Source organism: Solimonas aquatica, assembly GCF_900111015.1.
In the GTDB taxonomy this organism is placed as follows: domain Bacteria; phylum Pseudomonadota; class Gammaproteobacteria; order Nevskiales; family Nevskiaceae; genus Solimonas; species Solimonas aquatica.
The window spans coordinates 284,111-341,421 of the sequence record NZ_FOFS01000001.1; the positions used below are offsets into that span (position 1 = coordinate 284,111).

Annotated in this window: 52 protein-coding genes and 3 pseudogenes (2 of these 55 running past the window's edge); 24 read left to right on the plus strand and 31 right to left on the minus strand. The window is 63.0% G+C overall.

The features are described from left to right. Positions 1–8, minus strand: the start of a protein-coding gene (locus tag BMY12_RS01210; RefSeq protein WP_093280905.1) for a xanthine dehydrogenase family protein molybdopterin-binding subunit. Its footprint begins 2,710 nt before the window's first position; 8 of the gene's 2,718 nt are visible here — the first part of the coding sequence; the start codon lies at positions 6–8; its stop codon lies beyond the left edge, outside the window. After that, positions 1–489, minus strand: a complete 489-nt coding sequence (locus tag BMY12_RS01215; protein ID WP_093280908.1) for a (2Fe-2S)-binding protein — start codon at positions 487–489, stop codon at positions 1–3. Before BMY12_RS01215 ends, BMY12_RS01210 begins: the two co-directional genes overlap by 8 nt. Next, positions 486–1,355, minus strand: a complete 870-nt coding sequence (locus tag BMY12_RS01220; protein ID WP_093280910.1) for an FAD binding domain-containing protein — start codon at positions 1,353–1,355, stop codon at positions 486–488. Before BMY12_RS01220 ends, BMY12_RS01215 begins: the two co-directional genes overlap by 4 nt. Further along, on the minus strand, positions 1,352–2,098 hold the full coding sequence (locus BMY12_RS01225) for an SRPBCC family protein (protein WP_093280913.1): 747 nt from the start codon (positions 2,096–2,098) through the stop codon (positions 1,352–1,354). Before BMY12_RS01225 ends, BMY12_RS01220 begins: the two co-directional genes overlap by 4 nt. A 242-nt stretch (positions 2,099–2,340) precedes the next feature. Here BMY12_RS01225 and BMY12_RS01230 point away from each other — a divergent pair, with 242 nt between their 5' ends. Continuing rightward, a complete protein-coding gene (locus BMY12_RS01230; RefSeq protein WP_093280915.1) occupies positions 2,341–3,513 on the plus strand; it encodes a serine hydrolase domain-containing protein in 1,173 nt (390 codons plus the stop codon). A gap of 45 nt (positions 3,514–3,558) precedes the next feature. Here BMY12_RS01230 and BMY12_RS01235 read toward each other — a convergent pair whose 3' ends face one another. After that, positions 3,559–4,317, minus strand: a complete 759-nt coding sequence (locus tag BMY12_RS01235) for a helix-turn-helix transcriptional regulator (RefSeq protein ID WP_093280918.1) — start codon at positions 4,315–4,317, stop codon at positions 3,559–3,561. Between the two features lie 138 nt (positions 4,318–4,455). Between BMY12_RS01235 and BMY12_RS01240 the strand changes: the two genes are divergently transcribed. Both BMY12_RS01240 and BMY12_RS20135 read left to right on the plus strand, forming a co-directional pair. Then, entirely contained in the window at positions 4,456–5,622 is a 1,167-nt protein-coding gene (locus tag BMY12_RS01240; protein WP_093280920.1) for a DUF3047 domain-containing protein, read from the plus strand. A gap of 403 nt (positions 5,623–6,025) precedes the next feature. Then, a complete protein-coding gene (locus BMY12_RS20135) occupies positions 6,026–6,193 on the plus strand; it encodes a hypothetical protein (RefSeq protein ID WP_177188785.1) in 168 nt (55 codons plus the stop codon). Between the two features lie 131 nt (positions 6,194–6,324). On the opposite strand, the gene BMY12_RS01245 is transcribed toward BMY12_RS20135, so the two are convergent. Beyond that, positions 6,325–7,953 (minus strand): ABC-F family ATP-binding cassette domain-containing protein, encoded by a 1,629-nt coding sequence (locus BMY12_RS01245; protein ID WP_093280923.1) that lies wholly within the window; start codon positions 7,951–7,953, stop codon positions 6,325–6,327. Between the two features lie 643 nt (positions 7,954–8,596). On the opposite strand from BMY12_RS01245, the gene BMY12_RS01250 reads away from it, so the two are divergent. From BMY12_RS01250 to BMY12_RS01275, 6 genes are all read left to right on the plus strand, one after another. Continuing rightward, positions 8,597–8,752 carry a DUF3309 family protein gene (locus BMY12_RS01250; protein WP_093280925.1) on the plus strand — a complete coding sequence of 52 codons (156 nt, stop codon included), beginning with the start codon at positions 8,597–8,599 and terminating at the stop codon, positions 8,750–8,752. A 103-nt stretch (positions 8,753–8,855) separates the two neighbouring features. Next, positions 8,856–9,464 (plus strand): BON domain-containing protein, encoded by a 609-nt coding sequence (locus tag BMY12_RS01255; RefSeq protein ID WP_093280928.1) that lies wholly within the window; start codon positions 8,856–8,858, stop codon positions 9,462–9,464. Positions 9,465–9,551: 87 nt separating this feature from the next. Then, entirely contained in the window at positions 9,552–10,880 is a 1,329-nt protein-coding gene (locus BMY12_RS01260; protein ID WP_093280930.1) for a PQQ-dependent sugar dehydrogenase, read from the plus strand. Between the two features lie 121 nt (positions 10,881–11,001). Next, a complete protein-coding gene (locus BMY12_RS01265) occupies positions 11,002–12,006 on the plus strand; it encodes an ATP-binding protein (protein WP_093280933.1) in 1,005 nt (334 codons plus the stop codon). Continuing rightward, positions 11,981–12,643: a response regulator gene (locus BMY12_RS01270; RefSeq protein WP_093280935.1), complete on the plus strand. Its 663-nt coding sequence runs from the start codon at positions 11,981–11,983 to the stop codon at positions 12,641–12,643. Before BMY12_RS01265 ends, BMY12_RS01270 begins: the two co-directional genes overlap by 26 nt. Before the next feature lie 172 nt (positions 12,644–12,815). Next, a complete protein-coding gene (locus BMY12_RS01275) occupies positions 12,816–13,007 on the plus strand; it encodes a hypothetical protein (protein WP_093280938.1) in 192 nt (63 codons plus the stop codon). Positions 13,008–13,075: 68 nt separating this feature from the next. Here BMY12_RS01275 and BMY12_RS01280 read toward each other — a convergent pair whose 3' ends face one another. The 10 genes and pseudogenes from BMY12_RS01280 to BMY12_RS01325 form a co-directional block, all read right to left on the minus strand. Continuing rightward, complete coding sequence (locus BMY12_RS01280) at positions 13,076–14,218, minus strand: epoxide hydrolase family protein (RefSeq protein WP_093280940.1); 1,143 nt, start codon at positions 14,216–14,218, stop codon at positions 13,076–13,078. A 64-nt stretch (positions 14,219–14,282) separates the two neighbouring features. Then, on the minus strand, positions 14,283–15,137 hold the full coding sequence (locus tag BMY12_RS01285; protein WP_143068793.1) for a hypothetical protein: 855 nt from the start codon (positions 15,135–15,137) through the stop codon (positions 14,283–14,285). An 82-nt stretch (positions 15,138–15,219) separates the two neighbouring features. Continuing rightward, entirely contained in the window at positions 15,220–16,386 is a 1,167-nt protein-coding gene (locus BMY12_RS01290) for an OmpA family protein (RefSeq protein WP_093280945.1), read from the minus strand. A 98-nt stretch (positions 16,387–16,484) separates the two neighbouring features. Further along, on the minus strand, positions 16,485–18,575 hold the full coding sequence (locus BMY12_RS01295) for a DUF1302 family protein (protein WP_143068794.1): 2,091 nt from the start codon (positions 18,573–18,575) through the stop codon (positions 16,485–16,487). A gap of 93 nt (positions 18,576–18,668) precedes the next feature. Next, a complete protein-coding gene (locus tag BMY12_RS01300; RefSeq protein ID WP_177188786.1) occupies positions 18,669–19,649 on the minus strand; it encodes a WD40/YVTN/BNR-like repeat-containing protein in 981 nt (326 codons plus the stop codon). 104 nt (positions 19,650–19,753) lie between these two features. Further along, a complete protein-coding gene (locus BMY12_RS01305; protein ID WP_245732298.1) occupies positions 19,754–21,064 on the minus strand; it encodes a DUF1329 domain-containing protein in 1,311 nt (436 codons plus the stop codon). Positions 21,065–21,295: 231 nt separating this feature from the next. Beyond that, positions 21,296–23,734: an efflux RND transporter permease subunit gene (locus tag BMY12_RS01310; protein WP_093280955.1), complete on the minus strand. Its 2,439-nt coding sequence runs from the start codon at positions 23,732–23,734 to the stop codon at positions 21,296–21,298. A 309-nt stretch (positions 23,735–24,043) separates the two neighbouring features. Beyond that, positions 24,044–26,773 (minus strand): LuxR C-terminal-related transcriptional regulator, encoded by a 2,730-nt coding sequence (locus BMY12_RS01315; RefSeq protein ID WP_093280958.1) that lies wholly within the window; start codon positions 26,771–26,773, stop codon positions 24,044–24,046. A gap of 23 nt (positions 26,774–26,796) precedes the next feature. Continuing rightward, positions 26,797–28,175, minus strand: a pseudogene (locus tag BMY12_RS01320) (DUF1329 domain-containing protein). 102 nt (positions 28,176–28,277) lie between these two features. Beyond that, positions 28,278–29,378, minus strand: coding sequence for a zinc-binding dehydrogenase (locus BMY12_RS01325; protein ID WP_093280961.1), 1,101 nt, complete (start codon positions 29,376–29,378; stop codon positions 28,278–28,280). Between the two features lie 354 nt (positions 29,379–29,732). Here BMY12_RS01325 and BMY12_RS19830 point away from each other — a divergent pair, with 354 nt between their 5' ends. Next, entirely contained in the window at positions 29,733–30,176 is a 444-nt protein-coding gene (locus BMY12_RS19830) for a beta/alpha barrel domain-containing protein (protein ID WP_143068796.1), read from the plus strand. Positions 30,177–30,286: 110 nt separating this feature from the next. After that, positions 30,287–31,285: a helix-turn-helix domain-containing protein gene (locus tag BMY12_RS01330; RefSeq protein ID WP_093280964.1), complete on the plus strand. Its 999-nt coding sequence runs from the start codon at positions 30,287–30,289 to the stop codon at positions 31,283–31,285. A 67-nt stretch (positions 31,286–31,352) separates the two neighbouring features. Here BMY12_RS01330 and ytfE read toward each other — a convergent pair whose 3' ends face one another. Beyond that, positions 31,353–32,039 (minus strand): iron-sulfur cluster repair protein YtfE, encoded by a 687-nt coding sequence (ytfE, locus tag BMY12_RS01335; protein WP_093280966.1) that lies wholly within the window; start codon positions 32,037–32,039, stop codon positions 31,353–31,355. Between the two features lie 101 nt (positions 32,040–32,140). Continuing rightward, positions 32,141–32,647, minus strand: a complete 507-nt coding sequence (locus BMY12_RS01340) for an RrF2 family transcriptional regulator (RefSeq protein WP_143068797.1) — start codon at positions 32,645–32,647, stop codon at positions 32,141–32,143. Positions 32,648–32,794: 147 nt separating this feature from the next. Here BMY12_RS01340 and BMY12_RS20550 point away from each other — a divergent pair. Together BMY12_RS20550 and BMY12_RS01350 are read left to right on the plus strand one after the other, a co-directional pair. Beyond that, a pseudogene (locus tag BMY12_RS20550) lies at positions 32,795–34,613 on the plus strand (cbb3-type cytochrome c oxidase subunit I). Positions 34,614–34,770: 157 nt separating this feature from the next. Further along, complete coding sequence (locus BMY12_RS01350) at positions 34,771–35,007, plus strand: DUF2934 domain-containing protein (RefSeq protein WP_093280968.1); 237 nt, start codon at positions 34,771–34,773, stop codon at positions 35,005–35,007. A 6-nt stretch (positions 35,008–35,013) separates the two neighbouring features. On the opposite strand, the gene BMY12_RS01355 is transcribed toward BMY12_RS01350, so the two are convergent. Both BMY12_RS01355 and BMY12_RS01360 read right to left on the minus strand, forming a co-directional pair. Next, positions 35,014–35,799, minus strand: coding sequence for an aspartyl/asparaginyl beta-hydroxylase domain-containing protein (locus tag BMY12_RS01355; RefSeq protein ID WP_093280970.1), 786 nt, complete (start codon positions 35,797–35,799; stop codon positions 35,014–35,016). A gap of 108 nt (positions 35,800–35,907) precedes the next feature. Continuing rightward, positions 35,908–36,480 (minus strand): type 1 glutamine amidotransferase domain-containing protein, encoded by a 573-nt coding sequence (locus BMY12_RS01360; protein WP_093280973.1) that lies wholly within the window; start codon positions 36,478–36,480, stop codon positions 35,908–35,910. A 177-nt stretch (positions 36,481–36,657) separates the two neighbouring features. Between BMY12_RS01360 and BMY12_RS20140 the strand changes: the two genes are divergently transcribed. Then, a complete protein-coding gene (locus tag BMY12_RS20140; protein WP_177188788.1) occupies positions 36,658–36,831 on the plus strand; it encodes a hypothetical protein in 174 nt (57 codons plus the stop codon). A gap of 21 nt (positions 36,832–36,852) precedes the next feature. Here the strand turns inward: BMY12_RS20140 and BMY12_RS01365 are convergent, their stop codons facing one another. From BMY12_RS01365 to BMY12_RS01395, 6 genes and pseudogenes are all read right to left on the minus strand, one after another. After that, positions 36,853–37,125: a hypothetical protein gene (locus BMY12_RS01365; RefSeq protein ID WP_093280975.1), complete on the minus strand. Its 273-nt coding sequence runs from the start codon at positions 37,123–37,125 to the stop codon at positions 36,853–36,855. Between the two features lie 4 nt (positions 37,126–37,129). Then, complete coding sequence (locus BMY12_RS01370; protein ID WP_093280978.1) at positions 37,130–37,279, minus strand: DUF4142 domain-containing protein; 150 nt, start codon at positions 37,277–37,279, stop codon at positions 37,130–37,132. Positions 37,280–37,318: 39 nt separating this feature from the next. Next, positions 37,319–38,668 carry a hypothetical protein gene (locus tag BMY12_RS19835; RefSeq protein WP_143068798.1) on the minus strand — a complete coding sequence of 450 codons (1,350 nt, stop codon included), beginning with the start codon at positions 38,666–38,668 and terminating at the stop codon, positions 37,319–37,321. A 59-nt stretch (positions 38,669–38,727) separates the two neighbouring features. Beyond that, the gene (locus BMY12_RS01385) at positions 38,728–41,646 is read right to left on the minus strand and encodes a Tn3 family transposase (RefSeq protein WP_093280985.1); all 2,919 of its coding nucleotides are present in this window, start codon (positions 41,644–41,646) and stop codon (positions 38,728–38,730) included. A 69-nt stretch (positions 41,647–41,715) separates the two neighbouring features. After that, positions 41,716–42,794: pseudogene (locus BMY12_RS01390) on the minus strand (IS3 family transposase); the annotation flags it as partial. 718 nt (positions 42,795–43,512) lie between these two features. After that, on the minus strand, positions 43,513–44,523 hold the full coding sequence (locus BMY12_RS01395; RefSeq protein WP_177188789.1) for a DNA-binding protein: 1,011 nt from the start codon (positions 44,521–44,523) through the stop codon (positions 43,513–43,515). Between the two features lie 105 nt (positions 44,524–44,628). Here BMY12_RS01395 and BMY12_RS01400 point away from each other — a divergent pair, with 105 nt between their 5' ends. From BMY12_RS01400 to BMY12_RS01420, 5 genes are all read left to right on the plus strand, one after another. Further along, positions 44,629–45,783 carry a site-specific integrase gene (locus tag BMY12_RS01400; protein WP_093280993.1) on the plus strand — a complete coding sequence of 385 codons (1,155 nt, stop codon included), beginning with the start codon at positions 44,629–44,631 and terminating at the stop codon, positions 45,781–45,783. 161 nt (positions 45,784–45,944) lie between these two features. After that, the gene (mblB, locus tag BMY12_RS01405) at positions 45,945–47,105 is read left to right on the plus strand and encodes an anti-phage 6A-MBL system MBL-fold protein (RefSeq protein ID WP_093280994.1); all 1,161 of its coding nucleotides are present in this window, start codon (positions 45,945–45,947) and stop codon (positions 47,103–47,105) included. Between the two features lie 8 nt (positions 47,106–47,113). Next, entirely contained in the window at positions 47,114–49,387 is a 2,274-nt protein-coding gene (cap2-3, locus tag BMY12_RS01410) for an anti-phage 6A-MBL system cap2_3 protein (RefSeq protein ID WP_093280998.1), read from the plus strand. A gap of 5 nt (positions 49,388–49,392) precedes the next feature. Beyond that, on the plus strand, positions 49,393–50,061 hold the full coding sequence (locus tag BMY12_RS01415; protein WP_093281000.1) for a hypothetical protein: 669 nt from the start codon (positions 49,393–49,395) through the stop codon (positions 50,059–50,061). Positions 50,062–50,081: 20 nt separating this feature from the next. After that, positions 50,082–50,948 carry a ComEC/Rec2 family competence protein gene (locus tag BMY12_RS01420; protein ID WP_245732300.1) on the plus strand — a complete coding sequence of 289 codons (867 nt, stop codon included), beginning with the start codon at positions 50,082–50,084 and terminating at the stop codon, positions 50,946–50,948. 199 nt (positions 50,949–51,147) lie between these two features. Here the strand turns inward: BMY12_RS01420 and BMY12_RS01425 are convergent, their stop codons facing one another. Genes BMY12_RS01425 through BMY12_RS01435 form a run of 3 tightly spaced genes read right to left on the minus strand, consistent with a single transcriptional unit; the run spans position 51,148 to position 52,003 of the window. Then, on the minus strand, positions 51,148–51,387 hold the full coding sequence (locus BMY12_RS01425; RefSeq protein ID WP_093281003.1) for a hypothetical protein: 240 nt from the start codon (positions 51,385–51,387) through the stop codon (positions 51,148–51,150). Beyond that, positions 51,384–51,752, minus strand: coding sequence for a hypothetical protein (locus BMY12_RS01430; RefSeq protein WP_093281005.1), 369 nt, complete (start codon positions 51,750–51,752; stop codon positions 51,384–51,386). The genes BMY12_RS01425 and BMY12_RS01430 overlap by 4 nt, the downstream gene beginning before the upstream one ends. Next, a complete protein-coding gene (locus BMY12_RS01435; protein WP_143068800.1) occupies positions 51,749–52,003 on the minus strand; it encodes a hypothetical protein in 255 nt (84 codons plus the stop codon). The genes BMY12_RS01430 and BMY12_RS01435 overlap by 4 nt, the downstream gene beginning before the upstream one ends. Positions 52,004–52,328: 325 nt before the next feature. Between BMY12_RS01435 and BMY12_RS01440 the strand changes: the two genes are divergently transcribed. Further along, entirely contained in the window at positions 52,329–52,589 is a 261-nt protein-coding gene (locus BMY12_RS01440) for a helix-turn-helix domain-containing protein (RefSeq protein WP_093281011.1), read from the plus strand. 699 nt (positions 52,590–53,288) lie between these two features. Then, positions 53,289–53,528 carry a hypothetical protein gene (locus tag BMY12_RS01445; protein ID WP_093281013.1) on the plus strand — a complete coding sequence of 80 codons (240 nt, stop codon included), beginning with the start codon at positions 53,289–53,291 and terminating at the stop codon, positions 53,526–53,528. A gap of 113 nt (positions 53,529–53,641) precedes the next feature. Here BMY12_RS01445 and BMY12_RS01450 read toward each other — a convergent pair whose 3' ends face one another. Together BMY12_RS01450 and BMY12_RS01455 are read right to left on the minus strand one after the other, a co-directional pair. After that, positions 53,642–54,718 carry an IS5 family transposase gene (locus BMY12_RS01450; protein ID WP_093281016.1) on the minus strand — a complete coding sequence of 359 codons (1,077 nt, stop codon included), beginning with the start codon at positions 54,716–54,718 and terminating at the stop codon, positions 53,642–53,644. A 71-nt stretch (positions 54,719–54,789) separates the two neighbouring features. Then, entirely contained in the window at positions 54,790–55,695 is a 906-nt protein-coding gene (locus BMY12_RS01455) for a LysR family transcriptional regulator (RefSeq protein WP_093281018.1), read from the minus strand. A 154-nt stretch (positions 55,696–55,849) separates the two neighbouring features. Between BMY12_RS01455 and BMY12_RS01460 the strand changes: the two genes are divergently transcribed. The 3 genes in view from BMY12_RS01460 to BMY12_RS01470 are tightly spaced (at most 1 nt apart) and all read left to right on the plus strand, a layout consistent with a single transcriptional unit that may run on beyond the window. Continuing rightward, entirely contained in the window at positions 55,850–56,257 is a 408-nt protein-coding gene (locus BMY12_RS01460) for a ketosteroid isomerase-related protein (RefSeq protein WP_093281021.1), read from the plus strand. Position 56,258: 1 nt separating this feature from the next. Then, a complete protein-coding gene (locus tag BMY12_RS01465) occupies positions 56,259–56,867 on the plus strand; it encodes a GNAT family N-acetyltransferase (protein ID WP_093281023.1) in 609 nt (202 codons plus the stop codon). Beyond that, positions 56,864–57,311, plus strand: the 5' portion of a protein-coding gene (locus BMY12_RS01470) for a carbon-nitrogen hydrolase family protein (RefSeq protein ID WP_093281026.1). 428 nt of this gene lie beyond the right edge of the window; only the first 448 of its 876 coding nucleotides appear in the window; the start codon lies at positions 56,864–56,866; the stop codon falls past the right edge of the window. Before BMY12_RS01465 ends, BMY12_RS01470 begins: the two co-directional genes overlap by 4 nt.

A 57,311-nucleotide genomic window follows, 5' to 3' on the forward strand; every position in this document is an offset into this window, starting at 1 on the left:
TCATTCATGGGCGGACTCCGCCGGCGTGCCGGCGAGCTGCCGCACCGCGCGGCGTATGCCCTGATAACCCGTGCAGCGGCACAGATGCCCGGACAGCGCGGCCAGCATGCGCTCTTCGCTGGGCGCGGCTTGCGCTTCGCGCAGCGCGGCCAGCGTCATGACGATGCCGGGCGTGCAGAAACCGCACTGCAGGCCATGCGTATCGCGCAGCGCCTGCTGCACCGGATGCAGGGTGCCGTCGGCGGCGGCCAGGCCTTCCACTGTGGTGATACTGCAGCCGTCGGCCTGCACCGCGAGCATCAGGCAGGAACGCACGGCCTGACCGTCGACGATCACCGTGCAGGCGCCGCAGACGCCGTGCTCGCAGCCGACATGCACGCCGGTGTAGCCGGCTTCGTCGCGCAAAAAATCGCTGAGCAGCAGACGGCTTTCGACCGTGGCCTGATGCACGCGGCCGTTGATGCGGATCTGGATGGAATGGCTGCTCACGCGGCTTGTCTCGCTGGCAAGGTTTCGGACAGCAGCTTCGCGCACAGACGCCGGCCGACGGTGCGGCGGTATTCGGCGCTGGCGTGATGGTCGTCGAAAGGTGCGGTGTCGGCGATGGCAAGCTGCGCAATCGCCTGCGCGTCGATCTGCTCGGGATTCTGGTTCAGCAGCGCGGCCTCGGCCTGACGGGCGCGGATCGGCGTGGGGCCCATGCCGAACCAGGCCAGGCCGGCGCGGCTGATGCGGCCGTCCTGCACGGTGACGGCGCCGCTGAAACCCACCAGCGCAAAATCGCCCGGGCGCTGTGCAATCTCGCGGAACAGCCAGCTGGTGCCGGCCGGCCAGTCGGGGAATTCGATGCCGACCAGCAGCTCATCGGGTTCCAGCGCGGTGGCATAAGGCCCGAAGTAAAAGTCCTGCAGCGGCACGCGGCGCGTGCCGCGCAGCGAGCGCAGCTCCACGCTCGCCCCCAAGGCCAGCGCGGTGGCCGGCAGTTCCGCGGCGGGTTCGCCCAGCGCAATCGAGCCGCCCACGGTGCCGCGATTGCGCGTCTGATGATGGCCGACATGACGCGCGGCAGTGACCAGCGAGGGCAGGGCGCGGCCGATTTCAGCGTGCGCGATGAGCTCGTTCTGGCGCAGCGTGGGGCCGATGCGCGTGCAGCCGTCACCACGCGTCACCGTCTTGAGCGCCGCGATGCGCGTGATGTCCACCACGATGAAGGGCTGGCTCATGCGCAGCGCCAGCAACGGCATCAGGGTCTGGCCGCCGGCCAGCACGGTGGCGCCGCCGCCGGCTTCGCTGAGCAGGCGGCAAGCCTCCTCGATGCTGCTCGGCGCGTAGTAGTCGAAGGCCGCCGGCTTCACCGCGGCTTCTCCCCGGTGAGGCGTGACAGCAGTTCGGCATCGAGCATCAGTACCGGTGCGGCGGCGCGGCGGCCGAATTCAAAGCCGGCGGCACCGACGATGAGCAGCAGCAGGCCGATGGCAAGGCCCATCCACTCGGAGGCCGCGCCGGCCGGCTGCGCCTGCCCGATGAGATAACCGGTGAGCGTTGCGAGCACCAGCGCCAGCAGCCAGGCCATGGGCAGGCCGCGCGGCGCGCTCGGTGCGGCGGCGGGACGCGCGATGCCCTTGGCGGCAGCGCCTGGTACAGCAGCGGCCTCCGGCGGCGCCACCAGCACATTGCCGAACTGCTGGAAGAAGCGTCCCGCCAGCTGCTTGGCGGTGGCGTCGATGATGGGTCCGCCCAGCTGCGCGAGACGGCCGCCGACCTGCGCGTCCACTTCATAAGTGAGCAGCGTGGCGTCGCCGTCGTCGCTCAGGCGCACCTTGGCGCCGCTCTTCACGAAGCCCACCGTGCCGCCCTGACCTTCGATGGTGAGGGTGTAGCTCTGCTGCGGCACGATGTCGGACAAGGTCACCGAGCCGTTGAAGCGCGCGCCGATGGGGCCGATCTTGATCTCGGCGGTGGCCAGCATGCGCTCGGCGGATTCACGCGTGACCGACTGGCAACCCGGGATGCTGCGACGAAGCACCTCCGGATCGTTCAGTCCTTCCCAGACCTGTGGTCGGGTCGCGGCAATCCGTTGCTGTCCGGTCATCTGCATGGCTTGTGTTCTCTGCTGCGTGATGGAAATAAACAAGCGCCACGATCTTGCATCGCAGCTTCATCGTTGATCTTGATGATTGGTGACAGAATGCTGACGCGAACGTCAGCCCCCGTCAACAAGCCTCTGCAGCCTGTAAGCGCAAAAATTTGTCCCTTCGCGCAGCGGCAAAATGCCGGTCCGCGCTTGCGCCACCCGCGTCGAGCCGCTAGCGTCAAAGAACAAATACAAGGGGAGACACGATGTCACTGCAGAATGCGCTGGATGCGCTGCTCAAATCCGCCACCGACAAGGGCGAGGTGCCCGGCGTGGTGGCCATGCTCACGGATCGCGAGCAGACGCTTTATGAAGGGGCTTTCGGCCTGCGCCGCCTGGGTTCGTCGGCGGCCATGAGTGTCGACACTGTGGTGCTGATTGCCTCGATGACCAAGGCCCTGACCTCAACCGCCGCCCTGCAACTGGTGGAGCGCGGCCTGCTGGACCTGGAAAGCCCGGCTTCGCGCTGGTTGCCGGATCTGGGCGCGGTGCAGGTGCTGGAAGGTTTTGATGCACAGGGCCAGCCGCGCCTGCGCGCGCCCAAGCGTGCCATCACGCTCAAGCATCTGCTCACGCACACGGCCGGCTTCGGCTACGAATTCTTGAGTCAGGACATCAAGACCTGGCAGGCGGTCACCGGCACGCCGGGCTTCAGCAGCAGCAGTTACGCCAGCATCAAGACGCCGCTGCTGTTTGATCCCGGCGAACGCTGGGAATACGGCGTCAGCACCGACTGGGTGGGCATGCTGGTGCAGAAGCTCAGCGGCATGAAGCTCAGCGATTACTTCGCCGAGCATCTGTTCGCGCCGCTGGGCATGCGCGACACCGCCATCAGCATGCGCCCGGACATGCGGGCACGCCTGGCCAGCATTCATGCGCGTCTGCCGGACGGCAATCTGGTGCCCATGGAGCTGGAGTTGCCGCAGCAGCCGGAAACCGAGATGGGCGGGCAGGCGCTTTACGGCACCGCCGGCGACTATCTGAAATTCATCCGCATGATTCTCAGGCAAGGGCAGGGCGAGCATGGCCGCGTGCTCAAGCCCGAGACCGTGGCGGCGATGAGCCGTGATCAGCTGGGCGGTCTGCAGGTGCCGTCGATCCACAGTATCGATCCGCAGTTCTCCAATGACCTGCCGATGCCCGAGGGCAATCCGCAGCTGTGGAGCCTGGCCTTCATGATCAACAGCAAGCCGCTGCCCACGGGCCGCAAGGCTGGCAGCCTGAGCTGGGCGGGTCTGAGCAATTGCTATTACTGGATCGACCCGGCCAGCGGCATCGGCGGCGTGTATCTCACGCAGATTCTGCCGTTTGCCGATGTGAAGTCCTTGCCCCTGAACTTTGCTTTCGAAGCGACGGCGTATCAGCAGCTGAGCCGCTGAGACCCGCAGCGCCAGCGGAAGACATGGCGCGCGAGTTCCCGGGATTTAAGCGCCCCGTTCAAAGCGCTGCAGGCTGCGGAATACCCATGAGGGGCTGGCGCCGAAGCAGGCTTTGTAGCAGTGGCTGAAATGCGCTGCGTCGGCGAAGCCGGCGTCCAGCGCCGAGCGCGTCATATTGTCGCTGCCGTGCAGCTCGCCGGCGGCCAGCAGCAGTCTTTTCCAGGTGCGGTAGCGCCGATACGCCACGCCGGTTTCCGCCTTGAACAGATGCAGCAGACGCGAAGGCGAGAGGTTCACCAGCTGCGCCAGATCTTCCTGCGAGGGATTTTCGCGGCAGCGTGAGCCGATGGTGGCCAGCACCTGCTGCAGCCGGTTTGCGCCATCCGTCGCCGGAGCCGTGGTGGCGGGCAGCAAGTTCTCGACTTCGTGTCTCATCGCCTGCTTGTCCAGACCGCTTTCGTACATGTGCACGAAGGCTTCACGCAGCCTGGGCTGTTGAATCCTGGCGAAGCGATGCTGCGCCACCGGCGGAAACTGCTGAACCAGCGCGGGATGCAGCGAGCCGTCGCGTTCCACGAACAGCTTGCCCAGCACCGAGCCGCAGGCATCGATCTCATGCGAGACGCCTGCTGGCACCACGGCGGCCTCGCAGCTCTGCCAGGGCCCGTTGCGCAGACGGATCAGAAAGGGGCGGTACAGGCCCACCAGCAAGGCCGGTGCGGCGTGCAGACGCGGCTCCAGATGCTGCAGCGGCCCAAAGTAAAGAACGCTATCCGGCCACAGGAACAAATGCGAAGGCAACATTCGCGCTCCATGTACTCGTGCACGGCTGAAGGCTTTGATGATGACAGCTCAGCCGGAATGTACAAGCAAGACAAGGCCGCCGGACTGTAAAGTCCTGCGGCACAGAACCGGCTCATCCGGGCCAGCGGGGAGATCCAGATGCAGATGGAAAAAGACAGCCTGGCGGCGGCGTCGGGTGAAGTGTTCTCGGGCCTGCTTTCGTTTGATCAGTTCGAGCAGACGCTCTGCGCCGACATCGCCGCGCTGGTGCCCGACAGCGTGCAAGGCTTTCTCAGTCTGTTCCTGTCGTGGCGACAAGGCCCGTGGGTGGACACCGGCTGGTCGGTGCAGGAAGGCGAAGAGTTCACGCTGCTTCTCAACGGCAAGGCCTGGCTGTCCCGCACCTACAACCTGAGTTACCCGGCAGCGCTTGCCACCTGGCTGCGCATCGGTGAGCAGGGCCCGATCTTCCGCAGCGGACAGGACAGCCTGAGCTTTCGGGCGCAGCACAGCGGCCGCCTGTACGCCAAGCTGTATCCGCGCGAACGCTGGCTGGACCGCAGCGGGGCTTATCTGGGCGATCCGCCGCCGGTGAATCCCGACGAAGGCGGCGGTGTGAATCTGGCGCTGCTGCGCTGGGCGCCCGGCGTGTCAGCGCGGCAAGGTCTTGCGCGGATACTCGAACGCAATCCCGAGTCGCGCTGGGCACAAGCCGAACAGCAGCGCATCCGTGATCCAGGCCCCGGACTGCCGGCGGGCTGGCAGGACCTATGGGAGCTGGCGCCGTCGCGGATGTTCACCGAAGTGGCGCCGGAAAAAGCGCCGCTGGCACCAGCGCGTGCCATCCGCGTGCAGATGCACGATGAGGTGGCGATTCTGCAGAAGGCGGCGAACTTTGCCTTGCGTCCGGGCACCACGCTGCAATGGGCCTGGCGGATCGACGCGCTGCCTTCGCTGGTGGCGGAAAACAGTCTTCCGACGCATGACTATCTGAGTGTTGCGGTGGAGTTCGACAACGGCCGGGACCTCAGTTATTTCTGGAGTCGCGATCTGCCGGTGGGCACACATTTCCATTGTCCCTTGCCCGGATGGAGTCACCGCGAAACGCATCTGGTGGCGCGCAAGGGCACCGAGCAACTGGGCCAATGGCTGCAGGAATCGCGCGACGTATACGCGGACTACGCGGAAGCCATCGGCGGCCCGGCGCCGCAACGGATCGTGCGGATCTGGCTGATCGGCGTGAGCCTGTTCCAGCACGGCAAAGGCAGCGGTGAGTTCGGCGCGTTCAGCTTGGCCTGCGGCCAGGAACGGCTTGAATTGGGGTGACGGCGGGCATGGTGATATTGTTCATAATGTATATTATGTAAAGTAACATCATAAGTGATATTGCGGCTCTAATCGACGCGTTGGTTCTAGGACTGCTACGGGCTCGGTTGTCGCCCTCTAAGGGTGGATTGCCTTCGGGCACGAAATTGCTGCCCAGTCTTCATCGTGGCACCGAGCTCTTGCCCTCGACATCGCCTTACAGGCAACGGCTTAGCTGAACTCGCTTCAAAGATGAAAAGACCTGTACGACGTATGCGGCCAGTCTCAGAAGTGCGTCAGCTGGATTTCCTCGCCCAAGCGAAGGACGGAATTGTTCACTCACCTGCTTTCTCGCAATGCTCGCCGGACTAGCTCAGGCCTCTCGAGCAGGATCGAAGTGGGCTCCACCGAGGACCTCTAAATCATGCGCGAAATCAGCAAACAGTGTCCCATGACCCCACACGTTGTTGTTGTTCAGCCGGGACTTCAAAAGGACCGCGACAGCGATGCGCAACTTCTCTTGCTCGGTGTTGCACAGAACTATCTGCATGAAACCTATCAGGCGTCCTTCGGTGTGATCGCGAGCGCCTAACGACCGGCGCATACGCCGGATCAGGCTTCCACTTTAGAGATCGTCTGCAACGTCTGCGTCGAACTCCCTCTGCGTGGCACAGTGTTGGGGCCTAGCGCCTCCAACCATCCCGGTTAGAGCGTAGAAACTCCTCACTGGCCAGGGTGGAGGCCCGGCGCTTCGTGGCCCGTGCGTGCCACGTATTCCGTATAGCCCCCGCTGTACTGATGGACACCGTCTGGGGTCAGTTCCAGGACGCGGTTCGAGAGCGCGGCCAGGAAGTGGCGATCATGCGAGACAAACAGCATGGCGCCCTCGAATTTAACCAGAGATGCGACCAGCATTTCTTTTGTGGCCATGTCGAGATGGTTCGTCGGCTCGTCGAGCACCAGGAAGTTCGGTGGGTCGAACAGCATCTTGGCCATGACCAAACGGGCCTTCTCACCGCCCGACAGCACGCGGCAAGGCTTGTCGACGTCGTCACCGGAGAACCCGAAGCACCCGGCCAGCGAGCGAAGCGAACCCTGCCCGGCCGCAGGGAATGAACCACTCAGCGATTCGAGGACCGTGTCGTCGCCGTGGAGCAGGTCCATGGCGTGCTGGGAGAAGTAACCCATGCGGACGCTGGCGCCCAACGTCACGCTGCCCTGGTCCGGCTCGGTAGCGCCTGCCACCAGCTTGAGCAGCGTGGATTTGCCCGCGCCGTTGGCGCCCAGGACGCACCAGCGTTCCTTCCGCCGCAGCTGGAAATCGAACGCCGCATAGATGGCTTGGCTGCCATAGCTCTTGTGGACGTTCTTGAGGTTCGCCACCTCATCGCCCGAGCGCGGCGGGCTGCGGAATTCGAACTGGACCGACTCGCGCCGCCGCGGTGGCTCCACCCGCTCAATCTTGTCCAGCTTTTTCACCCGGCTCTGGACCTGGGCGGCGTGTGAGGCGCGCGCCTTGAAACGCTCGATGAACTTGATCTCCTTGGCAAGCCTCGCCTGCTGCCGATCGAACTGGGCTTGGCGCTGCCGCTCGCTCACCGCGCGCTGTTGCTCATAGAAATCGAAGTTGCCCGAGTAAGTGATGAGTTCGCCGCCATCGATCTCCACGACCTTGCCGATGATGCGGTTCATGAACTCGCGGTCGTGCGAGGTCATCAGCAACGCGCCCTCGTAGGCCTTGAGGAAGTCCTCCAGCCAGATCAGGCTCTCGAGGTCGAGATGGTTGCTCGGCTCGTCGAGCAGCATGGCGTCGGGGCGCATCAGCAGGATGCGGGCGAGGGCCACGCGCATCTTCCATCCGCCGGAGAGCAAGCCGACGTCCCCGTCCATGCGTTCCTGGCTGAAGCTCAGGCCAGCCAGCACCTCACGCGCCCGGGCATCTAGTGCGTAGCCGTCCAGCTCCTGGAAGCGGCCCTGCACGTCGCCATAGCGTTCGACGATGGCATCCATGTCGGCCGCTTGCGCTGGATCGACCATCGCCGCCTCGAGCCTGGCCATCTCGGTGGCCAGCGTACTCAGAGGCCCGATGCCATCCATCACCGCCGCCACCGCGCTCACACCCGACATCTCGCCGACATCCTGGCTGAAATAGCCGATGGTCATGCCGGGCTCGATCGTCACCCTGCCGTCGCCGGGCTCCTCCTCGCCGGTAATCATCCTAAACAGCGTCGTCTTGCCGGCACCGTTAGGCCCGACGAGGCCGACCTTCTCTCCCTTCTGGACACTCATCGACGCGTCGATGAACAGGATCTGATGGCCGTTCTGCTTGCTGATGTTATCCAGTCGAATCATGAGTTTCGCACTGACTGGAGGACGCGGTGGCGCACGTCGTGCACGACGCGACCGTGCTGCCTGGCCTCGGGGGGCTGCCTGAATGCTGGTGTGTAAGGCGCTCTATCACTCATTGGTCTTCCGAAAGGGCGGCGCGAGTGCCTGCCCAAGCCTATTTTCGGGCATACACAACTTTTTTGGATTGAAAATGAATTCGTTGTGCTTTCCATACCTGATCACGAAAGTCATCCAGATTGATGGCGCCCCGGGCCGTATCCGGCGCGCATACGGAAAGCACGATTGAAGGTGGATGGATCGGCAAAGCCCGGCGAGTACGCCACTTCGCTGGCGCTCATGTCGCTGCCCAGTCGTTCTCAGGCAACATCGATGTTGGCACAAAAGAGCCGGTCATCTCGCCTGCTCTACCGCTGATAAAGGCCGGGTTATCGCTATGGCTAATACAGCCTATTGAGCTGCCACAGCCAGCCACCACGTCCTCGCCACATCCATCTGTTCGGTAGCAGACCGACCACGCGCACCGCATGCGGAAGGATGTTCTTGTCCTCATCGAGCCGGACGTGCGCCTTCGACCTCTCTGGGCATTGGCCCGCCATCCGGGTGCCGGCGGCGTCGCGCCGGCGGTATCACCATCGGAGCGCGCCTCATGCTCGGCACCATTTTGTTGATCGTCCTGGTCCTGTTCCTCATCGGCGCCCTGCCCTCGTGGCCGCACAGCAGGAGCTGGGGCTACTACCCCAGCAGCGGTCTGGGCATCGTCATCATCATAGTCGTGATCCTGCTGCTGACCGGACGCATCTAGCTCAAGCCGGCAGGCACCCGACGCAAGATCCGCAGAGCGGCGCTGTTCCCGCACTGCGGCTGATTTCATCATCTGGCCGTTGATCCGGCCAACGGAGTAAACCATGCACACCTCACCGTCTGGCAATTTCCTCTGGCGCAGGACCCTCATCGCCGCCAGCCTCGCGCTGGGCCTCAACGCCGCCGCACAGGCCGGCGACACCGCACCGCCGGAGCCGCATAGCGACAGCGTCGGCGCCGCCATCACCGACACCGCCATCACCGCGAATGTCAAAGCCAAGCTCCTCGGCGTGGAAGGCCTGAAGCACTCCAACATCAGCGTCACCACGACCAACGGTGTGGTCACGCTCAGCGGAACGGCGTCGAGCGCCAAGGCCAAGGCCACCGCGGAGCAGATCGCCAGCCGCATCAACGGCGTCAAGAGCGTGGATGACCAGCTGCAGGCCGGCACGCAGAGCGGCATGGACAAGATGGCGCACAAGACCGAGCGGGTCGCCTCGGACAGCTGGATCACCACCAAGGTGAAGTCCGAGCTGATGGCCGACAGCGTCAGCAAGGGCTTCGAAGTGAGCGTCAGCACCTCGCACGGCGTGGTGATGCTCAAGGGCGATCTGCTGAGCCAGGACGCGATCGATCACGTCAAGGCCCTGGCCGGCAAGGTCAAGGGTGTGAAAAGCGTGGATACCTCGCTGCTGAGAATCGCCGGCAACTGAGGTGCTCTGCTGCCAAAGGCGCTCGCATCGTAAGATGCGGGCGCATCGCTGCGTCTGCGAGATGTTGGGCACTGCCAAGGAGGCGTCATGTCGCTCAAGCACTGCGTCCTGCCATTGTTGCTGACCGTCTCCGCCGTGGCCGGCGCGGGCGATGCGCAATTCACGATCGCCGACGGCACCGGCCCCCACCCGATTCTGCCGCCGCCGGAAAAATCCTGGCTGCCCACCTTGAACATCGCTCCGGCCAAGGGCTGGTTGCAGGGCGCCAAGCCGCAGGCGGCGGCCGGAATGGCGGTGAAGGCTTTCGCCACCAATCTGGATCATCCGCGCTGGCTGTATGTGCTGCCCAATGGCGATGTGCTGGTCGCCGAAACCGACGCGCCCGCCAAACCGCAGGACAGCAAAGGCCTCAGGGGCTGGATCCAGAAGAAGGTGATGAAGCACGCCGGCAGCGGCGCAAGCCCGAGCGCCGATCGCATCAGCCTGCTGCGCGACCGTGACGGCGACGGCATCGCCGAGACGCGCAGCGTGTTCCTGCAGGGCCTGCACTCGCCCTTGGGCATGGCGCTGATCGGCAAGGAACTGTTCGTCGCCAACACCGATGCGGTGCTGCGCTTTCACTATGAGACCGGACAGACGCAGATCCAGACGCCGGGCAGCCGGCTCACCGAACTGCCGGCGGGCGCGATCAACCATCACTGGACCAAGAGCCTGATCGCCAGCGCCGACGGCAGCAAGCTCTACGTCGGCGTCGGCTCCAACAGCAATGTGGCGGAAAACGGTCTCGCCGCCGAACAGGAACGTGCGGCGGTGTGGGAAATCGATGTCGGCAGCGGCCGTCATCGCCTCTTCGCCTCCGGCCTGCGCAATCCGGTGGGCCTGGCCTGGGAGCCGCAGAGCGGCGCGCTGTGGGTGGCCGTGAACGAGCGCGACGAACTCGGCGGCGATCTGGTGCCGGACTACATGACCGCGCTTCGCGAGGGCGCGTTTTACGGCTGGCCCTACAGCTATTACGGACCGCATCTGGACGAACGGGTGCAGCCGCAAAATCCGGCGCTGGTCGCGCAGGCCCAGGTGCCCGACTATGCGCTGGGCCCGCATACCGCCTCACTGGGCCTGTGCTCCGCCCAGGGTGCGCGGCTGCCGCCGGCATTCGGCGATGGCATGTTCGTCGCGCAACACGGCTCCTGGAACCGCAAGCCGCGCAGCGGTTACAAGGTCATCTTCGTGCCCTTCGCTGACGGCGTGCCGGTCGCGCCGCCGCTCGATGTGCTGAGCGGTTTTCTGGATGCCGAGGGCCGGGCGCAGGGACGTCCGGTGGGCCTGGCCATCGACGGCCGGGGCGGCCTGCTGGTCGCCGACGATGTCGGCAACACGATCTGGCGCCTCAGCACCAGCCCGCAGCCGGCGCCCTAGGCCCGCGGGTACCGTTGGTTAAGTAACGCACCGACAAGCGCTGCGGCGGCTCTTAGGGTCCCGTCTCCTGCCATCTTTCGCCGACCGCACGGCCTGCGAAAAACTCTGAGGAGACGGATGGATGAAAACGAAACACGAGACCTCCAGCGCTTCGCCACCGATCAGGAAGCGCTCACGCAATGAACTCGATGCCCTGGACGCGGCGGTCGCGATCAGCCAAGGCCAGGCCGTGGCCTCATTGGGGCCGGGCGGACTGGCGGTGCGTCCCGACGGCTCGCCCTATCAGCCGACCCGCCAGCCCGGCGAGGCGCAGCGTCTGATCGACCATTACGTGCAGCGCCTGGTCAAGCTGCCCCATGCCTGGATCGCGGTCGGCGCCAACGGTCGCGCCGAGTTCGGTGCCCCTGCGCTTACGCGGCTGATGTTCGAGATCCAGGAGCGGGAGCGCCGCGATCTGGCGCTGAACCTGCACGACGACATGGGCCAATGGCTGACCGCGATCCAGGCCGAGGCCGAAGCCATCGGCGCCAGCGCCCTGGCCCGTCACGATGCCTCGGCGCGGCTCGGTGCGCAGGCCATCGCACGCAGCGCCACCCAGGTGCAGCAGGTGATCGCGCGCATGCTGCACCGCCTGCATCCCGACTCGCTGACGCAGCCCAACCTCAAGGACAGCCTGCGCGAGCTGGTGGCGCAGTGGCGCAGCCACTATCCGGCCATCCGCTGCACGCTCAGGCTGAGCGGACGATATGAAGACCTCAGCCAATCGCTGCGCCTGGTGCTGTATCGCGTCACGCAGGAGGCCCTGACCAATGTCGCGCGCCACTCGCATGCGCGCGCGGTGAGCGTGAGCATGACGCGCGGCAAGTCTGGCGAGGCCGGCGATTCCGTGTTGCTGACGGTGCTGGACGATGGCATCGGCATCAGCGCGCAACCGCCCTCCAGTGGCGGGCGGCACGCCGGGCTGGGTCTGATCGGCATGCGTGAACGGGTGATCGCCGTCGACGGCGAGTTCAGCCTGAAGAATGCCAGTCCTTGCGGATTGCAGCTGCAGGTGCGTGTGCCGGCCAAGCCACCGCCGATGTCATGCGCGGAGCAGTACGATGAACGCAACCGCTTCGTCCGCTGAACCGATCACGGTGATGCTGGTCGATGACCATCCGGTGGTCCGCGACGGCTACCGGCGCCTGCTCGACAGCACCGACGACATCCGCGTGATCGCCGAGGCTGGCGATGGCGAGAGCGCCTGCGCGCTGTATGCAAAGCGCGCGCCCCGGGTGGTGATTCTGGACTTGAGCATGCCCGGCATCGGCGGTCTGGAAACCATCCGCCGCCTCAGGGCCAAAGACCCGGCCGCACGCATCCTGGTGTTCACCATGCATGACAGTCAGGCCATGGTTCAGCGCACGCTGCTGGCCGGAGCCGCCGGTCATCTGAGCAAGTCACGCTGCATCCAGCAGATGGTCGCGGCGGTGCGCGCGGTGGCGGCCGGCAAGCGCTATGTCGAGACCGTGGAACCGCCGGTCTCCGAACCGGCCCCGGACGGTGACGGCGAACCCGCTGCGCTGAGTGCCTTGAGCAAACGCGAATTCCAGCTCTTCTGCCTGCTCGCCGAGGGCCGTTCGGTACAGGACATCGCCAGGCAGCTGTCGATCAGCATCAAGACCGTGGGCACCCACCATGCCGCCATCATGCGCAAGCTCGTTCTGCACAATCGCACCGAACTGGTTCGTCTGGCGATCAGCTGCGGCGTGATTCCGGTCTGAGTGAACAGGCGGCCGGCATCGGCCGTTCTCCCTGGCGGGGGACGGCGTAACGGCGCCATAAAAATTAAGGTTTTTTCCGATTGTTCTTGCGGCCCGCTTGATTGATGCTGCGAGACATGGACGCCCCGACCTCACGACATCTTGTCGTGCCGGCGTGTGCCAAGAGCAAGCGATGGACGAGATGACGAAGGCCTTCACCGAGCGGATACAAGCACAGCTTCGCAAGATCGAAGCGGCCCATACGGCGATCAATGGGCAGGATGCCGATGCAGATGCATTGGACAGCGCCCGACTCGCCACCGAGAAGGCACTGGCGGAGATTGAATTGTTTGTTCGCGATTCTTTACCCGGCGCGGCGCAGTAAGCGCCTGCAGTCCTTAATCCGCTGTGCAGTAACCGAGGGGCCGCCTTTGCCGGCCCACCGCGCCGCCCTCAGACCGCGATGCAGCGTGCCCAGGCGCGGAGTTCCTGCACGAACAGCCCGGGCTGTTCGAACGCGGCGAAGTGGCCGCCCTTGTCCAGCTCGTTCCAGTACACCAGTTTGCTCATGCAGCGCTCCGCCCAGCTGCGGGGCGCCCGGTACAGCTCCTTGGGAAAGATGCTGCAGCCCACCGGCAGATCCAGCTGCTGCGCGAAGAACACGTTCTTGTAGCTCTCCCAGTAGATGCGCGCGGAGGATGCGGCGCTGTTGCTGAACCAGTAAGCGCTGATGATGTCGAGCAGCGCGTCATGGCCGAAGGCTGCGGCGGGATCACCACCGGCATCGGTCCAGCGGTGGAACTTCTCGTAGATCCACATCGCCTGCCCCACCGGCGAGTCGGCCAGTGCATAGCCCAGGGTCTGCGGCCGCGTCGATTGCTGATGCGAGTAACCGGAGTCCCACTCGGCGTAGTAATGCACCTGCTCCAGCATTGCCTTTTCCGCCGCGCTCAGCTCGCCACCCGGATCGCGGGGCAGCACCAGCGGCAGGTTGAGGTGTATGCCTTTCAGGCCGGCCGGCTTCTGTACCCCCAGCATGGTGGTGACCACCGCGCCCCAGTCGCCGCCCTGCGCCAGATAACGCTCGTAGCCCAGGCGGTTCATCAGCGCGGCCCAGGCCGAGGCGATCTTGTTGACGCCCCAGCCTGGCTGCGCGGGCTTGTCGGAAAATCCGAATCCCGGCAGCGTCGGCAGCACCAGATGAAACGCGTCCTGCGCGCGGCCGCCAAACTTCGTCGGCTCGGTGAGCGGCGCCATCACCTTCATGAACTCCAGCACCGAACCCGGCCAGCCATGCGTGATCAGCAGCGGCCGCGCCTCGGCATGTGGCGAACGCAGGTGGATGAAATGGAAGCGCAGCCCTTCGATTTGGGTGGTGAACTGCGGCAGGCGGTTCAGCGCCGCCTCACAGCGTCGCCAGTCATAACGGTGCAGCCAGTACTCGACGAGTTCCCGGGCCTTCGCCAGCGGGACGCCCTGCTCCCAGGCGTCCGCTGTCTCGCGATCCGGCCAGCGCGTGCGCCGCAGGCGCTGCTGAAGATCCTCGATGTCCGACTGCGGAATTTCAAGGTGAAACGGCGTCACGCTCGTGGACACTTTCCCTGTCTCCTCTCATCGTCATCAGACCCGGCCGCAGCGGTCCGCCGCCACGCCTCGTTTCCTATTTGAGACCGACCAGCACCGGACCGCCAAACTCTCCGACCACCGTGCTGCCATCCATCGAAGCCAGCTTCGGGCCTACCTTCACCAGATAACGTCCTTCCGGAACCTTGGCGGTGAGCATCTTCTTGTTGCCGCTCGATACCACCCACTGGCTCTTCACCTGATTTCCGGAGCCGTCGATCACCTTGATCTGCGCATTGGACAAGTCCGCCGTCTCAAAGGATTTGTCGAACAGCAGCACGATGGCGCTGTCGAAGGCCGCAGGTCCGGCATAGGCGAGATTGAGCTTGCCTTCCGCAGCCTTCGGCCACCAGGGCTTGAAGGCCTCGCTGATCTTGCCGGCCTTGGCGACAGCAACCGGCTTGCTCTTCTTGCGCGCGACGGGCGCTGCAGCGGCCGGGCTTGCCGCCACCGCAACCGTCTTCTTCTCCTTGGCCACGGCCGGCGCAGCGGGCTGCTCCCGCACCGCCACCGAGGCTGGCGCCGCCGCCGGGCTTTCTTCACCGGCAAGCGGCGTTTCGTTCAGATCGCCGGCCAGTGCGGTGCCCGCGCTCAGTGCCGCGTCCATGCGCACGCCGCGCAGGCATTCGCCGCCGCTTGAGGAAGCCATCGCGACGTGCGGTGCTTCAGACTGTGTCTGGGTCTGCGCTGGCGCGGCCTGCGCCAGGGCTTGCGCCTCGCCCTCTTCGCCGGTGCCACCCAGCGGCGAGCTGAAAGCCTCCGCTCTGGCGAGTGCGGTTCCCACCAGGCAGCTCGCGCCTTCCGCCACGCCATCAGCAGCCACTGCAGAAAACGCCGTGGAGGACATGGCGCCACCGATCACCGTCATCGCAATAATGCCTGCCAGCCTCATGCCTCGTTCCTCCTGCTGTTTCTTGCCGCGTTCCGGTGAACCTCTGGTGCAGCCGCCGGCGCGGACTGCCTTGGCTTCACCGTCATGGCAGCACCTTGATCTCGACCCGGCTGCCCATGTCCGCCACTGCGCCCAGACCGATGGCCGATATCCGCCCCGCGTCCACGCCGCGGCCGACCAGATAGTCCGACACCGCCTTGGCCCTTTGCTCGGACAGCTGCTTGTCCTGCGCCTCGTCGGCGCTCGACTGCGCATAGCCATCGACTTCGATGCGGATCTTCGGCGAGGCCTGCAGACCTTCCGCCAGCTCATCGAGAATCTTCTTTGCCTTCTCGGTCAGCTCGGCCTTGTCCTGATCGAAGCTGACGCCGGACAGGCTCAAGGTGTTGGGCGCTGCACAACCCTGCTCGGTCACCGCCTGCCCCGGCTCGGGCAGCTTGCATTCGCTGCTGCCGTCCGCCGCGGCGCCCGGTGCTTCAGCGGTGCCGCTGTCCTGAGCCGCCGCCGCGCAACCGTTGGCCGCCACGGCGCTGCCGGCCTCAGAGCCCGGACATTGATCCGCTTCGTCCGCCACGCCGTCACCGTCGCTGTCCGCGGTCCCGGCAACCGGCACCACGGCCACCGTTTCCTCCGGCGCAGCCACTTCCTTGGCTGCCGCGCCGATCGGGATGAGCAGGCCGACATTGAACGAAGCTTCCCTGAACGAGTTGTTCGTGGTTTCGCCAACCTGCTTCTCAGCGTGCGAGTCAGCCCGGAACAAAGCCTCCACGCGCAGCGAGATGCCCTGCGCGCCCAGGTTGAAAGGCCCGATCAGATAGCCCATTCCCGCGTTCCACAGGCTGTTGGAATATTTTTCGGTTGCGCCCGGCTGCGAGCGCACCTCACCGAAGCCCATGCCGAGCAGTCCGTAGAAATTCATCTGCCCCGGAAAGAACAGCACATTGGCCTGGCCTGCCGTCAGCTTCGCGCTGCTGCCGCCCTGCTTGGCGCCATAGGCCGTGTAGACACCGGAAAGCTCCAGTGCAAAGCCGTTGGACAGCTGCTTGCCCAGGGACAGCGCGCCGCCGATGCCGTCATCCGTGCCGCGCTTGCTGTCCGCGATCGTGTAGGACGCCATCGGCGACAGGTAAAACCTTCCCCCGATCGCGCCGGCGGCCTTGCCCGATTCGGAGCCATCGTCCGCGATGCTGGCTGCGCTCGACATCGTCATCAGCGCCGCCGCGGCCACTCTGGAAAAAGAAATTTTCATTGTTGAATCTCGTGGGCGCAACGCAGTCACCCTCCTGCGCCGACATTATTTTTGAAGCCGCTGCGGACCTGCGTCCGCAGCGGCTCTCTCGCCTGATCTCAGAACTCCTTGCCGATGCGCAGCGTGAATTCGTCGATGAAGTCCACCGAGCCGATCAGGTTCTTGTTGGGGTTGTCGCCCCACATCTTGCCGGAGGTGCCGTTGTAGAAGCCCTCGACGTGCCAGCCGTCACCCGGATTCCAGCGCAGGCCCAGCTGTGCGAAGGCACCGCCGCGCACGTCGATCAGCGTCGCGAACTCCGCCTCGAAGATGCGGTTCGGGAAAGGCTGCTGGCCGCCCAGCACCACGTAGGTGACGCCGTTGACGCCACCCGGGGTCTTCTGCTGCGTGCCGCCATAACCGTCGAGCAGACGGCCGACCAGATCGCTGGTGGTTCGATACATGATCTGACCGATGATCAGCGCCGCCGGGAAGGCATCCGTGTAGCGGTACCACTTGTCGGCGACCAGCGAGGTCACCCACTCGTCGCGACGATCGAAGGAGCTGGCCAGACCCACGTCGGTGAAGGTCCTGTTGGGCGTGTAGCTGGTTTCCAGATTCAGGATCATGCCGTCGAAGAACGGAATCTCGCTGGCGGTCACGTAGGAAGCGCCCAGGCCGAACACGTTCTCCTGGAAGTACTCGCGTGCGATGTGTCCGCGCAGGCTGTCGCCGGCGGCGATCATGAAGGTATCCACCTCATGATAGGCAGCGACGTAGTCGCCCTTGTCCACCGGCGAGGCGCCCAGGGAGTTGGCGCAGGAGCTGACATCGGTCAGCAGATGATTCAGCGCCTCGACACCATCCAGACGTGCATCCGCTGCGTAGTAGAAATACTCCGCCGCGCTGTACACGCCGCCCGGCTCGTTGGACAGGCCGATGTGCGTGAACGCCGTCGCCGCGTTGTTCTCGCCCGCCGCATTCGCACAGGTTGGATCCGGGGTCACGGCATAGAGCGTGTTGACCAGCTGGCCGATGCCCTGGCCATAGAACGGCCGCTCGACCTTGGACTCGGTCCAGCGGAACACACCGTCCGGATTCCAGCGACGTGCCGCCATCGCCTGCCAGCCCCAGTCGCCGTAGTCCGCCTTCAGGCGCACGCCGTAGCTGTACTTCTGGTCGAAGCCACCCTCGAAGAACATATCGTGAATGGTGAACTGCGCCGGCACCACGTTGTAGACCGAATTGGTGGCCGGCAGGATGCTGGGCTGGAACTTCGCGATATAGGAGTCCAGCAGGATGTCGCCGGGCAGCTGATAGCTCAGACGCACCGCCAGGCTGGAATTTCGCTCGTCGCCGAACTCTTCGAGCGCGCGGTCCACGAACAGATGGCGGCGAAGATCCAGGCCTTCCGGAGTATCGAAGGTTCTGAAGAACAGCGCCTGCCCCCAGGCGATGGACTGGTTGCCCACGCGCAGATTCAGCGGGCCTTTCGAATATCCGAGCGTGAAGGTCGGAATATCCACGAAGTAATTTCTGCCGCTCCACTCCAGCGGATTGGGGTTGCGGCCGCCGGGGACGGGATTGCCCAGATTGTAGGGCTTGCCGTGGTAGGCCTTCGGCTCCGCCGGATCCATGCCGCCATGAATGCCGTTGAGCGAGTCGTAGTCAAAGTCCTTGTAAAGGTCGGCGTCGTACAGGGCTCTGACGCGCGCGTTCAAGGTCAGGTTCTCGCTGAACTCGTAGCGGGTTTCCGCTTCGAGGCGCAAGACATCGTAGTTGATCAGGGTGTGGGAGCTGCGCACCTCGTCGCCGCGCCGCACCTCATTGTTCTGGAAGCCCGGAAACGGAACATCGCGCCAGGTGATCAGCTCGGGCAGATTGGCGCCCGGGATCAGAATGGTCGTCGTCAGCGCCGGCGGCAGATAGGCGTCGCGTGAAATCGTCTGCTTGTTGAAGACGTTTCCGTTCTGATTGTTCGGGTTGCCATTGTCCGTCAGATTGAACGCGGTCTCGGCTCTGATGAAGCCCTGAATCTCCAGACCGAAGAGATCGAATCCAGCATGCGCGATCTGCGGCGCCACGGCCGCCATCGACGAGACCAGTGCCAGCGCCGCGTATCTGCCCCGCTCGGCCGACACCGTCCTTCCCCGGCCGGTCTCGCGGACATCTGCAAGCCCCCCCACACCGCGCAACGACTTTTCGTTCATTTGCCGCTCCTCTCTGCTAGCAATTTTTAAGACTGATATGCCGGGCATCCCAACAATGCTTGCCGGTGCCGCGCCCTGTGTCCGAGCGATCCCTTAAGGCTCCACCCGGAGAATGTTTCCGCTCTGGCCAACCGCTATGATGTTTCCGGAACTGGTGCTGGCCACGCCGCTGTACCACGCAACCGCGATGTCCTCGCCCTTGAGCCTCTCCCACTCGGCGTCGTTGCTGCTGAACAGCATCTCGCGCATGCCCGACACCACGGTCTTGCCGCCGGGCAGGCTCGCGACGCCGAACAGGTTCGCGTCCGTGCCGGAGGGGATCGAGCACCAGGTGAGTCCCTTGTCGGCGCTCTTGTAGATGGTTCCCGACTGCCCCACTGCGAACACCGAGCCGTCTTCGCGCTGCGAGACAGCGAACAGCGTCGGCGGACGCGTCTCGCCGTGCACATTGCCGCCGAGCACCGGGAACCAGGTTCTGCCGGCGTCGGAGGAACGGATCACGGTGCCGAGTTCGCCCACCGCGATGGCCAGGCCCGTGTCATCCACATTCACCGCATAAAGCTGCGGCTGAAAACCGTCACCCAGCAGCTCGGAACTGGCGAACAGCGGATCCCAGTTCAGGTTTGCCGCCTTCCAGGTCTTGCCACCGTCCGTGGAACGTTCCAGCATGCCGAAGGCACCGACCACGATCGCAACGCCGTTGGAATTGATCGCAACGCCCATCGCTCTTTCCTTGAGCTCGTTGTCGGCCTTCTGCCACTTGCCGCTGCCGTCGTCGTAATAGATCTCGCCCACCTGACCGGCCATGACGCGGCGCGAGCCCTTGATCGCCACGGCGGTAATCGCAAGTCCGGTCGGGCCGGCTTCCGCCGCCCAGGTCTTGCCGGCGTCGTTGCTGACCATCAGCTTTCCGCCCGCGCCCACGGCGACACCCTTGCTGCCGTCGAAACTGACCGAGAACAAGGCATCGTGGGGAATCCCGCCGACAATCTTGGCTACCGATGCCGCGTGACTCTGGCCTGCCGCTGCCAGCGTCATCAGCAGCATCGCGGCCTTGATCAGGCGCTTGGACAAACAGGTCTGCCTCATCACATTTCTCCCTCTTGCTGGCTCTCGCATGTACAAAAAAGTCCCCTCCGACGCATTGGATGACGGCGCGTGGGAGGGGAATGGAGGCCTTAGATTTTTCCGAAGCTTGCAACCGCTTTCTGCGTGAAGTACTTGTCGTAGACTTCCTCCGCAGGCACGTTCCAGCGGTTCTTGATGCCGCCTGCCACCTTCTCGGCGTGCTCGATCTGCGTCATACGACCGGTCTGGATATCGGCGCTGAGCACGTAGTTCCAGGACCAGATCGGATCCTTGGTGCCTTCGTAGTACAGCGTCAGATCACCGTCTGTGAGCTGGCCGGAACCGGTTTCGAAGTTCACCCACTCCTTGCCGTTGCGGTCGTAGCGGATGTCGGCGCAGTACATGCTGTTGCGCAGATCGATCCACATACGCTTGAAGCCGGCCGGAGCACGGGGGAAGCCGGTCGGCTTGGCCTCAACGACCATCACCTCAGGCGCAAGCTCGAATTCGGTGTCGAAGAAGGTGTTGCCCTTGGGTCCGCCGTGGCGACCCTTTTCCCAGTTCGGACGCTTGCCCTTCCAGTTGCCGCCGGCCGCCATCAGCGCCGGGCGGATTTCCACCACCTTGTAATCACCCCAGGTCAGCATCGGATCGCCGGCTGCCCAGGCATCGGTGAGGAACCAGGTCGCACCGGGAACCAGCGGCTCGAAACGCTGGTTGGCCGGGAACTGTCTGACGCGGCGGAACTGCGGCAGGTAGCCGTACAGATCCGGCATCTTGCGCTGGTCGTAGTACCAGGTGCTGAGGAACGAGGTGCCCGCCACGTCTTCCGTCGAGGTGAACCAGACCACCTGCTGACGCAGCAGATCGTTCTGATTGCGCAGCACCTGGCCGTCGGTACGCGACTGCACCATCAACTCCATCCAGCTGAAGTCGTAGCGATAGTCGATATCACCGGCCGCGTTGATTTCGGTCTCGCGCACGGCGTACTGGGTCATGTCGGCGCGACCCCAGGCGAGCGTCAGATTGATCGTCGCTTCCAGCGCGGTCTTCGGGTCCGGGAACGGCGAACCACCCGTCCACTTCTTGCCGCCGACCGTGATCAGGTTGCCGTCGGCATCGAACTTGGCGCCGCCGGCGGCCTGGCCGCGCATTGTGGCTTCCCAGAACGGACGCGAGTACATCTTTTCCGTGACGTCCAGCGTCGTGGCGCGGATCTTGATCTTGCGCCCCTGCTCGGTGATCTGCCGATACAGGAAAGGATCGCAAAGATGCTTGACGTACTGGACATTGTCCTTGCTGATGATATCGCCGACCTTGACCTTGCCCTTGGTCTGCATCTCGATCGAGATCAGCTCGTCGGGATACGCCTTCTTGATGCTGGCGCCTTGAGCAATCAGAGGCCATGAAGAGCAAAGCACCCCGGCTCCCGCGGTACCTTTTGCCGCCTTCTCCATGAACACGCGCCGACTGTAGTTAAAGTCGTACTTTCCAATCCTAAACATTTCTGCCCCTCCTACGTGGATAAACGCAACATCGCCTCTTACTTATTGCAGGCGCCTCAGCACATCGCCTGTGTCGGACGCAGCACCTTCAGCAACGTTCAAGCACAACACCACAAGACATCCACAGCCTGGTCTTCCTTGCGTCTATCAGACCTTGGCCATCATCGAATCGATCTCGCTGCCCTTGGCCGTGAAGTCGGACAGGTCATAGCTCTCGCCGACGATCAGGTCGGTGCGCGTCGCGAACTTCGGCTTGATGAACCACACCAGAAGCGGCAGCACCACCAGTGCCATGATCATGTTGATGGTCACCAGGATCAGCAGCAGGATGCTCATGTCCGACATGAACTTCAGATCCGACATGAAGTACCAGGGCGTCAGACCGACCAGCACCACTGTGGCGGTGAACAGAATCGCCTTTCCGGTCGTCGACAGGCTCGCGGCAATGGTCCGCTTCCAGTCGCCGTCATGCGCGTGATATTCCTCGCAGATTCGCGACAGCAGATAGATGTCGTAGTCGATGCCGACGCCGACTGCCACCGCGGCCACCATCAGCGAATTGATGTCCAGCCCGACACCCACGATGTTCATCGCCGCGAACAGCAGGAAGTTCGACAGCAGCACCGGAATGATCAGCAGCAGTCCGCCGATGACCGAGCGGTACACCAGCGAAGCCAGGATCACGATCACCAGACTCAGCGCGCCCAGGATCCGGTAGTGGAAACGCTCGGTGACGTTGTTCATCGACTGCTGCAGCGCAATCAGTCCCGTGCCCAGGCGCACCGTGAAGTCCTTGTGATCGACGCCAACTGCGTCAACCGCCTTCTTCGCCGTCGCCAGTGCGTTATCCACGGTTTCCTGCTTGTTGTCGGCATACCACAGCGACACCGTGGAGTTCTGGAAGGCGTAATCCGAGACGTTCGCGAAGTTCTTCGGGTTGCTGCCCATGGTCACCGAGGTGCCCGCCGCGTTGACCGCCTGCGGATCGGGGTCCAGAGGCAGCCACTTCGGGCTGCCGCCCGAGAACAGGCGGTTGCCTTCCATCATGTAGTCGGTGAAGGACAGCGTCGCGCGCGGCGGATGCTCGGAACTCTCGATCAGCGCCTGCAGCTTGGTGCGAACGAACGAGGCTTCCTCGGACCTGGCGACGCGCCACTTCTGGCCGGCACCGGGCTTGGCTTCGATCACGATCTCCAGGGTGTTGACGCCCGGGAAGTTGCGGTTGATCGCCTTGACCGCCATGTTGTACTCGGAGTCGGGGAACAGCACGTTGCTGCCCTCGACCGGGTTGCCGATCTTGATCTGGATCGCCAGATAAGTGGCGGCGACGGCCAGCACAGCGAAGAAGCCCGCGGTGAGAAAGGCCGGCTTGCCGTAGGTGATCTTGGCCAGCGCCAGCAGCCAGTTGCGGATCGCGCCGTGCAGACCCGTGTCCTGGCCGACCAGCTTGTCGATGTTCTTCGGCGTCGGCAGTGCCAGCAGCAGCAGCGAGATCAGGATCACACCGTTGGGAATGATCGCAATCGCCCACCAGCCTGCAAACAGCGCGAAGCGTTCCATCGCCGGAATCGGCGCCATGGCGATCAGCGTGATGCCGAGAAAGTCGGTGATGATTCCGAACACGCTCGGCACCATCATCACGCTCATGCAGATTTCAACGGCCTTCTTCTTGTTTCGGACGTGGGCAAGAATTTCGTAATAGCGTTCTGAATACTGAACGCAGTGTGAGAAGGTTCTTGCGACCAGCAGCACCGGCACCACGAGCAGCAGAGGTTCGATCGGCGAGCGGATCCAGCCGGCCAGACCAAAGCCCCAGATACCCGCGACCACGCTGCAGATCACCGGCGTGACCGTGCCGCCGAAGTTCCTCATGTAGAGCGCCAGCACCACCGTCAGCGCGCAGAACGTGGCGATGAAGATCCAGCCGATCTGGGCGCGCAGCTTGTACACCCAGCCGATCAGCGCCGGCTGGCCTGCGAGATAGACCTCGTGATCCTTGTCACGCGCCTTTTCGACGAGGTTCTGCACGAAGGCAAAAGCCTTGCCCCAGTCCACCTTGGATTCGAGGAAGGTGGCCTGGATGACGGCCGCGCTTTCGTCGCGGGAGACCAGGAAGGTCTTTGCGTTCGGCGACTGTTCGATGCGACGACGCAGGTCTTCCAGTTCCTCAGGCGTGGTGGGAACCCGATCGCCCATCACCGGCTGCATGTTCACACCCAGCGGCGTTGCTTCCGCGTAGCGGGCTTTTTCCGTGGTGATGGAAATGATGGTGTCGTGATCGACGCCCGGCGCGAGGTCGATGTCACGAGTCAGGTTCCAGATCTTCTTGAGGGTTTCGGAGTTATAGATCTTGCCGTCCTTTCGCTTGACCATCACCGTCATGGTCAGCGGATTGCCGAAGTTGGGATGATCCGAAAACACCTTCACATACGGATCGTCCTTGGGCAGCAGATCAGAAAAGACGGTTCTGATATCGACAGTGCGCAGTCCTATCGCGAAGAACAGGGTAAACGCAGCCATGATGACCCACATGATCATGGCGTGATTGACGACCCAGGCGGAAAAACGATTAATCGCAGCTTTCATATCAACAAGCTCCCCTCGTCTGACAGCGTCTGTCGGACATGTTTTGTGCGCTCTCTACGATGCGGCTCTTTTATTCCTGTACTGGCTCGCCGGCGTGGAGTTGCTCTCCATTCACCTGGCGGCCTTCTAGCCGCGATCTGAATCCGACATTACCAAACAAACGTTAGGCCTGCAAGCAATGCGGGGTCCGAATGTCGAAAACAAACCCCGCTTGTGAATCAGGCCTGCCCGCTTGTTCGAAACGGTGGATCGGCCCTGGCAGGCAGCGCTGCATCAGCGCCACAAGGCAGGGCTATGGCGGGCCTGCACTCAGGCCAGAAGGCCGGCACTTTTTGCCGCATGCAACGCCGAGGTACGGCTCTTCACATGCAGCTTCGAATACAGATTGTGCAGATGCCATTTGACCGTGCCTTCGGTCAGGAACAGCTTCCTGGAAATATCCTTGTTGGAAAGACCTTCATCGACCAGCACCAGGATTTCCATTTCACGATCCGAAAGCACGTCCACTGCCGGATTGCCGGATGAGTTGTCTTCCGTTGCCTTGGCCTGAAGAATTCCGGCGACCAGCGCCGCGACGGGTTCGGCCAGAGCATTGCCTTTGCCCAGAAGCCGCAGCAGCCCGAGTATGGATTCCCCTTCATCCACGTAGAGCCGGAAGTAGCCTTCGGACACGGCAATCTCCAGGCTTTCCGTCAAAGCGCCCAGGGCTTGCGTGGTGCGCCCCATCGCGTGCAGGCGCAGGGCGTCGAAGACCAGCAACTCTGCCAGCTTGTAACGCTGGCCGGTCTGTCTGGCCCGCACCACGGCGGCCTTCAATGCCTCGCCTTCGGCTCCGGCGCAGCCATTGGCAATCGCGAGGCGTATCGACAGGCGGGTGTTCTTGTCGCGCAGCAGTCCCGGCATGGGACGGCCGCCGCTGTTGACCGAGGCGAGCGCTTCGAGACTGTGGGTCTGTGAAGCGCCATGCTTGAGCAGCAGCATCTCCCGTTCGAAGTCCAGGGTGATGCAGAGCCGCGCCAGACCCCGGTCCCTGCCGACACGCTGCCCTTCCGCCAGCACGTCCAGGGCCGCCGACATCTGGCCTCTGGCGGCCTGCAGACGGGCGGCCGCCACGTAGCCGGCAATCATGGCGTCGACGATGCCTTGCCTGTGCAGACAGGGCATGGCCACTTCCAGTGCCGCCAGGCAGTTTTCAAAGTCACCGCGTTCATAGCTGGCCAGAGCGCTGGTCGCCTTCATCAGGGCCAGCAGATCCGCGACGCCGGCGCGGGCGTCGCCGAACTCGGCCTCGGCCGCTGCGGTTTCCGCCAGCACCTCCCGGAAACGGCCTTCCTTGAGCAGCGCGGCAACGCCGACGACCCGCGCCCAGGCGATGGCATATGCGGAGCCTGCCGTTCTCGCCAGCAGCCTGGCATTGTTGAGCGAGGCCCTGACCGCCGAGAACTCGCACTGGCACTTCTGCGAAAAGGCAACGGCGATCCAGGCCATTCCCTGATAGAACAGTTCACCGCCGCCGAGATCTATCCAGTTCTTCGCAAACTTTCCGGCGGCGATGTAGTCATCGCATAGTCCGGCGATGACCGCTCTCTGCAGATCGGCGGGATCGTACTGTTGCGCGCCGCCGGTTTCGCCGTCCTCGTCCTGGCTGCCCCCGGCTTCGGACAGCTCGACCAGCAGCCGCTCCGCCTCCGGGTAGCGGCGCAGGAACATCAGCGCCGAGACCGACCACGAACTCAGCCTGCGCTCGCGTCTGCCCCACAAGGCCTCGGCCGCGCCGAGCAATTCCAGAAACGTTTCATGCCGGCCTTCCCGGTGGATGAGGATGGGCGCGTAATGCAGCAGCCAGTCCCGCGAGTTCTTTTCCAGGCCGGCGGAAATGGCGAGCCGGATGGCGCGCTCCTGCTCACCGTGCGACCACCACCAGACGGCGGCGTGTTCCTGGACACTCTTGCGATACGCCATATCGCAGGGATCGCGGCTGATCACTTCCTCGCGGATCATGGGATGCATCACGAACAGCGCGCTGCGTTCGCGCCGGAAATGGCGACGGATGGTGCCGATCCTTTCGAATCTCGCCAGCGCCTCCTTGGCGGACGCCTGGGTGAGGCTCTCGACCAGATCGAGCGTGGCCTCCGCCAGTATGGCCATGACCGTGGCGACCTTGCGCTCCGTGTCGGTCAGCGCCGCCAGGAACTGATCGTGGATATACGCCGAGACCGGAATCCCCATCTGGTTGTTGCTGGCGATTTCCTTGCGGCTTCTGGCGGTCATCCCGCACAGCGCCAGCTGGGTCAGTACCGGCCAGCCCTCGGTGAGATCGGAGATGGTGTCGATTTCGTCCGGGTCCAGATCCTGGCCGTTTCTCAAGGCCAGCGCGGCGATCTCGGCCTGACTCAAGGCCAGTTGTGAAGCGGTGATCCAGCGGATCTCCCCGCGCAGCGTGCCGGCGGCCAGGCCGAGCCCTTCGGCGTTGCGGCTGGTGATCACCAGGCCCAGATTCCGGGGCGAGCCCTGAATCAGGAGGTGCAGACAGCGCATTGCACTGGAGCCTTCCAGCAGATGCGCATCATCGACGAACAGCAGTTGCGGGCTGCGCCGCGCGCGCAGCTCCGCGCCCCAGGTGTCGATGGCGGCTTCCATGTCATCGACCCCACAGAATGCATTGCCGTCGCGTCGGCGGCAGATGTTCATCGCCTCTTCGAGCTTGGCGATGAAAACCGCCGAGTCGCGGCAGTCGGCATCGATCTGCAGCCAGCCGGCGGTGGTATCGCGCTCCACTTGCTGGAACCACTGCAAGGCCAGCGTGGTCTTGCCGTAGCCGGAAGGGGCTATGATGGCGACGATCCTGTCGCTGGCCGACGGCGGCGGCAGCTTGTCGCGGGGCAAGGTGTTCGCCGTGACTCTGCCCAGTCTTCTTTCTTCGGCCGTCGCGCTGTCCGGCCTGCTTTTGCCGCCGGCGCCGGTCGGCGGCCTCTTGAGCTGTGCGTTCATGTCAGGCTTCGGGTGGATTGTTCGCATCGCGAGGGCGGCACGCGCCATGCCTTGCTGTTTTTTTCGAACACTCAGATCTTGCCCAGCCGCATCAGGGCGGTCTGGGTGAGATAGCGTTCAAAAATGGCGGGATTGTTGACGCTGGTCTCGTGCCCGCCTTCAACGGCGCGGACCTGTTCGAGACGCGTCAGCCGGCCGGTTTGCACATCCGCCGCCGTGACATGCGACCAGCTCCAGTAGGGATGCTGGCCATCCATGAATTTCTTGCCGCCGGATTCGTAGAGGCTGTAGCAGCCGTCGAAGGAGCGGTAAGGCTGGCCGCGCCGGTCGTAGGTCACCATGCCGACCGGCACCTGGTTTCTGGCGTCGAACCACACCCGCTTTTTTGAAATCGGCGCCCTGGGAAAACCGGTGGGCTCGGCCTCCACGATGATGACCTCGGGAACCATTTCCACCGTGGTATCCCAGAACGTGGTGCCGTAGCGGCCGCCGTGGGTCTTGTGTTCCCAGTTGGGATGCTCGGCGTTCCAGCCGCCGGAATACGAGGCCAGAAAGGGGCCGCGACCCACGATCCTGAAATTTCCCCAGGTGTGCAGCGGATCGCCGGCCGCCCAGGCATCCGAGAGATAGAGCGAGGTGCCGGGCAGCATCGGCTCGAAACGCTGATCGGTCGGAAACTGGCGGATGCGCCGGAACTCCGGAACGTAACCGTAGAGCTGCGGAAAGGTTTTCTGGTCGTAGCTCCAGACATTCAGAAACGAGGTGCCGCGACCGACAGCGGCGAGACAAAGAACACCGACTGGAAGCGCAGCTTGTCCTTGTGCTCCGGCCAATAAGGCTTGGGATCCATGGTCAGCCTGGCGACCGTCATCAGCTCCGCCCAGCCGCCGGTATATTGGTACTGGACCTTGCCGGCGGGATCCACCTCGTACGTCTTGATCGCGTAGAACGAAGCGTCGTGGCGACCCCAGCTGAGCGTCTGCGTCGCCATCAGCTCCAGTCCGGATTTGGCATCGGGGAACGGATTGCCGCCGAGCCAGGGCTGGCCATCGGCGGTCACCACATTGCCGCGCGGGTCGAAGCGGGCCTTGCCCTGATTGGCCAGTGTCGCCTCCACGTACTGCCATGGCGACAGGCGCATGATGTCGGTCGTGGTCGGCGCAACACTCAGCACCCGCCCCTGCTTGCTGACCTGCTCGTAGCGGATGGGATCGAGCAGATCCTTGACGTGCTCGACGTTCGAAGCGTCGATCCTGTCACCGGGCTTGATCCGGCCCTTGCTGTACATCTCGATCGACAGCAGCTCATCCGGATAGGCCTTGGACACATCGCCAGTGGCGGCGATGGCATCCCACATCGGCATCAGCACGCCGGCGGACAGGGTTCCAAGCGCCGCCTCGCTCAGAAACTTGCGACGCGAATAGAATTTGTCGTACCGCTTCAAATGCATGATGGCTTCCTGTGGGCGACCTCTTCTCCGGCGTGGAACATCCGGATGCGCGCGTGCTGCGGTCCGCTGCCGATGCGCCGGCAGGGACCGTCGCAAGCGCGTTCAGGCGTCGGCACGAACCACGACATGCCCGTAGGCATTGCTCTCGAACATGGTCTGCAACGCACGCGGCGCGTTCTCCAGACCGTCCACCACGTTCTCGACGACCTGGATCTCGCCGGCGTTGATCCAGGCGACCATCGCCTTCTTGAACTCCGAGTAGTGCTCTTTGACATGGTCGAAGTTGACCAGGCCCAGCACCTGCAGTCGCTTGACCATCACCTCGTTCAAAAACAGCATGGTCCGGTCCGGACCTTCCGGCAGACCCGGCGCGGTATAAAGCGCCTTGAGTCCGGCCACCACCACGCGCGCGCGCAGATTCAGCAGCGGCAGCACCTTGTCCAGCACATCGCCGCCCACCAGCTCGATGTACAGATCCACGCCCCTGGGGCAGCTTGCCCGCAGCTGCTCGGCGAAGGTTTCGGAGCGCGAGTCGATGTAGGCGTCGAAGCCGAGCTGTGCCGGCGGCACCGAGCACTGATGCTCACCCAGGGAAATGCCGACCACGCGGGCGCCCTGCCGTTTTGCCAGCTGCGCGGCGATCTGGGCCAGGCCGCTGTTCGCCGAACCGATCACCACCGTCTCGCCCTGCTGGGCCTTTCCGGTGACCATCACCGCAAGATAGGCGGTGAATCCGGCGTAACCGAGCGCGCCGGGCACCGAGGCCAGGCGAGGCAGCTGCACCTTCAGCTTGACGGCGCGGCGACCGTCCGTGGCCACATAGTCCGCCCAGGGAAGCAGCCCCATCACCATGTCTCCGGCAGCAAAATCGGGATTGTCAGAGCTGAGCACCTGCGCCACCGCCAGGCCGTTCATGGTTTCGCCCAGCGCCAGCGGCTCGCCCTGCTGCGAGAAGCGCTTCACCTTGCTCAGCAGATAGGGATCCATCGACAGCCACAGGTTGCGCAGCAACATCTCACCCTTGCCGGCCCTGGGCTTGGGCTCTGTGACCACGCGAAAGCAGTTTGCAGTAGGGATGATGTATCGGGGACGCTCGTCAAGAACAATCCGCCGGTTTACGTCGTTCATGTTTTTCATCCACGTGAAATTGATGTTCACCTCTTGGCAAACGCCCATTTTTGGGTCGTCTCCCCCCTGGCTCATGTGGTGCGCGACTGTGTCAAGCCAAGCCCACTGTTTGTAATCTAACAAACAAATGTTAGAATTGGCTACACCTCGGAAACGAGAGAGCCGGTATTACCAGTTGAAGAGCCTGCGGACCTCGCAATCTCTTCAAATCTCGCGCTGCATCCAGCCTCTGTTTCGCGACCCGCACCGGGTTCGGCAAGTGCCGCGCGCGATGGCCTGGCTTGCCGCGCCCGGTTCGGATTCACCGGTAGCGTCCGAACGGCACAACAACAACAGCAGCACCGGCGCAAACAACCAGAAACGTATCCCCGCCCCGCTGCGCAGAACCGGGAAAGGCGCGACGCGAAACTGTCGACGAGCGTCAAAATCGTGGAAGTGGGTTCATGCGATGGTCTGCAGAATGAGCCGGGCCAGATTGATTGCGAGCCGAAACTCGAACTTATTAAACGAATGGCTGATTCCGGCTTGCGGCATATCGAGGCAACCGCCTCCGTATCGCCCAAGTGGGTTCCGCAAATGGCGGATCACAGCGCCGTCATGTGCGGCGTGCACCGGGATGCTGGCGTGCGCTACTCGGTATTGACGCCCCATCTCCAGGGATTCGAGGCGGCGGTGGCCGCGCAGGCACCGGCGATTTCATTTGCGGTGTATTGCAACGCACTACGCGTTTTCGCGTGGCACCGGCACGCGGAGCAAAATGCATGGTGGCAACGAGTTCTGCCTGGCTTCGTCGCTCGCTGCACGCCTCACTGTAACCTTGCAAGTGATTATTTTTTGGTACACATTGCGAGCAGAGTCACAAACCAGATATAAAAGAAATCGATATCCGGAACGCCAGCGCTGTCTTAACCTACAACGTCATTTGGGATTCTGCCGGAACCACAGATCAAGACATCATGAATTGACCAAAGGAAAAATGTGCCATGCGTACCTGGACCACTTTAAATTTGGCAGCTCACGAGCAATACAGCTACTGGCGGGAAGTCATCTGCCTGGCATACACGGTTCTTGATCCGGTCTGCCGCGAACGCGATTCCTTCGAAAGCACGGTCAGGGCCACCGAAATCGGCGGCCTGACGATTTCCGACACGGTCTCGAAAGCACAGACCGTCATCCGCGGCAAGCACGAAATCCGCAGGCTGATGACAGAGGACTTCTACGTCATCCTGCAGCTCGACGGCCGTTGCAAGGTCTCCCAGCACAATCGCGAGAGCGTGATCTCGGCGGGCGACTTCGTGATGGTCGACGCCTCGGAGCCTTTCGACATCGCGTTCGAGGATTTCAACATCCTCACCTTCAGCATTCCCCATCAGCGTCTGCTGCCCCTGCTGCGGTCGGCGCAGGATGCGGTGGCCGTGCGTGGCTCCGCCGCGTCCAGCATCAGCCCGCTGACGCGCTCTTACCTGCAGTCGCTCAAGGACGCCTCGGAGGACTGGCCCGAGCAGGTGAAGGACGTCACCACCTCCCATCTGCTCAATCTTCTGGCCTTGACTTTCGGGCCTGCGGCCAATACCGAGAGCCGAAGCTCGGAGCGGCATGCGTTGAAGGTGGCCATCGATCGTTACATCGATGCCAATCTCGCCAACCCGCAGCTGTCGGTCGCCATGGTCGCCGGTCACTTCCATCTGTCGCCGCGCAGCCTGCACCGGCTGTTCGAGCTGAGCGGCCAGTCATTCACGCAGATGATTCTGGACAAGCGACTCGGGCGCGCGGCGGCGATGCTCAAGGACACCGCCCGCGAACTCTCGGTCTCGGAGGTCGCCTACCGCGCCGGCTTCAGCGACCTCTCGCATTTCTGCAAGACCTTCAGCCGGCGCTACGGCATTTCGGCCAGCCAGTTCCGCCGCGCCCCGTATGAACCGCTCAATCTTCCCGCAGAGCCGGGCTATACCCCGGGGATCATCCTGCCGCCGTCTTCCTGAGCGGGTGCAGTCATCCGTTTGCCTGGGCAGCCGAGCTTCCGCCCGACGCCGGTACGCCGCCCAGACTTCAGCCAAGTGCCGTGAAGCGCGGGAACAGCAGATTGTTCTCCAGGTGGATGTGTTCCATCAGATCGTCGATCAGCTTGCGCACCCCGGTGTAGAGCGCGCGCCAGGTGGCGCAGGCCTCGGCGGGTGCCTGGGTCTGGTGCGCCAGATGCTCCAGGCGGCGCAGGCGCTCGCCATGCTCGTCGTGCTCGTGGCGCATCATCTGGATCGGCTGCGCCAGCGCCACAAAGCCGGTGCTCATCATCGGGAACAGTACTTTCTCTTCCTTCTGCATATGCGCGTCCAGTTCCTGCGCCAGCTCGCGCAGGGCCTCGGCCAGGCCGGCGGGAACCTCCGGATGCTGGCGATGCACTGCCTCCACGCGCGCGGCCAGCCGGATCAGCTCCGGCAGCTCGCGGCGATGCACTTCGTGATAGCGGCGCAGGATGTGATCGATCAGCGCCGGGGTCTCGCCGGGGGCGCTGGCCGCGGCGCCCGGATCCAGCCCCTGCAATGCCCCCAGCAGCTCGTTCAAGGGCAGATTGCGGCGCGCGGCCGCCTCCTGCAGGGAGGCATTGCCGCCGCAGCAGAAGTCGAGCTTGTAGCGGCGAAACACGGCGGTGGCGCCGGGCAGCTGCGCCGCGATCTCACCGAGGCGGCGCTGGCTCAAAGAGTCGGCCGCTTCCGCAGCCGCAAGATCGATGCTCATGGGTCCTGAATCCTCGCAATGCCGGCAGGCCTCGCCCGCCCTGGCAAGCCACTATCAGGTATTTCTTATACTTCTTTATTGACGCCGATCAAGCCGCGTGCTCAGGCCGGTGGCGCGGCGCTGCGGCGCCGGCCGCGGGCCGGCTTCACCGGCTCGACGACGACGGGAATCTCGGCCAGCAGATCGCGGAAGCGCTTGTTGCGCGCGGGTGATTCGCAGAGCTGCGCCAGACTGCGCTGGTCCAGCACGCGCAGGAAAGCCGCCATCGCCTCGTGCAGCGCCCCCTTGAGCGTGCAGCAGGGACTCACCATGCAGGTGTTGCTTTCGCGTTCGAAGCATTCCACCAGGGCAAAGCTGTCTTCGGTGGCACGCACCACCTCGCCTACGCTGATGGCCGCCGCCGGCTTGGCCAGCTGCAGGCCGCCGCCACGCCCGCGCAGGCTCTCCACCAGACCGGCGCCCACCAGGGTCAGCACCACTTTCATCAGGTGATTGCGCGACACCCGATACCGCGTGGCCACCTCTTCGATGGTGTGCAGACGGTCCGGCTCCAGCGCCAGCAGCATCAGCAGGCGCAAGGCATAGTCGGTGTGGGTGGTCAGACGCACGGCGGTCTCCCGGCAAATGGACGGCGCCTTATAGCACGGACCGGGCAGCGCCCGGTGCGCCCCGGGCCCCGCGGATTGACCCCGATAAAAGATGCACTATAAATACTACTTTAATGTGACTCCGGCATCGTGCACCAGGAGCTCATCATGAAGGTTCAGAGTTCCCGCCGGTTGTGGTACTGGCTGGCCATCGTATTCGTGGCTTCGTTCGCCACCCTGTTGTGGGTGGGATGCGAGATCTATCTGCAGAAGCCGCCGATTCCGGCGCGGGTGCTGGCCGGCGACGGCAGCACGCTCTACACCGGCGCACAGATCCGTCGCGGTCAGGCGGTGTGGATGGCCGCCGGCGGCCAGGAGCTGGGCTCGCTCTGGGGTCATGGCAGCTATGTCGCCTCCGACGGGTCGGCGGACTGGCTGCATCGCGAAGCCGTGACGCTGCGGGCATCGCTGCGATGATCGGCTATCACGCCCGACAAGGGGCGCATGAACCGCAGCCGGTGCCAGCCAGCGATCCCCTGCTGGGCACGAGCGCCACGCCTTCGATGAAGGCCACCGGCAAGTATTTCCTCACCGTGATCGGCCTGTTTCTGGCGCAGATCGGACTGGGCGCGATCACCGCGCACTACGCGGTGGAAGGCCGCGCCTTCTTCGGCATTCCGCTCGCCGATGTGCTGCCCTACACCGTCACCCGCACCTGGCACACGCAGCTGGGCGTGTACTGGATCGCCACCGCCTGGCTGGGCACCGGTCTGTACATTGCGCCGCTGCTGTCCGGCCACGAGCCGAAGCTCCAGCGCCTGGGCGTGAATCTGTTGTGGCTGGCGCTGCTGGTCGTCGTGGTCGGTTCCAGCTTCAGCGGCTGGCTCACCGCCATGCACAAGATCGGCGTGGATCGCTCGTTCTGGTTCGGCAGCCAGAATCTGGAGTTCACTGCGCCGGGCCGCTTCTGGCAGATCCTGCTGTTCGCGGGCCTGCTGTTCTGGCTGCTGCTGATGGGCCGCGCCCTGTGGCCGGCGCTGACCCGCCCGTCCGAAAGCCGCGGCCTGATTGCGATGGTCTTCGTCTCCGCCATCTGCATCGGGCTGTTCTACGCCAGCTCGCTGAGCTGGAGCGCGCACACCCACTACTCCATCATCGAATACTGGCGCTGGTGGCTGGTGCACCTGTGGGTGGAAGGCTTTTTCGAAGTGTTCGCCACTGCGGTGATCGCCCTGATCTTCACCAGGCTCGGCCTGGTGCCGGCGGCCAGCGCCAATCGCGCCGTGGTGTTTTCCACCATCGTGTTCCTGTTCGGCACCATCTCTACTTCACCGGCACCCCCACCGCCGTGATTGCGCTGGGCTCGGTGTTTTCGGCGCTGGAAGTGGTGCCGCTGTCGCTGGTGGGCTTCGAGGCCTGCGAGAACTACCGCCTGAGCCAGGCGCAGCCCTGGGTGGCCCGCTATCGCTGGACCATTCTCTGCTTCGTGGCGGTGGCGTTCTGGAATCTGCTGGGTGCGGGCCTGCTGGGCTTCACCATCAATCCGCCGATCTCGCTGTACTACGTGCAGGGCCTGAACCTCACGCCCACGCACGGTCACGCCGCGCTGTTCGGTGTCTACGGCATGCTCGGCATTGGCCTGATGCTGTTCTGCCTGCGCGGCCTCACGGCCCGCGCCGCCTGGTCCGAGCCCCTGCTCAAGACCATGTTCTGGTCGCTCAATATCGGTCTGGCGATGATGGTGTTCCTGTCGCTGCTGCCGATGGGGCTTTATCAGGCCTATGAGGCCATCGCGCACGGCTACTGGTTCGCCCGTTCGCCGGCGGTGGTGCATTCGCCCTTGATCGAACACCTGGCCTGGCTGCGCGTGCCGGGCGACATCGTGTTCGCGGTGGGCGGCATCGCCCTGGGTCTGTTCGCCTTGCGGCTTCATACGGCGGGCCGGCGGGCCTTGCCGATCGGCAAGGCGGCGAACCAGCAGGCCTGAACCTCGTGTGCGGCGCGGCGGGCTTATTGACCGATGTCAAAACCCCACCGCGCCGGCCATGCGATGGTGACCCGCGTCGTCACGCTTGGCACATCGTCAGGGACCCTGTACGTTCCCTGGCGTGCGGCGTTTTTGCCCGCACCGCAGGAGGGTCCGCATGAGCACACCGCTTTCCGATGATCCCCAGCCCAGCACGGTCCTCGCCAATCTCGCGGCCGCGCACAAGGCCTGGAGCCGCCCCGATGCGCAGCACAAACGGATGATGATCGAACAGATCGCCTACGCCATGGCCATGCGCCGCGGCTTTGCCCCGGGCAAGGAGTTGCAGGACTGGCTCGCGGCCGAAGCGGAGGTGGAGGACATCCTCAAGGGCGAAGGCTTCTGCGGCGACTGAGCCTCTTCACGCCCCGGGGCGCGGCGCATAGTGCGCACGCGACCAGCGCAGTTGCCGCGCTCTCGCCCGGCGCAGGAACGGCGCGAAGCGTCCCAGGCCGATCAGCAGTGCATTGAGCGCGTGCCAGGGCTGACGCAGCGGGCGCAGAAAGTCCACGAACAGCACCGCCCGCAGGCCCTCGGTCTCGTTCCACACCTCATGCTGGAAGCTGTCGTCGAAAATCAGCAGCTCGCCCTCGCGCCAATGGTGAATCTGATTGCCGATGCGGATGCGGCAGCGCGACTGCGGCTCGGGCACGCGCAAGGCCAGATGCAGGCGCAGCACGCCGTTGTAGGCGCCGCGATGTGCCGGGATGTGCTTGCCCGGCGCCAGGATGCTGAAGAAGGCGGTGCGCAGGCCTGGAACGCCGGCGAGCAGCTGCATGGTACGGGGACAGCGGCGCTGATTGTCGCGACAGTCCATGCCGACACCGCAGAGCCAGAAAGTCTTCCACCGGTCGTCGGCCTGGATGACGCGCACCTCTTCGAGAATGTCCTGAAAGCTGGGCAATGCCGCGAGCCGCCGCATCACCTCGTCCAGCTCCGCGCGGACGGCGCGCCAGTCCTGCTGCAAGCCCGCAGTCCAGGTGAAACAGGCCGGATCGTAGACCGGTGGATCGCCGTGCAGCGAGGCTGCGGCGACACGCGCCTCCAGCCAGTTCTGCAACACGAGGCCCAGGCGCGCCAGCAGCCCGGGCGGTGGCGGAAACGTGTTCCGGCGATGCGGCGCGAAGCAGTCGGTGGAATCGGGCATGACGGATCAGGCTGATGGCAGTCTCCCGCATTGGCGCACGGCGACGATGAACCGATCCGGAATCTCGGCGCCGGCGCGAAGCCGGCGATACCGCCAGAGCGGCCCGTCTCAATCGGCTTCGGCGAGCGTGGGCACGCCCAGCACATTGAGCAGCCCGCGGACAAAATCGGGGATGTCCTCGGGCATGCGGCTGGTGACCAGATACCCGTCCATCACCACCGGCAGATCCACCCATTCGGCGCCGGCATTGCGCAGGTCCATCTGCAGCGAAGGTCCGCTGGTCAGACGCATGCCACCCACCAGGCCCGCGTCGATCAGCATCGCGGGCCCGTGGCAGATCGCGGCGACGGCCTTGCGCGCCTCGCCGAAGGCATGGATGAAGGCGATGGCCTGCGGTTCCTGGCGCAGCCGGTCAGCATTCTTCTGTCCGCCCGGCAGCAGCAGGGCATCGAAGTCTTCGGCGCGCGCCTGGGCCAGCGGCAAATCCACGTCCACGCTTTCGCCCCAGTCCTGCTGGTGCCAGCCACGGATTCTGCCGGGCGCCTGCGTGTGATCGGGGGCAATCACCGTGGTGCGCAAGCCTGCCTGCTCCAGCAGACGTCGCGGCTCGCTGAGTTCACTGGGTTCGAAACCATCGCTGGCGAGGATGGCGATATGCTTGGTTTTGCTGGCTGAGGACATGATGGTTGACTCCTGAGACCTTGAGCGAAAGCGCTTACCCGCAGTTATCGGGCCCGCAGACGCAGCACAGGTACGAGGCTTGCGGACACGCGGCTTGCAGGTGCCGCACTGCAGCCGCTGCCGGCAAGCAGGTCCACGCTGCACCATTCCCGGATGCAAGCACAGGAGCCAATCGCCATGTCTTCACGCCAGAAACCCGGCGCCGGCGCGCGCAGGATCGAGCAGGAACGCCGCCTCGACGCCAATTCCGAACTCGCACAGGTGCGCCGGCTCGGCCACCCTGACGCCGGCGACGAGCGTCTGGCCCGCAAGACCACGCGGCCGGCCCCGCCGCTGCGGCGTATGCATTAGCCGCCGCCCGGAAATCCTTCTTCAAGGCATCCAGTTCCAGATGTCCGGCTGTGATTGCAGCCAGGCCTGTATGGCACGCTGCTGCGCGCGACTGGCGGCATCGATACGGAAAAACGGCTCCTCGTCATGCTGATCCTGGCGCAGCTCATAGCCGACCTTGGCCGCCTCTTCGCCCAGGAACTTCAGGTACGCCCCGATGCAGCGCTCATAGGCCGCCACGGCTTCCAGCGGGTCGCGGCCCGTCAGGGCCAGACGACGGTGCGCCGGCCGGTGGATGAGGATGCGTCCGCTCATCGCCTCAGTACTTGCTGTCCAGACGCTTGGCGGCAGCCAGGTGTGCGCGCAAGGTGGGCACGGTGTCCTGCGCAAAGGCGCGCAGGTCCGGATCCTTGCCTTTTTTGGCCTGCTTCTCGAACAGCGCCACCGCCTTGTCGTGATCGTCCTTCATGGGCTGATCGATAAGTAGGCGGGATTTGTTGCGCTCTCTCTAGCTACGGACTTTTTTTGCTAGGTCGTCACTCCTTCGGACCCTGAACGGCGCCAACGCTGGATCTGGTTCCCCAAAATGGAACGTCACGAGGTCGTCGTCCCCTGGGCCTCGTTCTACGTCAACCCGTTCGATCAACTGCCCTTGGCGGAGCTTGCGAGAAAACGGATTGGGAAACGGGCGCGGATCATTCGGCAGCTCCCGTCGCCATCGATGAGCCCCCTCAAATCCTTCGACGGTCAGTTCGCCTGCAAGCAGCCTTTGAAGGCTTCGTGCCGAAATCCGGATCGATTTTTCGCTCACTGACGAGTACCCCATGCTGCCCTGGCCAAAGCCATTGCCATTTTGATTTAAAAACGCAGTCGCCGTGTTGAACGCCGGCGTCGGGAGCAGTCCCACCGCACGGCCGACAACCTTCTCAATTTCCTCATAGCGTGCATCGGAACGAACGTACCACCGTGCGTTGATACGGTGGGTCGTTGAACCGCCGAACACATTCGGCGCGGATTCCTCTGCTCCGACGACTGCGACGAAAGCCACCCACTCGGTCCGCCTGAGAAACTCTCGGAAGATATCCGCCTCCGACGGACTTGGCGGCCGGATCTGATTCGCTCGCAGGAAATCGCATCCGCCGTCGCAAACGATGATTCCAGCTGTCGGCGCGCCCGATGCCTTCAGCTTTTTGGCTTTCAACTGCAGCGCATTCCACAGCACGTTGTTTGTGAGGGCATGTATGCCGGTGACCGGCGTGTAGCTCGCACCGAAGAATCGCTTACCACGCTGGAAGGTCACCGTGATATCCGCGCCGTCCGCCGTCAATCGAAGTGAATCCGAATTGGAACTACTTGCCTGAATGCGACGGAAGAACGGCAGGACATGTTGCGCTATGAACTGAAAGTATTGTCCTTTTGGCGGTAGCTTGAGGCGCGTCTTTGGAACGCGACGACCGGTGTCCAGCTCTGCCTCGTATTGGATGTGTACGTCGTTTACGGAAAGCCCCACTTTACGTGCACATTTCTGGATTTCCTGACTGAACTGCGCCATCGGATACTCCCGATGCCGATCAGCGTCGGATACCGCAGTGATATCCGCAACGAACAGGCACTCGTCCGGTGTGCCTGCGTCGAAGTACCAAAGATCTGGCCGCTTCCGATTAGAGAGTGCGTCCTCCTGTTTGATACGGCCCACTTTCGAGAACGCCGCCAACAGGACCACTTCCCAGCACGTTGGGAGCCTGTCTGGTCCTGGGCGATTGAGGCGATCTGCCAGCTTGTCGACGTCACCAACCGGCAGGACACCAGAGAGCTGGTCCAGCCCAGCCTGAAGATCTCGACGGTTGAATAACAGCATCGCAGCCGCCCCCGACGCTTGAATATACCGATCCTAACTAGAGATCCGACGCAACTTATCTACCGAAACGCCTCCGTTCGGCCGCTGTGTTCCCGCAAGAGGCCTGCATACTTCGAAATAGGAAAATCGAAGCGCCCGCGCAGATTCAGGTGCCTGAACCGCGAGGGGCTGATGGATGCGCGTGCGGCGTCGTTCACTTGGATGCCTTGCTTTTCGACGGCCTCAACGGCCACCTCCAGATGCACTGCGTTCCAGTACTGAAGAATGTTGGCAAGCAGATTCAAAGCGCCGGAGATTGCGATCATCTCGTCCTTGTCCCGGCCTTTGTCCGGAGCCAGCGGGCCGTAGAAGATCGCGCGCTTCAGTCGATGGGAATTCTCGACCTGCGTCAGGAGCCGGTTGATCTCCCGGCGAAAGTCTTCGTTCAGCAGGTAGTCGCACAGAAAAATCGTGCGCTGCAGGCGCCCGAGATGCTTAGCGGCAAGATATGTGGGGTTTCCCTTCGCCGCACTGCCGAAACGCTCCAGAATCGTGACAGCCGAGCATGTGGCGTTGCCCATCGAGGCGCAGACGCGAACAAACTCATCCCACTGCTCATGGATGAAGCTCTCGTTGACGCCGCACGTCACGACGTCCTTCAGAACCTCCGGTACGTCGAACCCGCGCGGCATCGTCAGATCGAGATCCTTCATGTCGCGGATACGCGAGCAGAGGTCGAAGCCCAGGCCCTTGGCGAATCCCATGCCCACATCGGTATAACCGTGGGTGTCGACCGCGAGGAGGTGGATCGGCACGTCGGTCTGCATGATGACGCCCTGAATGGCGACACCAACTTGGCGATTGTTCAAGACGTGCGGCTGGCTATATGCATAGGCACGGTTGTCGAGAATGTGATCGTAGATCCCGATCGAGGCCGTGCGGCGACGATAATCGACCCGGGAGTTCCACAGTGTCGGGGACGACTGCATGGACATCATGTCGGCCGCTGCGGACGTGCCGTCACCGCTGGCGGCGGCAAATGGCAGCTTCTTGTAGTGCAGCAGCACCGCCTGATTGGCCTTGGCCAGCGTAGTCTCACGCTGGAGTGTACGAACGACGTTGGCGACCTGTTCCTCAGTGATGCCGGGGATCATTTTCGCGACGCCGGCGGCGCCCATGTCAGTCCCGAGCGCCAACAGGCCCGCGTAACACAGCTTGAGTTCGTTTTCGGTACGCGCGGGACGGCCAAGCAGCTTGGAGCTGAAATGTGTGTGCTGATCGACGAACAGCAAGACGTCGGGTAACTGAGCTTCTGGGAGTGCTCGGATGACGTGGTCCCTGGCGATTTTCTGCTTTCCGCCGACCAAGTTGTCGGCCTTCACCTGTGGATAGACCAACTTGTCGTTCTTGATCTTGATCTCACCGGCTTTGACCTTCTCGGCAACTTCAAGCACGCGAGCTTCGGCGAGCTTTTTGATGGGCCCCAGAAACTCGTGTGAATCCAGGGGCAGACGCAACCGATCGTAGTGGCCGCGCTTCGCCTTCTTCCACAGTTCCGGCGAGATCAACATCTCGTCAGGATTGCGATGATCGCCACTGGTGTCGATCCAGCAGGCACCTGCGCGTAGCTTGCGCCTGATCTCGGACAGAACGGAAAACTCAAAGGCATGCATCGCCTTCTCGCGATCCGCTTCCTGATTGACGTCCTTGTCCCACACACTGGGGACATCGAATTTGCGCTTCGGAAGATCGTACTTGCTCTTCTCATAGAGCTGCCCGATCTTGCTGAGGTTAGCGAGTGTGGAATCGCCGTCCGGTCCTTGAATGTCCAGCTCCAGGAGTTTGCGCAACAGCTTTCTCGGGCGCGGATCAGCGCCTGACGTGATTTGCGTGCGGACCTCTTCGGCGCGCGACTTGGGACCGGCGGTGTCCTGGGCATTCGCCATATCCTTGAGTTGCGACTGAACACGCGGATCAGTGATGTCTCCGTGCTTGATGAGGTCAACAAACGACTTGATGACCCTCCGGTATTCCGTGATCGTGTTGGGCTGATTCTCGCGAACGGCCCCCATTGCGCGCGTGTAGATGTTCGTCGTGGTGTCGGCGACCTGCTTGATGATGACGTCGGTGAGCCTGCCCAAGACGGCGCGCAGGAAGCACACGATATGCATCGCGCGGTTCGTATCCGCCATCGTGCGAAGCTGAGACGGGCGGTAGGTTTGGACGGTGCGAAAGAAAATTTCCGCTCGTTCCCGCGGGACCTTCGACAAATCCACGTCGGCCACGCCGATCGCCTTGAGGGTTTCAATCTTGCTGTTGATCTCGTTGAAGTTGTCCTGGGTCCGCTTACCCGGCGGCTCCTGCAGCCAGGCGAGCATCGTGTTTTGGTCCGGCCGCTTCTCCATCAACCAGCGGTACCACTCCTCGATTTGTTTTTCGGGGACGGCCTTCCGGATCTCCATGTAGATCCAGTGGTCCATGTCCTTCATTGCGCGGACTGCGAGGTCGCGGACGGCGCTTTCCGCGGGGATGATCAGCTTGCGGTCGTAGAACCAGGCGAAGGCCGCTTGCAGCAGGCGGTCGGTCGACGACGTGCCCCGGCAGGCCTCTCGCAGAAACTCCATCAACTGCAGCTCCTCCCGGCGCTCGTGGGACCGGAATCCCAAGCGGTCCATGACCCAGGCTTGCTGCGCCCACAGGGTTTGCCGGCGCCGGTACAGAACCTTCAGCGAGCCGATCTGCGGGGCTCTCAACCCAAACTGGCTCGCGAGCAATTGCAGGATCGGTTTTGGGACGACATCCAGCCGTTCCAGTTTGCAGCCGGTCAGGCGGAGAAAGGCCAGCTGTACCCCGAGTGCAATATGAAAACGTTGAGTGAAGCTCGAAGTTTGGATGGCCGCTACGTCGGCTTCTGTCAGGCGGAAATACTCCACCTCCCGATCAAGCAGCTCGCGTGGAAGCGATTGCCAACCAAGATAGTCGTCCTGAATGCGCGCCATTTAGCCCCCTCCGACGTCCCCCCGCGCTCAGTAGCAAGCAGCTTTGGAATCCGGGGTTAATGTAACGGCCTTGGCGGCCAATTGCTTTGCATAGCCGGCGGGCGTCAGCCCGCCGAGCGCTTTCTTCGGTCGTTCCTCGTTGTATTCACGCACCCACGCATTGATCACGGCCTGTGCGTGCGCGAGGCCGATGAACCAGTGCTCGTTGAGGCATTCATCGCGCAGGCGCCCGTTGAACGATTCGACGTAGGCGTTCTGGTTGGGCTTGCCTGGCTCGATCTGACGCAGCATGACGCCGTTGCGATGTGCCCAGGTCAGCATGGCCTTGCCGGTCAGTTCGCGGCCGTTGTCCGATCGAATGACCGACGGCTTGCCACGACGCGCGCAGACTTCGTCGAGCATCCGCGTGAGCTGGTTGCCGCCGATGCTGTGCTGGGCCATCACGGCCACCGCTTCGTGCGTGGCGTCGTCGACGATGACCAGACACTTGAGCGCCCGGCCCGATGCGATCCGGTCGAAGATGAAATCGATCGACCAGACTTCGTTCGCGGTGCTGGGCCGGATCAGCGGCTGACGGTCTGTCGGCAGCACCTTCTTGCGGCGGCGCCGGCGGACGTGCAGCTTCTCCAACGCGTACAGCCGATCCACACGCTTGTGGTTCACCTGCAGGCCGTCCTGCCGCAGCTTCAGGTAAATCATCTCGGCGCCATAGCGCCGATGTTTCTGCGCCAGCGCCACGATCTTCTGTCGCAGATCGGTGTTGCGATCCGGCGCCGGTGCGTAGCGCAGCGAGCTGGCGCTCATGCCGATCGCCGCCAATGCCCGTCGCTCTGTCAGCCCTAACGATTTCATCTCCCGCACCGCCTCGCGTCGAGCCGGTGCGGCCATCACTTTTTTCGCAGCACCTCACGGATGACCTCCGTTTCCAGAAGGCTCTCCGCCAGCATCTTCTTCAGCCGCGCGTTTTCAACTTCCAGGGCCTTCAGCCGCTTGGCATCCGACACGTCCATGCCGCCGAACTTGCTGCGCCACAGGTAGTAGCTGGCGTCCGAGAAGCCGTGCCGTCGGCATAGCTCCTTGATCGGCACGCCAGCATCCGCTTCCTTCAGAAATCCGATGATCTGCTCTTCGCTGAACCGCTTCTTCACGTCCAATCTCCTTGATGGCGGGGATTGGATTCCAAACCGTGTCGCTACTCAACTACGGGGGGACGTCGCCTCAGGAAAAGTTAAAAAATAACGCACCCAAATAATGCGGCCGTGATTCGTGGCCTGAGTAGCGAGGCTGCATCGATCCAGCGAGCGGTGAGCCTACTCCGGAAAAGTACAGCTCTCCAAGCCCAAGCGGAAACTTGTCGGCAGACAAACGGCGCTGCAAGTAGGCGGAATTTGTTGCGCTGATGATTCTGGGCTGTCTTGTTGTCGGATAAGTAAAATATATAAAAACAGATATTTACAACAGTAAATCTGGATGTTCTGGCTTTCTGCGGGCTGAGCTACGTCGTGCAAGTAGGAGGAATTTGTTGCGCTGGAGTGCCTTCTGAAAAGCATCGATTTCGCGATGGAAAGCGGGACGTTTAAGCAGATTATGGTTGGACTTGATGGACATTCCGTTATTAGACTAATAAGAGCTTGTAACTCATTGATCTAAAAAACGCGGATACCGTAGCAATCGCTATAGAAACTGCCGATAGCCCCTCTTCTGCGGAAGGGTATCGCGGACACCCGAGGCCCGGGAGCCAGGGCTGGATCGGCGTAGAATGTGGGGGTGTGCTCCGGGACTCGCTGGGCGAAAGCCTCCCCCCGGGGACGTACGAAACACAAAGCCCACGCACCCGCGTGGGCTTTTTCGTTCGGGGGCCAGGTCCTACTTTGCGGTTTGAAGCCGACGAATCTCCGCCTTCGCTTCGGTGAGCTGCCCCTGGAGCGCCGACAGCTTGCCTTCGAGCTTTGCGGCTTCCCGGACGGCCTCGTCGCGGTCCTTGCGATACTGGTCAAGCGAGGATTGCAGAGACTCCAGCTCGGTCCTGGTGCGATCCGATTCGGCTTTGTGTGTGGCCAGGGTCTTCGTCGATTGCTCTTGTGCCCGCTGGAGCGCGGCCTCTGCTGCTGCAACGGCCTCCTGGCGCTTGGCGGCGTCGCGCTGTGAGCGCGCCAGTTCTGCCTGGGTCGAGGCATGCGCTTTGAGGGTTTCGGCCAGCGACTGTTCGAGCTCACCAACGCGCTTCGCCGCGCTGGTCGCCTCGCGCTCGCGCTCGGTCTGAGAGCGCTGCAGCGCCGTTTTGTGCTCATCCACCCGAGCCAGGAGGTGGCGCTCATTGCCTTCGGCCTGTTCGCGTTGGCGCTGCAACTCGGCGGCGTGGCGCTGCGTGGTGCGTTCGCGTTCGTCCTCGGCGGCACGAGCCTGGGCTTCCGCAGCGGCCGCGCGTGTAGCCTGCGTGGCGAGTTCACGCTCGGCCGTCGCCAGTTTGGCGCTCAGCGTCCGCTGGTGCTCCTTCTGCCGATCGATGTCGGCAGTGAGGCTCGCGACCGCTGCGCGCAGGTCGGCTTTTTCGCTCTCGAAGGTGCGCCGGTCGTCTGCGAGCGCGTCGCGCTCGGCAGCGATCTCCATTTCGAGCGCTTTGCGCTCTTCGCTGGCCTCATCGAGCGCGGTCGAACGGATCTTGTCGTAAAGCTCCGCCGCGGCGGTGGCGATCGGCGCCGGCAGATTCAGCCGAGCCGGCAGGTTCTGGAAGTAGGTTTTGAGGTGCGCATTGACGGTGTTCGGGGATCCCGTGCCCAGCATCGTTCGAACCCCTTCGATCGTCGGGCGATCGCCTTTTTCGAGGAGCAGATCGGCGGCGCGCGTGACGTCATCGAGGGTGATTCCAGGGCGCATCGGGGTCTCCATACTTTCAAAACGGCCAAAATCAGGATAAGTTTCGATAATGGGTATTTATCGAAAGCTATTTTTGAGTATCGTATTAAATAATACATACAATGCATGAATAATATCGAAACTCCAGCCGGCGAGACACTTCTCGCCGCGGTCCAATCCGCCAGCGCGTTGCTCCCCCAAAAGCAGCCGGCCGCCGCCCGCCTCGAAGATCTGGAGGCCGGCGCCGAGACCGCCTTCCAAGCGTTTCGGTTGGCTGCTACCCCAACCAGCACCTGGCAAACGTACGCCCGGGGCCTGCGCTACGTCTGCGGCTGGGCGCAGGCGCGGTTCGGCGAGCCGCTACCCGTGCCCACGCCGCCGGCCGTCGCCACGCAATTCGTCGTCGACCATTTCGGGCTCCCGGTACGCGACAAGGCCGGCCGCCTGACCCTGACGCCGGTACTGCCGGCCGCCCTCGACCAGGCGCTCGTCGACAGTGGTTTCAAGTCCCGCCTGGGCCCGCTGAAAATGTCGACCATCGATCATCGGCTGGCGATTCTGAGCTGGGCGCATCACGAAAAGAACCTGGTCAGCCCCACCGAAGACCCGGCGGTGCGCCGCCTGCTGGCCGACTGCCGCAAGCTGGCCCTGGAACTGGGCCAAGCCCCCAAACCCAAAGCCGCGGCCCCCCAGGACGCGCTCGACGCCATGCTGGCGACCTGTGATGAATCCCTGGAGGGTTTACGCGATCGCGCGGTCCTGCTCTTCGGCTGGTCGAGCGGCGGCCGCCGGCGCTCCGAAATCGCCAACGCCCTGGTCGAGGATCTGGAATGGCTCGATGAGCGGACCGCCGTGTTCTCGATGCGACAGTCGAAGACCGGCGACACGGGCCCCAAACCGGTAGTCGAGGACGCGGCGGCTGCACTACGCGCCTGGCTCGACCGCGCCGGTATCCGTACCGGTCCGCTCTTCCGTCGGCTATACCGGGGTGGCGCCACGCTGGGCGGCGGCCTGACGCCGCATTCGATCGGCCAGATCGTCAAAAGCCGCGCAGAGCTGGCCGGCCTGGTGGGCGACTTCGCCGGTCACAGTCTGCGTCGCGGCTTTGTCACCGAAGCCGGCGCCAACCAGCTGCCGCTCGCCGACACGATGGCGATGACGGGGCACCGCACGGTGAAGTCGGTGGTCCGGTATGGCGATGCCGGCGCCTTGGCGCGCAGCCCGGCGGCGCGGCTGCTGGCTGCCGGTCGCAAGCGTCGATCACCTCCCGACGTCGGGTGAAACCCGACGTTTTCAGAGTGGCTAAATTTCGACCAGAATCATCAAGGTGGGCTAATTCTCCTATCCGGACACTTGTATTGCATTTTGCCGCCCACAAGTGGTAGTTGGGTCGCATCGAAGGACACCCAATATCTGGTGTCTGGCGCCCGGGGAGTACACCGATGGGCGCAGAACTCAGTTTTTTCTCGGTCGACAACGGGGACATGACGCTGCTGGTGACCGACTCCGGCAAGCGCATCCTGATCGACTGCAACATCCGCGATGTTACCGGCGATGACCCGCCCCCGGATGTGCTCAAGCAGCTTAAGGAGCGGCTGCTCAACGACAGCGACGGCCGCTACTACGTCGATGCCTTCCTGCTCAGTCATCCCGATCTCGATCACTGCCGCGGCTTTGCCGCCAACTTCTACTGCGGCAAACCGGACGACTTCCCGAAGAAGAGCGAGAAAATCTTCATCCGCGAGCTCTGGTCGTCGCCGATGATCTTCCGCCGCAAGGAGCGCCACGAAACCTTGAGCGACGATGCCAAGGCCTTCAACAAGGAAGCCCGCCGCCGGGTACAGCGCTTCCGTGATGCCCACGGCGCAGTGTCGAACGGCGATCGCATTCTGATCCTGGGCGAGGATCAGGACAACAAACAGGACGGGCTCGAAGCGATCGTCGTCAAGGCCGGCCATCGCTTCCAGACGGTCTGCGGTGAGTGGCAGTCGAACTTCAGCGCGTTTCTGCTCGCACCTGCGTCCAAGGGTACCGAAGAGGAAGAAGAGCTGCGCTCGAAGAACAACTCGAGCGTCATCCTGCAGATGAAGATCGGTTCGGGCATCAATCTGGATGCGTGCCGGTTCCTGTGTGGCGGCGATGCCGGCTACGCCATCTGGGAACGCCTGTGGGACAAGTACAAGGACAACACCGACGTCCTGAAGTACGACGTCCTGCTAACGCCGCACCACTGCTCGTGGCACTCCCTGTCAGCCGACAGCATCAGCGACCTCGGCGACGACGCCAAGGTGAGCGACGACGCGCGCAGTGCCTTGTCCCAAGGGCGCGACAACGCCCGGCTCGTTGCGAGCTGCAAGCCGATCAAGGACGACGACGACGATCCGCCAAGCTACCGCGCGAAGGAGGAATACGACAACATCCGGTCGGGCTTCAAGGGCCGGTTCTACCAGACCTCCAGTTACCGCGAGCCACCGTTTGAGCTGGAGATCGGTTCAGCGGGCTCCGTCCCGAAGTCGGCTACGGTTACCGCGCCTACCAAGGCCGCGACTACTGCCGTCGGTGGCAGCGTGCTGTCACATGGCAGCGTGCTCGCCCATGGCTGAAGGCGCGAATGCGCAACCTGGTATTACAGCGGGCGCTCGATAGCATCGCTGCCCATCGCGACTTCCGCGGATGGGAAGGCGCGATCGAAGTGCTGACGTCCGGCGAGCACATCGCACGGTTCTGGTTGGGCGTCGAGATGCCCCCAGGCTGGGTGAAGGACGGTCAGAGTCCCACCGGTGTTCAGCCTGTCGAGCTGATCTCCGCGAAGTTTCCCGCGACGTTCCCGGCTGAAGTACCTCAGTTCGAACTGCGCGCCGATTTTCCGAGAAACCTGCCACACCTGCTGCCGATGCATGCGGGCGAAAACCCGCGTCCGTGTCTGGTGTTGGGTTCTGTCGAGAATCTCTTCCGTCAGCGTGGCGTGGCAGCGATGCTCGAGCAGCTGTATGTCTGGCTGTTCCGCGCGGCCAACGATCGACTCAATGACGATCCTGCGAGCTGGGAGCCCGCTCGCCGAGACACCGTTCAACACCGCGTTCTTGCGAATGAATCCGCGATCCACGCGCTGCAGGGTTCACGAAACCCACTGACGTACTTCAATGCCGTCTATGCGACATGGAAGAATGCGCAGGGGGTTCACCATCAGATTGAGGTGCTCGACACGACGACAACACTCGGAACGTCGACGTGGGAGAAGATGCGCCAGAAGAACCTGCCGGATGGATGGCACTGTGGGGACACGATTTGCGTTGTCCTCAATCACGAGAAAAATGCCGACGGTTCGCAATTCATGGCGAGCACGTACTTGCCCGACGATGTGGTGGATATCGAGTCGCTGCGTCGCTCAGCGCAGGCCTGGCACTGCGAACCAGCGTTGAATTCCTTTCTCGGCGCATTGAATGGCCACGTCAAGCGCATATCGCGCTCAGCATCCTCAAAGGCGTTTCCCGTGCTGCTGTTGTTCAACGTCCGCAGACCGCGTCCGCTCGCTGGAAGCACGTCTCACATCGAGACCATGGGGTACGTGATTGAGGTTCAGGGCCAGCGCGGCGATCTCATCCGAGCGGATACGCCTGTACGCCCCGCTGGTGTGCTGGAGCGCCTGAGCCCGGAGCTGCTCCGGCGGTTTAACCAACAGGATTCCAATGCACCGACCAGGAAGTGGTCGTTGGTCGGTTGTGGCAGCCTGGGGTCGAAAATCGCATTGCACATGGCGAGGAGTGGCCGCGCACCGGGCTTTCTGGTCGATCACGCGGTGATGGGGGCACACAATTTCGCGCGTCACGCCTGTCTTCCAGGACACGAGCGCATCATCGACTACTTTCCTCGGCCGAAATCGTGTGCGCTGCGCGAGGCGCTGGAATCCCTGGGCCCTAGACCTGAGATCAGCGTCGAGCCGCTTGAAGCGGTACTTCAGCGGGCCACGGATGTTCGAAAGATCGTTGCGAACTCTGAGTTTCTGCTCGTCAACACCACGGCATCAGTGGCGGTCCGCAATGCCCTTGCGGATTGGAATGGCGAGGTGCGTGTGGCAGAAGGTGCCCTGTTGAGTCGCGGCCGTGTTGGCTACTTCGGAATCGAAGGTTCGGATCGCAATCCAAACCTGGATGAACTGTGGACGCGCTTCTTGTGGCGCCAGTCGCAGAACCCGAAGCTGGCAGGCATGGTGTTCTCCGAAGAAGCGCAACTGGAGGCGATCCGCCTCGGCACTGGATGCGGTACCGAAACGATGGCGGTGAGCGATGCCACCATATCGCTTCAGGCCAGCGGGATGAGCACTGAGCTCGCCCGTTGCCATGAGCAGGGCCTGGAGCAAAACGTCGGCGTCTTGTTGCGCAGCGATCTCAAGGAAGATGGCCTGTCTGTTGAATGGCATCGCGAAGCCGTTGAGCCGTTCTGGCGAGTGGTGCTGGAGTCTTCCGATGGCATGCAATGGCAACTTCATCTTTCAGAACACGCGCATCAAAAGATTCAAGCGGATATTGCGCGATACCCTGGCGACGAGACCGGCGGCGTTCTTTGGGGATACGTCAACGATGCGATTGGGGCAATCTACGTGCTCGATGTTGTCGAGGCACCGCCCGACAGTAGTCGATCGCCAACGCGATTCGATTTGGGGATCGAAGGCTTGGCGAAATTGCTGGACGAGATGCGCCGGCCGTCAGGCGGGCGCTTTACCTGCGTGGGAACTTGGCACAACCATCTCGCCGACGTGGGACCATCCGGAACAGATCGACAGACGGCTGAGAAAATCGCGCAGGGGTCGCCTTCAACGAATGCGCTGCTGATCTCAACACCGTCCTCCTACTGCGGCCTTCTGGCTGAGCCACCCAAGGTGTAGAGCCCATGGATACCAAGATCCCGTTTACGTCCTACGATTTCTGGGCCTATCTGTCAGCCGGCTCACTCTTCCTTGCCGCCATCGATTTTGCGTCGGGGACTGGCTGGTTGCTACAGAAAGACTGGTCCGCGGCTCAGATAGCAGTAGCGGTCTCGGCCGCGTACGCGATCGGCCATCTGATTGCAGGACTGTCCAGCTTTTTCATCGAACGCCTGCTGGTTGGGCGCCTCCTGGGCCCGCCGCGCAAGAATCTTTTTGGTCAGCGCACATGGTCCGGTGAGCGCCTGCGCCGCGTGCTGCCGAGCTACTACCAGGCGTTGCCCCCGGAAACACAGGCGGCAGTGCTCAGGAGTGCGCAGTCTCACGGTGTCACACAGCCGGGCGAGGCACTGTTCTGGGTCGCGTTCGATTCCGCACGCCGGTCGCCACCTGTGATGGCGCGTCTCGACAATTTTCTGAATCAGTACGGGTTTTGTCGGAACACCGCAGTGGTTGCGCTGATTGACGCCGCTGTCTTGTTCTGGGGACACCACCAAGCCCACGGCACGAATGTTCACCTTTGGCTGTCGTGGGCGGCATTGCTGATGTCTCTGGGGATGACGCTTCGGTACATGAAGTTCTATCGTCTGTATGCCAACGAAGTCTTCACTGCCTTCGCTCACCAGAAGCCATAGAACGTACTGGGGAACGAGCGATGCCGTTGCAGGGTGAAATGCGGTTGATGATTCAAGACGTTCAACATGGGGCCTGCGCGCTCCTCCGCCATTTCAATGGGCAGGTAGGTGGTCGCCTGGCCATGATCGACTCTGGCTCTGCGCCGGACTGGCGGCCCAGTACCTACATCGTCAACTCGCTTGGTCTGAGGCGGGTCGACTACCTGTTCATTACGAATGCTGACCAGGATCACATGAGCGACCTGCAGGGGTTGTTCGATGCCGGCATTGATGTCGGGGTCTTGCTTCGAAACTACAGCTATACGGCCGATCAGATTCGACAGATCAAGAGACAGGGCGGCGTTCTGAGCGCCGACGCCGAGCGCTATGTCGGTATGTGTGCCACCTATAATCAACCGGCTGTCGAGCCATTCGATCAGTACATGGGGGGCATCATGACGACGACGTACTGCAATGCGTATCCCAGATTCCCGGACACGAATAACTTGAGCTTGGCTGTCTTTATCAAGTTCGGCGCGTTCAAGATTCTGTTTCCAGGCGACCTGGAGAAGCCAGGGTGGCGCGCGTTGCTCCAACAGCCAGCTTTTCGCGCTGAGCTAGCCGACACTGATGTGTTCTTTGCCTCGCATCACGGCAGAGAAAATGGCTTCTGTGCGGAGGTGTTCGACTACTGCCAGCCTTCTGCTGTGATCATTTCGGATAAGCCCATTGAGCACGAGACCCAGCAAATGGTGCCGGACTACCGAGCCGTGGTGCGGGACGCTGGCGTGACGGTTCGCACAACGGGTAGGCAGCGGCATGTCCTGACCACACGCCGTGATGGTGCGATCCTGATCACAGCTGGCAGTGACAATCACTACACGATCGACACGGAACACCGGGGCTAGCATCGATTTGAGGCGCGTGCACGTCGAAGATCTGGCCTCGACCTTACCGCATCGGCAACACCTAGATCTCTACGCCGCCTGTCATAGCTCGACACCGCCGTTCTTAAAGTTCGCTAACCGCGCGCAGCACTTTTTGGGCTCGACGCCGTTGTTTCGCATTTGATGCTCTCCTCTGGCTACCACTCTTTGATGATTCCGTTCACTTGATCTCTGCCGGTCTGTCGGTGACGTGCCATGGTTCCGCCTCCACCTGGAACGCCAGGGCAATTTCAGCCATCGTGTACGGGCCAAAATCGGGGGTGTTCCACAGCCTCAAAACGTAGAGCCATCCATCGCGGTCTTCCAGGACTCGGAGTTCTTTGTCGGGGAAGTCGAGAGTCCGAAAGCGCAGAAGTCGTAGAAAGCGCGGTGGAGCACCGGCTGGTTCGTTTTCGCTCATGCCGCAGGACCGCGCTTTTCAGCGACCAAACGACCCGACTCTTGCTTGAGTAACTCGCCGTAAGCTGCCCACAAGGCATCGCCCAGCTGGAGCCCGAGGTTCACGTCATCGATGTCGGTGCCAAACACCCGATCTACGAGCGGTGGAAACAGCAGCCACGTCTGTGCTTTCGCGTAAAACGCCAGCGTTCCACAAGTAGCGGTTACAACTATCTGGTTTTCGGGGATGTACCCGTACTGGTCCCAGACCACCTCCGGAAACTCCCTGTCGGGAGTGCTGTCCATCTGCCGAATCGACGAGGGCCCGGATATCCACATGGCCACGATCGAACCTGACACCTCGCCGAGTTGGATGTCGGCGCTCACTGCGGCGAGTCCCTGGCGGGGTTCTTCGAAGCCTTGATCCGGTGATAGTTCTGGGCATGCTTGCTGAGGAAGACCCCCATTGAATCGCGGTATTTGAGAACGTCCGGCGGGAGTTCAAGCTCCAGAGCCGACGCTATCGCGACGGCGTACTTGAGCTGATTCTCCGTTGGCGGGAGGACATTTCCCTCAAGCAGGGCCGTTACGTTGTCCACGATGAAGCGCGCAAGATCGCTCCGGCGGCGCTCCGCCATTTGGGGAGGATCGGACCGGCCAAGGATATGGCTCAGTCGCTCTTCAATGTGGGGATCGAAGGGAAGATCCAGGTGGAGCTCGGAATCCCCGGAGATCAATCGAAAACACACGCGTCACCCTCAGTCCTGTCGAAAAGTCATATGAAGCACGCACTTGGTCGCACTTCTCTCGCAATTCGGACTGCCCGCTGTGCATCGAGAGATGGGCCATTTCGGGGGGGGGCAGCAAACATCGCTACCCGACCGACCTGGTCCAGATGCCCTATAGATTCTCAGACTATAGTCCGTAGATCAATAGTCCGCAGGGTTTCATTGTCGCCGGGCAATGCCGGCCAATGTCGAAAAGCGGAATCCCTTAGCGGTTGCCTTCGGAAAGGCGCTCAGGGCTGCGCGCGATAAAACAGACCTGTCTCAGGAGGGGCTCGGCCTAGCTTGCGGGATCGATCGGACCTACGTCTCGATGCTGGAGCGCGGCGAGCGTCAGCCCACGCTGACCACGGTATTCGCGCTATGCGCCGAGCTCGGCATCCATCCCGAGCAGCTGGTTGCGGAAACTAGGCAAGCGTTCCGAAAAGGAACCCGCTGAACAAATGGCCTCAGCATATCGGTACAAGTCTTAGAGGTGCCGGAGGCTAACCGATACCGCACAGGCGGAACGGCGGCGAAGTGCCAGAAGCGGCGGCTCGCGAACGGCGACTTTCGGGCAAGGATTCTCGCATCGGCTTGCTCTTGTGCGTGACCTTGGCGCAGACCTCGCCCTGAGGTCGGGCATCATTATCGGACGGCGTCCGGAAGTAGAGCCCGGATTAGCCGAAGTGATGAGCTGGCCGTACTATCGGAGCCGAAGATGGGGTTGTTTTGTTTTCGACGCAGAATGTGACGACCAGCCACAGATTCAGCCTTATATTTCAAGGCGTTACATCGCCAGCGTATTTGCGAACCTTTGGGGGGGGATCAACTTGTGTGACGAGCACGGTCGCGTGGGTGAATCTTCTGGCGCCACTCGGCGTTGAATCCAACGAACACCCATTGCGGTGAGGAATTCGGCTTCCTTTCCCCCGCCGAGGAGAAGCCTTTCATTCCGAGCAGGAAAGTCCGTCTATGGCCTCTTCGCTTTCGCAGAAGCCTTTTTCCCAAGGCTTTTAGCGCCGGGCTTGATATCGCTGGTCTTCCTGCGTACTTCTTCCTCCAGCGCCTGACAAAGGTGAGCTTCCCGACCCAGCCCGTCCTGCATGGCTTCCTGTGCCCTGCGTAGTGCATCACCCAGGCCGTCCAGGCGCGCCAGTTGTTCCTCGAGTGCGCCCACTCGCGCCGCGTGCTGGCTGTTCGATCTCTCTTCCTGGCCGAGCCGAAGGCGAAGTTCCGCTTCTCGGTGCTGGGCCTCGCGCACGGCCTGCTGATGGGCACGATCGACCCGCTCCAATTCAGTTCGCAGGACTTTTGCCTCGTGGCGGGCGCGATCGACCTCTGTATGGCCTCGATCTTCGACTGCCCGCAGGTGCTGGGCAGCCGCTTCGCGCTCTAGCAGGCTGTTGAGAAACACCCCGCGATTGCCGTGTCGATAGCTCCTGTCGATTGTTCCGGCGAGGGTTCAGCGTCGATCTTGGCGCCAAACGCGGACTCCGGGCGCACCTTTCCTCAGGTCGGCGACGGCGACCACCAGCCACCGATACCACCCAGTCGAATCAGGTTGTACGCCGCAAAGGTCCAGGTGGTGAACGCGCGCACTCGGCGCAGACCGACATGGCGCAGTTTGCGCAATCCACCGAACGTCTTTGCCCATCCGAATCCTTGTTCGATGCGTTTGCGGACTTGCTGGCTGATCGCATAACCCTTGCTGCGCGCGATGTGCTCATCGACAGCACTGCGCCGGCCTGAGGTGTTGCGGGCGATATGTGGCTGGACGCCACGTGCCTTCAGTGAGTCCACGAAATCCTGAGTGTCGTACCCCTTGTCGGCGCCGAGCGTCGCGCCGTTGCCGATCCCGGCCTCGACGAGCATGGCCAACGCCGCCTCTCGCTCGGAGGTGCCGGTGGCATGACAGACGTCGACCGGCACGATGAGTCCGTTGCGATTCTCCATCAGCGTGCTGGCCTGATAGCTGAGCATGGCTTCCTTGCCTTTCCCCTTGCGCATCAGGCGAGCGTCCGGATCGGTGGTGGACGCATGCGTGTCGTTGCTGCGCGGCCGCCCGCGGAAGTCGTCGCCTCGGCCATCGTCGTCGCCATCCTTGGGGCGGAAGCTTTTGTGCGAGGCCCAGGCCTCCAGCAGCGTGCCATCCACGGAAAAGTGCTCGTTGCTCACCAATTCGTTGACACGCGCTAGCAGCACGGTGTGCTGGAAGAAGTGCTGAGCGATCTCGGCATCGAACAGGCGATCGCGGTTGAACGAAAACGTCGAGTGGTCCCACACCGGATCATCAATGTTGAGCCCGACAAACCAGCGGAACAGCAGGTTGTAGTCCATCTGCTCCATCAGCAGCCGCTCGCTGCGCACGCTGTAGACGACCTGCAGCAGCGCTGCTCTGAGTAACCGCTCCGGGGGGATCGACGGACGGCCATGCTTGGCGTAACGGCTCGAGAACTCGGCATCGAGCCCGGCCAGTATCGTGTCCACCAGTACCCGCAGCTTGCGGATCGGATGGTCGGCAGGAACACGCTGTTCCACCGAAACGTAGGAGAACATGCCAAGCTGCTGCTGATCGGGGCTGCGCATTCGCTTGCGGGGCGCGGTCAATTGAGGTCGTCTATGACAACGGATCTCGCAGGGAGTTTCTCAACAGCCTGCTAAGGCAAAGCCGGCAACGACCCAATCGCTGTCTGCAATTCATCGAACACGGCCCGGACTCTCGCTGACACAGGGGCGCGCTGAGGCCGATAGACATACAAGCCCCAAGCCGGCGGCTCTTCCTTCTGCAGAACCCGCACCAGTTTTCCACTGGCGATATAGGGGGCCGCCATGTAGTCCGCCAATTGAGCAAACGCAATTCCGGCCAATGCAGCGCCCATTTCCATGTCGGCGTTGTCCGCGATGAAGGCTGGCGACACAGGCGTCCACTGGCGTCCTGCACTGAAGTGCCAGGACCACGGTCGCCCGGTATTGATGTCGATGGCCGCTGTCACCGGAAAATCGGCCAGTTCATCGACTCCATCTGGTGTTCCCACCTTCTTAATCAGACGCGGAGCTGCAACGATTGGGAGGCGCATATCGGCAGCCTTGCGCGCGACGAAACGACTGTCGCGCATGAACCCGACCCTGATCCCGACATCGATCTTCTCGTCGACCGCGTTGCTGATGCGATCTGACAAGCGCACATCCAGCATGACGTCGGGATGACGTTTGGCAACCCGCTCCATTGCAGGCAGCACAGCCCTAGTCCCCAGGCTATGCGGTGCGGTGACCCGAACCGTACCGGACACGGAAGCCTGTTGATCGGCGCCAGGAACGGTCCATAGCTCCTCAACCTGCTCCAGCGCGGGGCGCACCTGCTCCAGCAACCGTTCGCCGAAGGCCGTGATGCGTACCTGCCGCGTGCTTCGATGGAATAACACCTCGCCGTAGTGCCGCTCCAGTCGCTGAATGGCACGTGTGACGCCTTGTGGAGACGTTCCGAGCCGGACCGCCGCGTCACGAAAACTGCTGCTGTCGGCCGTCACCCGGAAGATGCGTAGCAGTTCGAATTCATTGTTCACGACGCGTCTACTCGGCTGGTTGCGATGTCTGACTTTATTCCACATTCAGGAATTATGAAATCGTAATAATTCCATATACAAAAACTGCGCGATTTCCCAGACTTGCCCCCGTTCCGGAATGCCCCGGACCCGGCCACCAGCACACGGAACCCGAATGAACACTTCGCACCTGATCACCGCCTACTACGACGCCTTCAATCGCGGCGACCGCGAGGCCATGTTGTCGATGCTGACCGATGACGTCGCCCACGACCTGAACCAAGGGGCGCGCGAAACCGGCCGCGATGCGTTCCGCGCCTTTCTGCAACGCATGGATCGCTGCTACGGCGAGCAATTGCGGGACATCGTGGTGATGGTCAGCGCCGACGGCCTGCGCGCGGGCGCCGAATACGTGGTGCACGGCGAATACAAGGTGACCGACGAGGGGCTGCCGGAAGCCGAAGGCCAGCGCTACGTGCTGCCGGGCGGCGCGTTCTTTGACGTCCGTGACGGCAAAATCGCGCGCGTCACCAACTACTACAACCTGGACGACTGGATCGCCCAGGTTGGCGGGAACCGCTGACATGGCGGGTGACATTCGCGTGCTGGTCCGCCGCGGTGCCGACATGGTCGAGTGGTTCGACGACGTGGCACGCCTGCGCGCCGAGGTCTTCCGCGCTTTTCCCTACCTCTACGAGGGCGACGCCGAGTACGAGAAGCATTACCTCGCCACCTATGCCCGCTCGGCAGGCAGCGTGCTGGTGCTCGTGCTCACCGGCGACGCGGTGGTGGGGGCATCCACCGGATTGCCGCTAGGCGAAGCCGAACCGGCCTTCCAGGCGCCGTTCCTCAACCGAGGCATCCCGGTGGAGGAGGTGTTCTACTGCGGTGAATCCGTCCTGCTCCCGGCGTTCCGCGGACAGGGCCTTGGGCATCGCTTCTTCGATGAGCGTGAGGCGCATGCCCGTTCGCTGGGTGGCATCCGCTGGACCTCGTTCGCATCGGTGAATCGGGCAAGCGATGCCCCACGGCGGCCGGCCGATTATCGCGGCAACGACGTGTTCTGGACCCGCCGTGGGTACACGCGGCAGCCGGACATGCAGGTAAGGCTGCCGTGGAAACAACTCGGCGAAGCGCACGAATCCGAGCAGATGCTGACGATGTGGCTGCGTCCACTGGAGGCCGGGCAATGAAGATCGCCGTCGCCAAGTACGCGGTTGGCAACCCCGCCGACTTCGAGGCCTTTGCCGCACGCCAGCGCCAGATCCTGAGAGAAGCATGCGGTGCCGGCGTCGAACTGGCCGTGCTGCCCGAATACCTGTCGCTCGAACTGGCGTCAACGTTCGCGCCCGAAATCAGCCGCGACTTGAACGCTTCGCTGGCCGCGCTGCAAACGCTGCAATCCGAGTGGCTGGCGCTGTACGCCGACCTGTCGCGCGAGCTGCGCCTGGTCATCCAAGCCGGCACGTTCCTGACCGAAGTCGCCCCGGGACGCTATCGCAACCGCGCGTGGTGGTTCGCCCCGGACGGCACGCGCGGCTATCAGGACAAGCTGCAGTTGACCGGATTCGAGCGGGACGCTGGCGTCATCGAGGGCGGCGACGAACTCAAAGTCTTCGACTTGGCGGGCGTGCGCG

Coding starts and splice junctions, on each gene's coding strand:
- BMY12_RS01330 (WP_093280964.1), top strand. CDS start 30,287: ATGCGTACCTGGACCACTTTAAATTTGGCAGCTCACGAGCAATACAGC.
- BMY12_RS01395 (WP_177188789.1), bottom strand. CDS start 44,523: ATGCGCCCTGGAATCACCCTCGATGACGTCACGCGCGCCGCCGATCTG.
- BMY12_RS01355 (WP_093280970.1), bottom strand. CDS start 35,799: ATGCCCGATTCCACCGACTGCTTCGCGCCGCATCGCCGGAACACGTTT.
- cap2-3 (WP_093280998.1), top strand. CDS start 47,114: ATGCGCAACCTGGTATTACAGCGGGCGCTCGATAGCATCGCTGCCCAT.
- BMY12_RS01270 (WP_093280935.1), top strand. CDS start 11,981: ATGAACGCAACCGCTTCGTCCGCTGAACCGATCACGGTGATGCTGGTC.
- BMY12_RS01245 (WP_093280923.1), bottom strand. CDS start 7,953: ATGATTCGACTGGATAACATCAGCAAGCAGAACGGCCATCAGATCCTG.
- BMY12_RS01400 (WP_093280993.1), top strand. CDS start 44,629: ATGAATAATATCGAAACTCCAGCCGGCGAGACACTTCTCGCCGCGGTC.
- BMY12_RS01310 (WP_093280955.1), bottom strand. CDS start 23,734: ATGAAAGCTGCGATTAATCGTTTTTCCGCCTGGGTCGTCAATCACGCC.
- BMY12_RS01290 (WP_093280945.1), bottom strand. CDS start 16,386: ATGAAAATTTCTTTTTCCAGAGTGGCCGCGGCGGCGCTGATGACGATG.
- BMY12_RS01365 (WP_093280975.1), bottom strand. CDS start 37,125: ATGAGCGGACGCATCCTCATCCACCGGCCGGCGCACCGTCGTCTGGCC.
- BMY12_RS01325 (WP_093280961.1), bottom strand. CDS start 29,378: ATGAGCCAGGGGGGAGACGACCCAAAAATGGGCGTTTGCCAAGAGGTG.
- BMY12_RS19835 (WP_143068798.1), bottom strand. CDS start 38,668: ATGCTGTTATTCAACCGTCGAGATCTTCAGGCTGGGCTGGACCAGCTC.
- BMY12_RS01275 (WP_093280938.1), top strand. CDS start 12,816: ATGGACGAGATGACGAAGGCCTTCACCGAGCGGATACAAGCACAGCTT.
- BMY12_RS01425 (WP_093281003.1), bottom strand. CDS start 51,387: ATGAGCGAAAACGAACCAGCCGGTGCTCCACCGCGCTTTCTACGACTT.
- BMY12_RS01415 (WP_093281000.1), top strand. CDS start 49,393: ATGGATACCAAGATCCCGTTTACGTCCTACGATTTCTGGGCCTATCTG.
- BMY12_RS01465 (WP_093281023.1), top strand. CDS start 56,259: ATGGCGGGTGACATTCGCGTGCTGGTCCGCCGCGGTGCCGACATGGTC.
- BMY12_RS01250 (WP_093280925.1), top strand. CDS start 8,597: ATGCTCGGCACCATTTTGTTGATCGTCCTGGTCCTGTTCCTCATCGGC.
- BMY12_RS01420 (WP_245732300.1), top strand. CDS start 50,082: ATGCCGTTGCAGGGTGAAATGCGGTTGATGATTCAAGACGTTCAACAT.
- BMY12_RS01385 (WP_093280985.1), bottom strand. CDS start 41,646: ATGGCGCGCATTCAGGACGACTATCTTGGTTGGCAATCGCTTCCACGC.
- BMY12_RS01255 (WP_093280928.1), top strand. CDS start 8,856: ATGCACACCTCACCGTCTGGCAATTTCCTCTGGCGCAGGACCCTCATC.
- BMY12_RS01450 (WP_093281016.1), bottom strand. CDS start 54,718: ATGCGCAGCCCCGATCAGCAGCAGCTTGGCATGTTCTCCTACGTTTCG.
- BMY12_RS01285 (WP_143068793.1), bottom strand. CDS start 15,137: ATGAGGCTGGCAGGCATTATTGCGATGACGGTGATCGGTGGCGCCATG.
- BMY12_RS01295 (WP_143068794.1), bottom strand. CDS start 18,575: ATGAACGAAAAGTCGTTGCGCGGTGTGGGGGGGCTTGCAGATGTCCGC.
- BMY12_RS01460 (WP_093281021.1), top strand. CDS start 55,850: ATGAACACTTCGCACCTGATCACCGCCTACTACGACGCCTTCAATCGC.
- BMY12_RS01360 (WP_093280973.1), bottom strand. CDS start 36,480: ATGTCCTCAGCCAGCAAAACCAAGCATATCGCCATCCTCGCCAGCGAT.
- BMY12_RS01230 (WP_093280915.1), top strand. CDS start 2,341: ATGTCACTGCAGAATGCGCTGGATGCGCTGCTCAAATCCGCCACCGAC.
- BMY12_RS01315 (WP_093280958.1), bottom strand. CDS start 26,773: ATGGCGCGTGCCGCCCTCGCGATGCGAACAATCCACCCGAAGCCTGAC.
- BMY12_RS20135 (WP_177188785.1), top strand. CDS start 6,026: ATGCGCGAAATCAGCAAACAGTGTCCCATGACCCCACACGTTGTTGTT.
- BMY12_RS01435 (WP_143068800.1), bottom strand. CDS start 52,003: ATGGCGGAGCGCCGCCGGAGCGATCTTGCGCGCTTCATCGTGGACAAC.
- BMY12_RS20140 (WP_177188788.1), top strand. CDS start 36,658: ATGTCTTCACGCCAGAAACCCGGCGCCGGCGCGCGCAGGATCGAGCAG.
- BMY12_RS01235 (WP_093280918.1), bottom strand. CDS start 4,317: ATGTTGCCTTCGCATTTGTTCCTGTGGCCGGATAGCGTTCTTTACTTT.
- BMY12_RS01265 (WP_093280933.1), top strand. CDS start 11,002: ATGAAAACGAAACACGAGACCTCCAGCGCTTCGCCACCGATCAGGAAG.
- BMY12_RS01440 (WP_093281011.1), top strand. CDS start 52,329: ATGCCGGCCAATGTCGAAAAGCGGAATCCCTTAGCGGTTGCCTTCGGA.
- BMY12_RS01350 (WP_093280968.1), top strand. CDS start 34,771: ATGAGCACACCGCTTTCCGATGATCCCCAGCCCAGCACGGTCCTCGCC.
- BMY12_RS01240 (WP_093280920.1), top strand. CDS start 4,456: ATGCAGATGGAAAAAGACAGCCTGGCGGCGGCGTCGGGTGAAGTGTTC.
- BMY12_RS01225 (WP_093280913.1), bottom strand. CDS start 2,098: ATGCAGATGACCGGACAGCAACGGATTGCCGCGACCCGACCACAGGTC.
- mblB (WP_093280994.1), top strand. CDS start 45,945: ATGGGCGCAGAACTCAGTTTTTTCTCGGTCGACAACGGGGACATGACG.
- BMY12_RS01370 (WP_093280978.1), bottom strand. CDS start 37,279: ATGAAGGACGATCACGACAAGGCGGTGGCGCTGTTCGAGAAGCAGGCC.
- ytfE (WP_093280966.1), bottom strand. CDS start 32,039: ATGAGCATCGATCTTGCGGCTGCGGAAGCGGCCGACTCTTTGAGCCAG.
- BMY12_RS01260 (WP_093280930.1), top strand. CDS start 9,552: ATGTCGCTCAAGCACTGCGTCCTGCCATTGTTGCTGACCGTCTCCGCC.